Source organism: Pseudomonas sp. SJZ079 (genome assembly GCF_007993865.1).
GTDB lineage: Bacteria > Pseudomonadota > Gammaproteobacteria > Pseudomonadales > Pseudomonadaceae > Aquipseudomonas.
In genome coordinates this window covers 1-57,134 of record NZ_VIUH01000022.1, presented here as the reverse complement: position 1 = coordinate 57,134, position 57,134 = coordinate 1, and the positions used below count along the sequence as shown (strand labels likewise).

Below are 57,134 nucleotides of genomic sequence, written 5' to 3'. Positions count from 1 at the left end.
ATACCCAGTTCGGCGGTGATCAGCGCGGCCATCTCATCGCCGCGAGCTTCGAGCTGCGCGGCCAGGGCCTGGATATAGCCGGCGCGCACGCTGGCCGGAGTCGCGGCCCAGGCCGGAAAGGCCCGGCGCGCGGCCTGTACCGCCCGCTCGACGTCACGCTCGTCGCCCAGGGGCACCTGGCCGATGACCTGTTCGGTCGCCGGATTGAGCACCTCGGCCAGGCCGCTGCCCGCGGGCGCAACCCAGGCGCCATCGATAAACAACTGGGCGTGCTTATGCATGGCAGGGTTCCTCAACCAATTCCTCGATCAGCTCTGCGGCGCAGCGGGCGATGCGCCGGCAGGCGTCCTGCAGCGGAGCACTGCCGAGCACCAGGCCCAGGCGAATATGCCCGGCGGCGCTGGGGCCGAAGGCTTCGCCGGCCAGTACCGAGACGCCATGCCGGTCGAGCAGGCGGTCGGCGAACGCCTGGGCGGACAGCCCGGTGGCGCGGATATCGACCATCACGAACATGCCGCCGTCGGGCTTCAGCGCGCGCAGCCCTGGGCAATCGGCCAGGCAGGCGCAGACCAGGTCGCGACGCTGCCGATAGGCTTCGCGCATCGCCTCCAGCTCCGGCATGTTCGCCTCCAGGGCGACACAGGCTGCATCCTGGATGAAGTCCGGCGAGCCGTACAACATGCACAAGGCCAGGTTGCCGAGGTGTTCGGCCAAGGCCGGCGGCGCCACCACCCAACCGACCCGCCAGCCAGTCATGGCGTGGGACTTGGACAGGCTGTTGAGGGTCGCGGTGCGCTCGGCCATGCCCGGCAGGCTGGCCGGGCTGACGTGCTCGCCCTCGTACAGCAGCTCGCTGTAGACCTCGTCGGAGATCAGCCACAGGTCATGGCCGATGCACAGTTCGGCCAGGGCCTCCCAGGTGCTGCGCGGCAGGCTGGCGCCGGACGGATTGTGCGGGCTGTTCAGCACCAGGGCGCGGGTGCGCGGGGTGATGGCTGCGGCGACATCCTCGGCCTGCACCCGGAAGCCGTGCTCGGGGCGCACCGGCAACGGAACCACCTTGGCCCCGCAAGCGCCGAACACCGCCTCGTAGGTCACGTACATGGGCTCGGCGACTATCACTTCATCGCCGGGTTCGAGCACGCACTGGGCCACGCAGAACAGCGCGCACTGGCCGCCGGCCAACACCACCACCTGATCGGCCGCGACCGCCTGACCGCTGCGCAGACGATGGCGCTTGGCGATGCTCTCGCGCAGCGCACGCTTGCCGGTGACCTCGGTGTAGTGGGTATTACCGGACAGCAGGCTGTCGATGGCGGCCTGTACGATCGGCTGCGGGGTGTCGAAATCCGGGTCGCCGACCGACAGCAGCAGCACGTCCTCGCCGCGCTCCTGGCGGGCCAGGGCACGGTAGTGAATGTCCCAGGCGGCGGCGCCGTCACCGGCGATACGTTGGGTCAGGGTGGAAAAACGCATAGACATCTCCTTGCCCGCCTTATTGGGCGTAGGCGTGCTTGAGTTCGATCAGGGTCACGCCGGGATGGCTGAAGCCCGCTGCCAGCTGCTCTTGCAGCTGATCCAGGCTCTGCGGCTGCTGTACCCGGCAACCGAAGGCACTGGCCAGGGCGGCGAAATCCGGGTTGCGCGGCAGCACGCCAATCGGCTCGATGTCCAGGTCGAGCATGTCGTCGCGGATCTGCCCCAGGGCATCGTTGTTCCACAACAGCACCACCAGCGGGCTGTCCAGCTCTTCCACGGCGGTGGCCAGTTCCTGCACGGTGTAGAGGAAGCCGCCATCGCCGACCAGCACCAGACCGGGCCGTTCGGGCGCGCCCAGCTTGGCGCCGATGCCCGCTGGCAGACCGTAGCCGAGGGTGCCGTAACCGGTGGGGTGCAACCAGCTACGCGGGGCGCGGCTAGGGAACAGGTAGTTACCGCTGTAGGCCAACTGGGTCATGTCGGTGCTGATAAAGGCGTTGTCCGGCAGCACCGCTGCGATGCGCGCCAGGATCGCCTGGTGAATGCGCTGCAACGGCCCCTGCCCGTCCTCGACCGCGGCGCGCAAAGCGGCCACCGCCTGAACGGCAAGCGCCGGATCGCGCACCTGCTGCGGCAAGCGCGCCAGCAGCGCCTCCAGCGTGGCCCGGGCATCGCCCTTGAGCGCCACGGCGCAGGGGTAGAAGTCGTTGAACTTGCGCGGGTCGATATCCACCCGCAGCAGCTCGCCGGTCAGCGGCAGGCGCTCGCGCCAGAAGTCGGTGTCGGCCATTTCGCTGCCGACCGCGAGCACCACGTCGGCCTGCTCGATCAGCTGCCAGCCGGGCTCGACGCACAGGGTGGCGCCGGCATGCAGCGGCGCCTGGGTTGGCAGCAAGCCCTTGCCGGCGACGCTGGTGAACAGCGGCGCGGCCAGCCTCTCGCTGAGTGCCGCCAGTGCCGCGCCGGCTTCCAGGGCGCCGCCACCGGCGATGATCATCGGCCGCTTGGCGCCGGCCAGCTTGTCCGCGGCCTGCTGCAGCGCCTCGGCGCTCGGCAGGCCACGCCCCGGCCGACGCACGACCTCGGCGCTCCAGTCCCGCGCGATGGGCGCGGCCAGCACGTCCAGCGGCACCGAGATATGCACCGGGCGCGGCCGTTCGCTGTCGAACACGGCAAAGGCACGGGCGATCAGCTGCGGCAGGTCCTCGGCTGTGGTGGCCAGCGCCGAGAACGCGGTGATCGGCGCGGTCATCGCGCGCTGGTCCTGGGTTTCGTGCAGGCAACCCCAGCCCTTACCGAGGCTGGCGCTGTGGTTGACGCTGGAGATCACCAGCATGGGGATCGAGTCGGCATGGGCCTGGCCGATCGCCGTCGCGGCATTGGTCACCCCGGGGCCGGTGATGACGAAGCACACGCCCGGCTTGCCGGTCACCCGGGCATAACCGTCGGCCATAAAGCCGGCGCCCTGCTCGTGGCGGGTCAGTACGTGGCGAATGCCACTGCCGGGCAGGCCGCGATAGAGCTCCAGGGTGTGCACCCCGGGAATGCCGAACACGGTGTCGACGCCGTAGTTGGCCAGCAGGCGCACCAAGGCTTGGCCGCCGGTAAGGTTGTGGTTCTCTTGCATAATCATGTCCTCAGTCCTGGGCCAGGCGAATCAGGGCATCCACCGCGACGGCGCCCTGGGCATTGAGCAACAGCGGATTAACGTCCAGCTCCAGCAGCTGCGCGGCGTGCTCGCCGGCGTAGTCGGCCACCGCGCGAATCGCCTGCACCAGGGCGTCCAAATCGACCGCCGGACGGCCACGAAAGCCTTGCAACAGAGGCGCGCTACGCAGGCTCAGCAGCGCCTCGCGGATCGCCGCAGCGTTGGTCGGCAGCAGCAGGCTGCGGCTGTCCTGGAGCAACTCGACGAGAATCCCGCCGGCGCCGAGCACCAAAGCCAGGCCGAAGCCGTTCTCGCGCTTGATGCCGACAATCAGCTCGGCCAGCGGCGGTGGCGCCATACGCTCCAGCAGCACCTGCTCGAAGGGCAACTCGGGGGCATGCCGGGCCAGGCTGGCGCGCATGTCCTCGAGGGCGGCTTGCAGCGCCTGGTCGTCGCCCAGATTGAGCGCCACGCCACCGGCTTCGGTCTTGTGCGGCAGCGCGCTGCTAACCACCTTGAGCACCAGCGGATAACCCAACGCCTGCGCCGCTTGCAGCGCCTGGCCCGGGGTGCTCAACAGGCCCTGCGGCAACGGCAGGCCGAAGGCGCCCAGGGCCTGTTTGGCCTGCCACTCATCGAGCAGCCGGCCTTGGCCCGTCAGGGCTTGCGGGCAGATCGGCAGCAACGCCGATTCGCCGCGCGCCAGCAGTGCCGCGCGCCGCTGCTGGTAGTGGGCGATCCGGCCCCAGGCCGCCAGACCATCTTCCACCCCTTGCAGGGCCGCCACGCCGTGGGCGTGCAGGCGCTCGCGGGCACTGGCCGGGAGCAGTTCGGGGAAGGCCGAGGCGACGAAACCCGGCTTGCCGTGGCGCGCCAGCGCGGCGCAGTACAGCTCCAGCAGCAGGTCGCACTGCGGGCGCTCGCCCGAGGCTGCATCGGGGTAGTCGAGCACCAGCAGGGCGGCATCGGCCGTGCTGCGCAGGACGCTGTCGAGCATGCTGTCGAGGGCGTCGCGATCGCCCCAGATGGCGGTGGTGAAGTCCAGCGGGTTGACGATATTGGCGTAAGCCGGCAGCACCGCGGCCAGCTCGCTGCGCTGGCGGTCATCCAGCGTCGGCAAGCTCAGGCCGTTGCGCTCGGCGTAGTCGGCGATCAGTCCGGCATCGCCGCCGGAACAGGCTAGCGCGGCCAGGCTCGGCCCCGCCGGCAGCTGGCCGCAGGCCGCCGCCTTGAGGGTTTCGACGAAGCTCACCGGGCCGCTGACGCGGATCACGCCGAGGCGCTCGAACAACGCGTCATACAGCGCATCAGAACCGGCCAGGGAACTGGTGTGGCTGAGCGCCAGCTCGGCGCCGATCTGCGAGACGCCGGTCTTCAGGGCGATGATCGGGATGCCCTGCTGCAGCGCCTTGTGCGCAGCGCGGGCGAAACCGGGAACGTTGTTCAGTCCTTCCAAGTGCAGGCCGATGGCGGTGACGCGCGGCTCATCGAGCAATACGTCCATCAATTCGGCGACGCCAATTTGCGCCTGATTACCCACCGAGGCCATATAGGCCACCGGCAGCGAGCGGTCGCTCATCGACAGGTTGTAGGCGAAGTTGCCGCTCTGGGTCAGCACCGCCACACCCTGCTCGACTACCTTGCCGCCATGGGCCACCGGCCACAGCGCGGCGCCGTGCAGGTAGTCGAGCAGGCCGTAACAGTTCGGTCCGAGCAGCGCCATGTCGCCGGCGGCGGCGAGCAAGCGGGTCTGCAGCGCCTGGCCCTCTGCACCAGTTTCGGCGAAGCCGGAGGCGTAGCAGATGACGCCGCCCGCGCCCTTGGCGGCCAGCTCGGCCACCGCCTGCACGGTCAATTCCTTGTTGGTGGCGATGAACACCGCATCCGGCCCGCAAGGCAGCTCGGCGACGCTGGCGACGCAGGGCACGCCTTCCAGCTCGGCGTGCTGCGGATTGACCAGCCACAGCTGGCCTTGGTAACCGCCCTCGACGCAGCGCTTGAGCGCGCGGGCCATAGTGCGGCCACCGATAAAGGCCAGATGACGTGGTGCCAACAGGCGCTTGAGGTTGTCTCTTTGGCTCATGACGGTCCCCTCAGCGCAGCAACGGCCGCAGCAGTTCTCGGGAAATGATGTGACGCTGGATCTCCGAAGTGCCTTCCCAGATCCGCTCGATCCGCGCGTTGCGCCAGATGCGTTCCACCGGGCCTTCGTCCATCAGGCCCATGCCGCCGAAGATCTGCACCGTCTCGTCGGCCACCTTGCCGAGCACTTCGCTGGCCAGCAGCTTGGCCATGCCGGCGTCGCCGTCGGTCATGCTGCCCTGGTCCATCTTCCAGGCGGTGTGCAGGCACAGCAGCTCGGCGGCGCGGATCTGCGTGGCCATGTCGGCGAGCTTGAACGACACCCCTTGGTAGCTACCGATCGGCTGACCGAACTGCTTGCGGTCGGCAGACCATTGCAGGGCCAGATCCAGTGCCCGTTGCGCCTGGCCAACACAGTTGGCGGCGACCATTACGCGGCCGGCGGTGAGCCAGGCATTGGCCACCTCCCAGCCCTTGTCCACCTCGCCGAGCACCTTGCTCGCGGGTACCCGGCAGTCATCGAAAAACAGCTCGTAGGTGTGATAGCCACGGTTGCTCACGCACTTGGGCCCGCGGCGGATGGTCATCCCCGGGGTATCGCGATCGACCAGGAAAGAGGTCACGGCGTTGCGCTTCTTGCCGTTCTTCTCATAGCTGTCGGTGACCGCGAAGACGATGGCGAAATCGGCATGCCCGGCGTGGCTGATGAAGTGCTTGCTGCCATTCAGCAGGAAGTCATCGCCGTCGCGCACCGCACGGGTCTTGATCGAGTTGGCGTCGGAGCCGGCGCCCGGCTCGGTGAGGGCGAAGCAGTCGATCTTCTCGCCCTGGATGCAGGGCAGCAGGTAGTCCTGAATCTGCTCGCCGGTGCAGGCCATGAGGATCTTCGACGGTCGCGCGACGAACACCTGCAAGGCCCAGGAGACCTTGGACAGCTCACGTTCGATCAGCGCCTGGGACAGGTAATCGAGGCCGCCGCCACCCACCTCCTCCGGCATGTTGAAGGCATAGAAGCCGGCGGCGATGGCCTTTCCACGAATCTGCGCGGCCAGCTCCGGGGATACCGCATCGGCGCGGTCGACGGCCTCTTCATGGGGCAGCAGTTCCTTCTCGACGAAGCTGCGTACCGCAGCGACCAGCATTTCTTGTTCTTGGCTCAGTTGAAAATTCATCGCTATGTCCTGTGGCAAGGGGCTGCAGTTCAGCGGCCGATAAAGAGGGGGGCGCGTTTTTCCATGGCGGCGCGCAACGCTTCGCCACCATCTTCGCTGCGACCGCAGAGCAGCCCGGCGCGGCGCTCGGCTTCGAGCTGCTCGGCCAGGCTGCGCCGGGCACCGTCTTCGATCAGGGTCTTGGTCTGGGCGAAGGCGAAGGTCGGGCCGCTGGCCAGTCGCGTAGCCAGTTCGTCGGCGACTGCCAGCAACTGTTCGTCGGCGCAGACTTCACCGACCAGGCCGGCGGCCAGGGCACGCCCGGCGCCCCACAGCTCGTCGAGGAACAACAGACGCTTGGCCTGCTCGCTGCCGATCAAGCGCGGCAGGTGCCAGCTGGCGCCAGCATCCGGTGAGTAGGCCATGCTGGTGTAGCCGGCCTTGAAGCGCGCCGACTGCGCGGCCAGACGAAAATCACAGCACAGCGTCAGGTCCATCCCGGCGCCCACTGCGGTGCCGTTGATGGCGGCGATGGTCGGTTTGCCGAAGCCATGCAGGCGGGTCATCAGGGCATGCGCGGCCTCGGTCCAGCCGTAGCTTTCCAGCGCGCCACGGGCCTCGGCCGCAGCCCACTCGGCAAGGTCGGCGCCGGCGCAGAAGCTCTTGCCGCTGCCGGTCAGTACCAGCACACGCACGGCAGGGTCGGCACTGAGCTCGTCGAGCAGCGCGTGCAGGGCCTTGAGGCTGGGGATGTCCAGCGCGTTACGTTGCTCGGGGCGATTCAGGGTGACCCAGGCGGCGCCGCCGGCAACCCGCGTCAACAGACTCGATGCAGTGTTCATGGCAATCCTCGACTTCTTATTCTGCTAACAAGGACGGCATAGGCGTCCTCTCTGGAAGCAATACTAAACACTTGTTCAGTAGCGTGACAACCCATCAGAACAACCGAATGAAAACTCTATCTATTTGTATTTATTAGATTTTTTATTTATCTATCGATTGGCATTACAACTTCGCACAACTGCTTACAGGGCAAAAACAAAGGCCCGGCCAGTGCCGGCCAGGCCTTTGTTGTGGTGCGCAGGACACTCAGTGTCTAGCTGGCGCTCACCAGCGGCTTAGCCGCCGCGAGTTGCGGCTCAGACTCGGCATCCTGGCTGACCAGCGGCAGGATCTTGATGCAGAAGATGCCGTAGATCAGCGCGATGATTGGATTGATCCAGTTGAAGAAGGCGAAGGGTGCATAGGACAGGGTGGCGACGCCCAGGGTCGCCGCCATGTAGACGCCGCAGGCGTTCCAGGGAATCAGCGACGAGGTCACGGTGCCGCCATCCTCGATGGTGCGCGACAGGTTGACCGCCGCCAGACCGCGCAGGCGGTACTCTTCCTTCCACATTTGCCCCGGCAGCACCAGGGACAGGTACTGGTCACCGGTCAGCACGTTGACGCCGATGCTGGTGGCCAGGGTCGCGCCGATCAGCGCGCCGACCGAGTGCACGCCGCGTACGATCAGGCCGAGCAGGAAGCGGATGAAACCGATGCGTTCGAGCACCGCAGTCATCATCATCGAGCAGAACACCAGGAACGCCATGAACACCATGCCGGCCATGCCGCCACGGCTGAGCAGGCTGTCCACCACCTCGTTACCGCTGTGCGAAACGAAGCCGGTGGCCATCACCGTCCACAGGGCCTTGACCACCATGAGCGCGCCGGTTTGCTCGCTATCGGCCATGAAACGCTCGATCACCGGCGCCTGGAACAACACGGCAAACACACAGGCCAGCGCACTGCACAGCATGATCGCCGGGAACGCCGGCGCCTTGCGTATCGACAGCCCGAGCAGGGCCAGCAGCGGAATCAGGTTGTACCAGGCGATGTTGAACGAACCGGCCAGCTGCGCCTTGAGTTCGCCGACATTGGACACCGCCTCGCCCTGAGCATCGGCATTCAGCGCCAGGATGCTGAACAGCACCAGGGCGATGAGGAAGCTGGGCAGCGACACCCAGGCCATGTGACGGATATGGGCGAACAACTCGGAGCCTGCGACGGCCGGGGCCAGGTTGGTGGTTTCCGACAGCGGCGACATCTTGTCGCCAAAATAGGCGCCAGCCACCACAGCTCCCGCGGTGATTTCCGCCGACAAGCCGAAACCGTGGGCGGTGCCCATCAGGCCCACGCCGATGGTCGCGGCGGTAGTCCAGGACGAGCCGATGCACATCGAGACGATGGCGCAGATCAGACAGGCCAGCGGGTAGAAGAAGGCCGGCGACAGCAGGCTGAGCCCGGCATACAGCAGGGTCGGCACGGTGCCGGCGATGATAAAGGCACCGATCAGCACGCCAATCGACAGAAAGATGAAAATCGGCGCGACCGTCTTGGCGTTGGTGGCGGTGATCTCGGCTTCCAGTTCGGCCCAGCTGACGCCGTTCTTCATGCCGATCAGGGCGGCGAAGCAGCCGACCATGATCAACGCGAGTTGCAGCGGACCGGACATCGGATCGTCGAACAGACTCAGCGAGCCGGCGATCAGCGCCAGCAGGACGGCGCCGACCAGCAGCGCGTCCAGGGCGGACAGTTTGCGGAGCTTCATTGTTGTTATCTCCCAAAGACCAAGGTTTGACCGGGACCAGTGCCCGGTTCCGCCCTGATTATTGGCAAGCGATGTAAGCCCCCGTTGAACACCGGGAAAGAAGATGTAAGAAGTGGTAACGGCGTTGTTACAACTGCGTCAGCGCCTGACTCAACGCCTGCTGAGTGGCGTCGAGCAGCTCGCGCAGCGGCTCGGCCAGTTCCGCACACTGGGCCTCGGCCTGTTCTTCGCCCGCAGTTTCGAGACGCCGCAGCATTGCCGCCAGTGGCCGCCCGCCGAGTGACTCGCTGGCGCTGGCCAGGCGGTGCGCCGCACTGGCGATTTCCGGGTAGTCCCGCGCCTGCAAGGCGGTTAGCAAGAGCTCGCCCTGTTGCTGCAGGCTGTCTTGCAACAGGCGCAACAGCTGGGCGAGCTTGCCGGCCCCCAGCGCCTCGCGATGGGTGTGCAATACGTGCGGATCGAGCAGCGCCTCGCTCGCCACCGGCGCGCCGCGCAGCATGCCTGCCAGGGCCTGACGCAAGGCCGGTAGCTGGATCGGCTTGGCGATCACCCCTTGCATGCCGGCATCCAGGTAGCGCTGGACCATGGCCGGCTGCAGGCTGGCAGTGAAGGCGAAGATCGGCGTCTGCCGATTGACCCCCAACGGGTCCTGACGAATTTGCCGACACAGTTCCACGCCGCTCAAACCGGGCAGCTGCACATCGAGCAGGATCAGGTCGAAACGCCTGGCCTGGCACTGGCGCAGGGCCGGTTCGGCATCCTCGGCCAGGCTCACCCGGTGCCCTTCGCGCTCCAGCAGGCCCTGGGCCACCTCGCGGTTCAGCTCGACGTCTTCCACCACCAGCACATGGCGTGGCTCAGGGGCGGTTTCCGGCGCCGCAGCGGCCGCGAGTTGCAGCGGCGGCTGCGCCTGCTGCAGCCAAATGTCGAACCAGAAGCGGCTGCCCTGGCCTTCGCGGCTGTGCAGGCGGATCTCGCCGCCCATGGCCTGCACCAGGCGCTTGCAGATCGCCAGGCCGAGCCCGGCGCCGCCGTAGCGCCTGGCCACCTGTTCGTCGGCCTGCACGAAGCGCTCGAAGATCCGCGCCTGCACCGCCTCGGGTATGCCGATGCCGTCGTCCTCCACCTGGATGCGCAGGCGCTGGCGCCCCGCATCCTGCTGCAGCAACTCGACGCGCAGCTGGACCCGCCCGTTCTGGGTGAACTTGATGGCATTGGCCAGCAGGTTGGTCAGGACCTGCCGCAGGAATTGCTCGGGACCGCGAAAATAGCCGCCCAGGCCGGGATCGAGATGACTCAGGAGCTGGCTGGCATTGGCCTGCGCCCGGGGCTCGAGCAGGGTGAGCACCTCATCCAGCAACTGTTGCAGGGAAAAGCCCACCGGCTCGATGCGCGCCTCGCCCTCCTCCAGCTTGGCGAAATCCAACAAGTCGTTGAGCAGCGCCAGCAAGCCCTCGCCCGCCTTGTGCAAGGCCTGCAGGCGGCGCCGACCGAGTGCGTCGCGCGGCGCATCGCGCAACAGTTCGGCCATGCCGAGCATGCCATTCAGCGGGGTGCGCAGCTCGTGGCTCATGGTCGCGAGGAAACGTGACTTGGCCAGGTTGGCCGCTTCGGCCTCCTCCTTGGCGCTGTGCAGACTGGCGGTGCGCCGCTCGACCATTTTCTGCAATTCGTCCTTCTTGTCTTGCAGGGCCAGACGATCGACCTCGCGCTGGCGCATATCCTCGACAATGGCCTGGCGCATCTCGTCCAGGGCATGGGCCACCGCATCGATCTCGTCTTCTGCCGCGCCGCGGCCCTTGTCCAGGCGCAAGGGCGCCTGCCACTCACCACCGGCGAGCTGCCTCGAGAAGGCCGCCATGGCCAACAGGTGGCGAGTCACCAGGCGATGGAATAGCCAGGACAGGGTGATCGCCAGGCCGCAGATGAACAGCCCCATCCACAACAGGTTGGTCAAACCGCTGGCATACAAACGGCGGTGCACCGCCTGCAGATCGACGCCTATCTCCAGGGAGCCGAGCGCGCGCAGCTCGCCATCGGCCATGCGATAGCTCAGGTCGAAGCGCTCGGTGCGCGCCGCGTCGGCGGGCAGCCGATGGCCTTGCAACAGGTCGAAATCGGCACTGCGCAGGTGCACCCAGGCGATATCGGGAAAGTCCACCAGGCCGCGCAGTTGTACGTCCAGCTGCGCCTGATTGAGGTCCCACAGGTTGCGCTCGATGCTGGCCAGGTAACCACTGTGGATCAACTCGAGGCGCGAGGCGATGCCCTGCATCTCGCGGCGATACTCGAAGTACAGTTGCAAGGCGCTGGCCAGCAGGGTGAAACACAGGCTGAACAGCAGAATGAAACGCAACAGGCGGCGCGACAACTGGCCGGACGGCGACACTGCCCAGGACTTCACGGTTGCCCATCCGCCTGCGACTGCAGCGCCCGATAAGCCTGCTCGCTTTCCCGCAGCCAGTGCTCGACCCGTTCACCGCTCAGCAGACGCTGCAGTTCCCGGTCGATATCGGTCATCCGCGCCGCCAGCGGCGAGCGTTTCGACACCGCGAAATACAGGTGGTCCACGGCCAGGGTCAGCGGCAGCACCTCGATCTCCTCGGCGCCCGGCAGGTATTCGAGAAACAGCTTGCCGGTGCGTCGCTCATGGGCGATGAAGTCGATCCGTCCGCGGATCAACTTGCCAAAGTTCTGTCGATTGCTGGCCACCCACTCGACATTGCCATGGGTGGCGACGAAGCGGTCGAAGGCCTGGCCATAGCTCTCGCCGAACAGCAGGCCGCCGCGATAGCGCGCCAGGTCCTCGAGCCGGGTCACCGCCAAGGGCTTGCGCCGGTTGTAGAACACCGACACCTCCTCGCGCAGCAGCGGCACCTGGCTGAACAGCAGGCTGTGCTCACGCTCGGCCGAGCGATAGGCGATCACCAGATCGACCCGGCCCTCGGCCGCATCGGTCAGGCAACGCTTCCAGTTGCCCAGTACCACCACCTCCAGCGGCAAGCCGAGTCGGCCGATCACCTCGCGCACCGCGCGTGGCGCCAGGCCCTGCACCTCGCCGTTGGCATCGCTCCAGGAAATCGGCGGATACACCGGGTAATCGCAGTAGCGCACAGGCGCAGGCGCCGCCAAGCTGGCCGCGCTCAGGCACAGTCCAGTCAGCAACAGCGTCAGGCGCAGGGGAACAGTCATTGCCGGCTGCTGACCGCGGCGCTGAACAGGTAACCGGCGCCGTGGATGGTGATGATCAACTGCGGGTCGGCCGGGTCGTCGTTCAACTTGCGCCGCAGACGGCCGACCAGCACGTCGATCGAGCGGTCATTCGGCAGCCATTCGCGGTTGCGGATCTGATCCATCAGTTGGTCGCGGCTCAGGGTATGCCCGGCGTTGCGCAGTAGCACACTGAGCAGCTGGAACTCGCCCTGGGTCAGCAGGCCTTCGCTGCCGTCGGCTGCCACCAGGCGGCGCCGATCGACATCCAGGGTCCAGTCACCGAAACACTTCAGCTGACGCGCCTCCGCCGGCGCCTGCGGTTGCAACGCCCGAGCGTGGCGCACGCGGCGCACCAGGTTCTTCGCCTTCGACACCAGCTCGCGCGGGTTGAACGGCTTGACCACGTAATCGTCGGCGCCGCACTCCAGGCCGACAATTCGATCGATCTCGTCATCCCGGCCGGTGATCAGGATGATCCCCACCTCCGAACGCACGCGCAACTCGCGGGTCAGGGTCAGGCCATCCTTGCCCGGCAGGCGAATGTCCAGCATCACCAGGTCCACCGGATTATCCAGCAGGCAGGCCTCGGCCTGCTCCGCCGTGTCGGCGCAGTGCACCTGATAACCGTCACGCTGCAGATAGGACGCGAGCAGCTCGCGGATCACTGGATCGTCATCAACGATCAGCACACGGGGTGTTACCGTCATCACTGTGCCCCCGCCGCGTCATGGGCGCGGCCAATTCTTGGATTTATTCTGGGTCAAGCAGGCTACTTACTTTCCCGGCCAATGTAGCCAGTACTGAACAGATGATCAACAGCACCAACGACTGGCTACTCGACACGGCGAAAGCCGCTCACCTGCAGGCCATCGACCCAGGCCTCGCATATCTGCACGCCCTGCTCCGGGGTGAAGGTCGTGGGGTTGAGCCCGTACTCCAGCCACAAGCCATCCAGCAGAGCGCTGAGACCGATGGCGGCGAGCGGCGCATCGAAGTCTGCCCAGCCCTCGCCCTCGGCTAGCCAGCTCAAGGCCTGGGCGAGGATGGTCCGGTATTCGCCATAGGACTGATCGTGGGCCAGGTTGATCGCCTCGGCGGTTTTCACCGCGCCCCAGAAGGCCAGCCAGGCGTCCAGCAGTTGCGGGTCGAGCACCTCGGGGGAAAACGACGCCCGAAAAAACGCCGACAGCCGCGCCCTGGGACTCGGCGCCGCGGCGTCGATGGCCTCGCGCAGCAGGCTCATCACCCGCCCGGTGACAGCCAGGTAGGCCTCCGCTACCAGTTCGTCCTTACCCGCATAGTGATGATTGATCAGCCCGACCGACACCCCTGCCTCGGCGCAGATCTTGCGGATCGAGGCGCCCTGAAAACCATGGCGCTTGAGGCATACCAGCGTGGCCTCGATCAGATGCGCCTTGCGCAGCTCCGGTTCCAGGCGGGAAAACCGCGTTTCCTGGTGCATGCCGACAACTCCTGTGATGACCCAGTTTATTTGAACGAATGTACAGCAAGACACCAGCAGCACCTAGCTCCTGCCAAACCGCAGCCTGGTTCCAGCCTTAGCGCCTGGCTGTCTAGTGGTGCAGTTGCCAGGTTCAGCGGTATGACCCACACACATAAAAAAACCCTGCCGGCTGGCAGGGTTTTTTATGTGCGTTTAGTACTCAAGCCTACAGGTAGAAGGCCTTCAGCGGCGGGAAGCCGTTGAACTCCACCGCGCTGTAGCTGGTGGTGTAAGCCCCGGTGGACAGCCAGTAGAGGCGGTCGCCACTCGCCAGGTTGAGCGGCAGGCCGTACTTGTAGTTTTCGTACATGATGTCGGCGCTGTCGCAGGTCGGCCCGGCGATCACCACTTCCTCCATCTCGCCTTTCTTCTCGGTGTAGATGGGGAACTTGATGGCCTCGCCCATGGTTTCAATCAAGCCGCTGAACAAGCCGACGTCGGTATACACCCAGCGCTCGACTGCGGTACGCGACTTGCGCGCGACCAGCACCACTTCGCTGACCAGAATGCCTGAGTTGGCGATCAACGAACGGCCCGGTTCGAGGATGATTTCCGGCAGGTCATCGCCGAAATCGTCCTTGAGGAAGCGGATGATCTCCTCGGCGTAGGTTTCCAGGCTGTTGGTGCGGGTAATGTAGTTGGCCGGGAAGCCGCCCCCCATGTTGATCATCTTCAGCTCGATGCCGTCTTCTTCCTTGAGGCGCTCGAAGATCACCTTGACCTTGGCAATGGCCGCGTCCCATACGGAAATATCGCGCTGCTGCGAGCCGACGTGGAAGGATACGCCGTAGGGCACCAGACCCAGTTGGCGGGCGAGAATCAGCAGGTCCATGGCCATATCGGTCTGGCAGCCGAACTTGCGCGACAGTGGCCAATCAGCCGTGGTGGAACCCTCGGTGAGGATGCGCACGTAGATTTTCGAGCCCGGCGCGGCCTTGGCGATGTTGCGCAGGTCGGCTTCCGAGTCGGTGGCGAACATGCGCACACCCTTCTCGAAGAAGTAGCGGATGTCCTTGGCTTTCTTGATGGTGTTGCCGTAGCTGATGCGCTCCGGGCCGACACCACAGTTCATCACCCGGTCCAGCTCGTAGATCGAGGCGATATCGAAGCTCGAGCCTTTGTCCTTGAGCAGGTTGATGATCTCGACCGCCGGGTTGGCCTTCACCGCGTAGTAGACCTTGGCGAACTCGAAACCGGCGCGCAGGTCATCGTAGGCCTGATCGATGATCTTGGTATCGATCACCACGAACGGGGTTTCGTGTTGGTCGGCGAAGTCCTTCATTTTCTGGAAGGTTTCACGCGGGTAGTAGTCTTCGACCTGAATCGGCATGCGGGAGCTCCAATGGCAAAACACACAAAGGTAGTTAGGGGTGCGTCACTAAGTAATAGCAAAGCGCGAACGCCTGATCAGTTTCCCCACTTTGGTTCGCCTACTTCCCAAGGCATGTCGCCGAGTATCGAATTGATCTCTCGTCGTCAGTACTTGAGCCGAATGGATCGTTGCCAGCATGGACGTTCGGCGCGAACTTTAGGACCATGGGGAGCTTAGATCAATGAAAAATTGCCGCCATTACGACCTCCTTCGTCGCCTTGCCGCCGATTGTTTTAGATTCAAAACAAAGCGTTATGGAATGCTGCACGCAAGGCGAAAAAACATCCGTTGCCCAGATGGACTACAGGTCGCCGCGCGAGGCGGCGTTTACCGTTATAATCGCCGCCTTTTTTGACAGACCGACTACGAGTCGACGGGTTCCCTCTCCATGACCACTCAGGCCGCCGAAGTCGCCAAGCGCCGTACTTTCGCCATCATTTCCCACCCCGATGCGGGTAAAACCACCATCACCGAGAAGCTCCTGCTGATGGGCAAGGCGATCGCCGTCGCCGGTACGGTGAAGTCGCGCAAGTCCGACCGCCATGCCACCAGCGACTGGATGGAGATGGAGAAGCAGCGCGGCATCTCCATCACCACCTCGGTGATGCAATTCCCCTACCGCGAGCACATGATCAACCTGCTCGACACCCCCGGTCACGAAGACTTCTCGGAAGACACCTACCGCACCCTGACCGCGGTGGACAGCGCACTGATGGTGCTCGACGGCGGTAAGGGTGTGGAGCCGCGCACCATCGCCCTGATGGACGTGTGCCGCCTGCGCGATACGCCGATCGTCAGCTTCGTCAACAAACTCGACCGCGACATCCGCGACCCGATCGACCTGCTCGACGAAATCGAGGCGGTGTTGAAGATCAAGGCCGCGCCGATCACCTGGCCGATTGGTTGCTACCGCGACTTCAAGGGCGTGTATCACCTGGCCGACGACTACATCATCGTCTACACCCCGGGCCACGGCCACGAGCGCACCGAAACCAAGATCATCCAGCACCTCGACTCCGACGAGGCCCGCGCCCACCTGGGCGACGAATATGAGCGTTTCCTCGAGCAGCTGGAACTGGTGCAAGGCGCCTGCCATGAGTTCGATCGGCAGGAGTTCCTCGACGGCCAGATGACCCCGGTATTCTTCGGCACCGCGCTGGGCAACTTCGGTGTCGACCATGTGCTCGACGCCGTGGTCGACTGGGCGCCCAAGCCCCTCGAGCGCGCGGCGCATGAACGCGTGGTGGCGCCGGTCGAAGAGACCTTCAGCGGCTTCGTGTTCAAGATCCAGGCGAACATGGACCCCAAGCACCGCGACCGCATCGCCTTTATGCGTATCTGCTCGGGCAAGTACAGCCAAGGCATGAAGATGCGCCATGTGCGCACCGGCAAGGACGTGCGCATCGGCGATGCCCTGACCTTTTTCTCCAGCGAGCGCGAAATGCTCGTAGAGGCCTACGCTGGCGACATCATCGGCCTGCACAACCACGGCACCATCCAGATCGGCGACACCTTCAGCGAAGGCGAAAGCCTGGGTTTCACCGGTATCCCGCACTTCGCCCCGGAACTGTTCCGCCGCGTACGCCTGAAAGACCCGCTGAAATCCAAGCAACTGCGCCAGGGCTTGCAACAGCTGGCCGAGGAAGGCGCCACCCAGGTGTTCTTCCCCGAGCGCAGCAACGACATCATCCTCGGTGCGGTCGGCGTGCTGCAGTTCGACGTGGTTGCCAGCCGCCTGAAGGGCGAATACAAGGTGGAATGCGGCTACGAGCCGATCAACGTCTGGTCGGCGCGCTGGATCGAGTGCGCGGACAAGAAGAAGCTCGAGGAATTCAAGACCAAGGCGGTGGAGAACCTCTCGGTCGACGGCGGCGGTCACCTCACCTACCTGGCCCCGACCCGGGTCAACCTGGCGCTGATGGAAGAGCGCTGGCCAGATGTGAAATTCCGCGCCACCCGCGAGCATCATTGATCGGCTGTGCGGTCATGACCCTCACCCCAGCCCTCTCCCTAAAAAGGAGAGGGGGTTGGTCAGTGGCGGCAGTAGGATCGCGGCAAGCTGGCTCTACGCGGTCGACGCCCTCATCCCTTCGGTGATGGGACCTGGCTAAGAGCCAACAGACAGACTGCAATTATCGGCTTCACCCGGTCGACTCCCTCTACCCTCCGGGGAGAGGGCTGGGGTGAGGGGCAGCGATCTCGGCCTGACGCAGGATCTCCGCCAACACCTCCGCTATCTGCAACAACACCTCCCGATTACTGAAGCGCAGCACCCGCACCCCGTGCCGTTCTAGATAACGGCTGCGTTCGGCGTCCTTGCGCAATGCTTCATCGGCAAAATGCTGCCCACCATCCAACTCGACCGCCAAGCACAGCGCTGCGCAATAGAAATCCAGCACATAGGGTGGTAGCGGATACTGGCGCCTGAATTTCAGGTCGCCGAGTTGACGGTTTCTCAGGCGTTGCCAGAGTAGTCGCTCGCAGTCAGTCGACTCATGACGCAGCTGCCTGGCAAATTCGCGCTGTTCGGCGGTAGGCCGTTGGGTGCTTTTGGGCATGCTTCACCTCCCTGTGAAGTCATGTGCCGATCTCTTCTCCCCCGAGGATAGCGGATGACAGTAACCACGAGCATGGAACCTAGCCGCCAGAACAATGACCCTGCTAGGCCTTAGTCCCTGCCACCACCAGCTCCACCGCCTCGCCGCGCTTGATCAGCGCATAGACCACCCCGGTCAGCAGACTGCCGGCGACGATGGCCAGCAGGTACAGCGCCGCATGGTTGATCGCATTGGGGATCAGCAGCACGAACAGGCCGCCATGCGGCGCCATCAGCTTGCAGCCGAAATACATCGACAGCGCACCGGTCAGGGCGCCGCCGGCGATGCTCGCCGGAATCACCCGGAACGGGTCCTTGGCGGCGAAGGGGATCGCGCCCTCTGAGATGAAACACAGCCCCAGCACCCCGGCCGCTTTACCGGCCTCGCGCTCGCTCTGGGCGAACTTGTGCCGGGCCAGCAGGCTGGCGATGGCCATGCCGAGCGGCGGCACCATGCCGGCGGCCATGGTCGCCGCCATCGGTGCGTAGCTCTGCGACGCCAGCAGGCCGACGGAGAAGGCATAGGCGGCCTTGTTGATCGGCCCGCCGAGGTCGACGCACATCATGCCGCCGAGCAGCAGGCCGAGGAGGATGGCGTTGGTGCTGCCCATGCCGTCGAGGAAAGCGGTCAGCCCTGCGAGCATGCCCGCCACCGGCTTGCCGACCAGGTAGATCATCACCAGGCCGGTAAACAGGCTGGCCAGCAGCGGAATGATCAGGATCGGCTTGAGCGCCTCGACGCTGGCCGGCAATTGCAGCCAGCGATTCAGCCCGCGCGCGGCATAGCCGGCGAGGAACCCGGCGATGATGCCGCCGATAAACCCCGCGCCCAGGGTGCTGGCCAGCAGCCCGCCGATCATCCCCGGCGCCAGGCCGGGGCGGTCGGCAATCGAGTAGGCGATATAACCCGCCAGCACCGGCACCATCAGCTTGAACGCGGCATCGCCGCCGATCTGCATCAGCACCGCGGCCAGGCTGCCCTTCTCCTTGAACGCCTCGATGCCGAAGACGAACGACAGGGCGATCAACAAGCCACCGGCCACCACCATCGGCAGCATGTAAGACACCCCGGTGAGCAAGTGCTTGTAGGGCCCGCCCTGCCCGGCGGGCTTGCTCGCCTGTGACGCCTCGGCCTGAGCATCGGCGGGCAACAGCTGCGCTTCGGCCAAGGCACGCTTGAGGCACTGTTCAGGTTGTTTGAGCGCCACGCCGGTGCCGCAACGCAGCACCTTCTTGCCGGCGAAGCGCGCGGTATCGACCTCGATATCCACGGCCAGCAGCACCGCATCGGCGGCGGCTATCACCGCGTCATCCAGCAGATTGCGTGCGCCCACCGAGCCGCGAGTTTCCACCTGCAGCTCATAGCCGAGCTTTGCCGCGGCCTGCTGCAAGGCCTCGGCGGCCATGAAGGTGTGCGCCACCCCAGTCGGACAAGCGGTCACCGCCACCAGACGCGGCCGAGCAGCGGGTGCAGCGAGCGGTTCGGCCTGCTGCAGCACGGTGGCGTGCTCGTTGGCTTCACGCAGGAAGCGCTGCGGGTCCTGCAACGCCTCGGCGGGGGTCGACTGCAGCAGGCGTTTGCCGACGAAACGTTGCAACGACAGGTCGCCGGTCTTGACCACCACCACCAGCTCGGCGGCGGCGATGTCGGCCTCGCTCAACGGCGAGCCGATGGCCTTGGGATCATGCACCTCGACGCGAGTGGACCAGCCCAGGCGTTGCGCGGCGCCCTCCAGCAGGCGCGAACAGAGCACGCTGGTAACCATGCCATTGGGGCAGGCGGTAACGATCAGCAGATTCATGGGGAACGACCTCTTATTGTTTTAAGCCAGGGATGCGACTGTGACAGCGGCTTGCAGACGCGCCAGTTGCTCCCTGTCATGAATACCAAAACCGAGCTGGGTCACTGCCTGGGCGGCGATCGCGGTGGCCAGGCGCAGGCAGCGCTCGGCCGGCCAACCACTGAGCAGGCCGTGCAGGGTGGCGGCGAGCAGCGAGTCGCCGGCACCCACCGTACTGACCACCGCGACCCGCGGCGGCTGCGCCTGCAGCGCGATATCCGGACCGAACCAGCAGACCCCCGCCGCACCGCGCGACAGCAGGACGTGCTCGACGCCCTCGGCGCGCAGGCGCAACGCGGCCGCTTGCAGCTCATCCTGCGCAGCGGCCGAGACTCCGCAGAGTTCGGCCAGCTCGTCCTCATTCGGCTTGATCAGCCAGGGTTTGACGGCCAGGCCGGCGCGCAACGCGGCGCCGCTGCTGTCGAGCGCCAGCGGCAAGCCGAACGCCTTGAGCCGACGCAGCAACGCGGCGAACCACTCGGGGCTGACGCCCTGCGGCAGGCTACCGGCGACCACCACGGCGTCATGGCCGACGGCGATCTGTTCGAGCCGCTCGAGCAGCTCGGCCTGGTGGCGTGCCTCGACGCGCGGCCCCGGACCGTTGAGGTCGGTGATGCGCCCGTCGTCCTCGGCCAGCTTGATATTGCAGCGGGTCTCTCCCGGCACCCGGACGAAGGCATCGACGAAGCCCCGTCGGTCGAACAGCGCCTCGAACGCCTGCGGGTTGGCCGCGCCGAGAAAGCCGCTGACCGTGACCTTGTGCCCGAGGTCGGCCAGCACCTGGGCCACATTCAGACCCTTGCCGGCGGCGTGACTGCTCAGGCCCTGGCTGCGGTTGACCGCGCCCGGCTGCAAGCGCTCGAGGCGCACGGTCAGGTCCAGCGCCGGATTCAGGGTCAGCGTGAGGATGCGAGCCATCAGCGCGTCTCCTCGACCAGGGCGCGCACCGCCGCGCCGCTTTCCAGGCCCAGGGCCTGCTGCGCCAAGGCCTGACTGTGGCGGAAGTCGAGCTCGCGCACGCGCGCCTTGACCAGAGCAATGGCCCGCGCCGAGACACTCAACTCGTCCACGCCAAGACCGACCAGCAGCGGCACGGCGAGCATGTCGCAGGCCAGTTCGCCGCACACCCCGACCCATTTGCCGTGCGCATGCGCCGCCTCGACGGTCATGCCGATCAGGCGCAGCACCGCCGGGTGCAGACCATCGGCCTGGGCCGACAGGGTCGGGTGCCCGCGGTCGATGGCCAGGGTGTATTGGGTCAGGTCGTTGGTGCCGATACTGAAGAAGTCCACCTCGCGCGCCAGCACCGGCGCCAGCAGGGCCGCCGACGGCACCTCGACCATGATGCCCAGCTGCAGGTCGGCGACCGGGATCTCCTCGCGCAGGCGCAGCGCCATGTCACGCGCCGCCCGCCACTCTTCGACGCCGCCGACCATGGGGAACATGATCCGCAGCGGCCGGCCCTCGGCCGAGGTCAACAAGGCCCGCAGCTGGACCTCGAGCATTTCCGGGCGTTGCAGGCTCAGACGAATGCCGCGCACGCCGAGAAAAGGATTCTCCTCCGCCGGCATCGGCCAGTACGGCAAGGGTTTGTCGCCGCCGACATCCAGGGTGCGCACCACCAGCGGCCGGCCGTCGAGGGCAGCCAGCACACGGCGGTATTCGACTTCCTGGGCCGCCTGGTCCGGCGCCTGCGCGTGCGCCATGAACACCAGCTCGGTACGCAGCAGGCCGATGCCTTCGGCGCCCAACTCGACGGCCTCGGCGGTTTTGTCGCTGGCACCGATATTCGCCGCGATTTCGACCGCGTGGCCGTCGCTGGTGATCGCCGGGCGCAGGCGTTCGGCATGCGCGCGCTGTTGACGCTGTTGCCTGACTTCGCGTTCGCGCTCGGCCTGCTCCAGGGTCTGCCGATCGGGTGCGACGCGCACCAGGCCGTGATCGCCATCGAGCAATAATTCGGTGCGCTGCGCCAGGGCCAGCACCGCCTCACCGGCGCCCACTACCGCCGGAATGCCCAGCGCGCGGGCGATGATTGCGCTGTGTGCGGTGGCCCCGCCGCGCGCGGTGAGAATCCCGGCCACGCGCCGACGGTTGAGGCTGGCGACATCCGAGGGCGCCACCTCGTCCATCACCAGGATGTAGGGCTCATCCGGCTCGCTCAGGCTGTCGACGCCGCAGAGGTGCGCCAGCACGCGGCGGCCGATGTCACGCAAGTCGGCGGCGCGTTCGGCCAGCAGCGCATCATGCAAGGCCTCCTGCTGCTGCGCGGCGGCTTCGGTCTCGGCCAGCCAGGCGGCTTCGGCGCCCAGCCCCTCGGCCAGGTGCGCCTCGACGTCTTCGCGCAAGGCGGGATCGCGCAGCATCGCCTGGTGGGTGATGAAGATATCGCGCACGTTGACGTCGTCGCTCGACTCGACCAGCCGCTGGATATCCGCGTCCACCTGCTCCAGCGCCGTGGCCAGGCGCTGGCGTTCGACGACCAGGCCCTGGCCATGCTGCGCATACTCGAAGGTCTGCGGCACCCGCACTAGGGCCGGACCTATGGCGATACCCGGCGCTGCGGCGACCGCCTGCAGCCTAGCCCCCGCTACCGGCGCTTGCAGCTTGGGTGACGCGCCGGGCTCGGGACGAGGTTCGGCCACGACGCTGAGCGCTGGCGGTTCGGCGGACGCCGGCAAAGGTTCCAGGGTTTCCCCCAGCCCCGACTGCACGGCGGCTTCCAGTGCCGCCAGGGCATCGGCGGCGATGGCCGGCTCGGCGCTGAACTCCAATTCCTGGCCACGCTGGGCGCCCAGGGCGAGCAACTTGCTCAGGCTCTTGACCGACACCCCGCGCCCGGGCTCGCCGGCCAGGCGCACGCGCACCTCGCCGGCGAACGCCTGGGCAATCTCGGTCAGCGCCTTGGCCGGGCGCGCATGCAAACCATGGGTGTTGGCCAAGGTCACCCGCCGCATCGGCCAGTCGGCAGGTACATCGCCGCCCAGCGCCTCGAGCACGGTGCGGCTGCTGGTGGCCTGGCTGAATGCCGCGCCGCGCCCTTCGATGAGCAGGTCGCAGAGACGTTCGAGCAACTGCCGGTGCGCCTCGCCGAGACTGGCCAGGCAGAACAGGCCGTTCACCCTCTGACCATTCAGGCGCAGCGGCTCGGTCGGGGTAACGAAGGCCAGACCGGGCCGCAGCACGGCCTGTTCACTGTGCACCCACCAGAGCCCGTCCCCCAGCGGCAGTGGCTCACCCTGCAGCAGGCCGTTGGCCAAGCCGGCACTGGCACAACCGGCCTTCTTCAACAGACGCGCACCTTGCCAGAGCAACTCGTCGAAATCTTCGGCCGCCACGCCCAGGCCGATCAACTGGCTGTCCAGCGCCAGCTCCTGAGGCGCGCCCTGCAGCAAGGCGACTATCGCCTCGGCATCCTGCGCCTCACGTAGCGCCTGGCTGAGATCGCCCTCGCCCAAGGCCCGGGTCAGCAGTTGCAGCAGGCGCAGGTGTTCGTCGGAGTGCGCGGCAATCGCAATCGCCAGGTACACGCGCTGCCCGTCGCCCCAGTCGACCCCGTCGGGAAACTGCATCAGGCGCACCCCGGTGTGAAACACCTGATCACGGGTTTCCGGCGTGCCGTGGGGAATCGCGATGCCCTGCCCCAGGTAGGTCGAGCCTTGTGCTTCGCGCGTCAGCATGCCGCCCAGGTAGCCGGGCGCCACCAGGCCGTCGCTGACCAGGCCGTCGGCGAGCAGCGCCAGCGCCGCCAGTTTGTCTGTGGCTCTACGGCCCATCTGGATCTGTTCGGCATTCAACTCGAGCATGACGTTCTCCTCTGGCAGGTGAGGCGGGCTAACGCAGGCGGCCCCAGCCACCCACAAGGATAGCTAACAAAGCCGCTTGCTGAATCGTTTCATCAAGAACTGGCACGTTACTCCATAATCGGCGATCCTTGAAGCCCGATCGTCAGCCGCCCCGCTCAGGACCATTACCTTGAAGCTTTCCGATATAGCTCGCCTGGCAGGGGTCTCCGTCACCACCGCGAGTTATGTGATCAACGGCCAGGCCGTGCAACGGCGGATAAGCCCTGCCACCGTGGCACGGGTGCAGGCGGTCGTCGAAGCCCACGGCTATCGCCCCGACCCTCAGGCCGCCGGACTGCGCCGCGGGCAGAGTCGCAGCCTGGGCTTTATCCTGCCCGACCTGGAGAACCCCAGTTATGCACGCCTGGCCAAGTTGCTCGAGCAGCGCGCGCGCGCGGCCGGCTACCAACTGCTGATCGCCAGCTCCGACGATGATCCGGACAGCGAGCGCCAGCTGCTCGAGCTGTTCCGCTCGCGGCGCTGCGATGCCTTGATCGTCGCCAGCTGCCTGCCGCAAAGCGACCCCGCTTACCCGCAGCTGGTCGAGAGCGGCGTGCCGGTGATCGCCGTCGACCGTGCCCTCGACCCCGCACGCATCCGCTCGGTGGTCAGCGACGACCGCCAGGCCGGCGCGCTGCTGACGCGCAGCCTGCTCACGCCCGCGCCACGGCATATCGCGCTGATTGGCGCCCGGGCGGAGCTGCCGATCAGTCAGGCCCGCGAGCAGGGGTTTCGTGAAGCCTTGGTCGGCTATCAGGGCAGCGTCAGCGTCAGCCATGCCGAGCAATTCAGCCGCGAATCCGGCTACCGGCAGATGCACGCCCTGCTGCACCGCGACGCGCCGCTGCCCGACGCCCTGATCACCACGGCCTATGTACTGCTGCAGGGCGTTTTCGATGCCCTGCAGCAACATGCCCCGCAGGGTTTAGCCGAGCTGCGCCTGGCCACGTTCGGCGATACCCAGCTGCTGGATTTCATGCCGCTGCGGGTCAATGCGATCTCCCAACAACATGAGCAGATTGCCGAGCGGGTACTGCAGTGGGTTCTGCGCGCCCTCGAGCAGGACGACTACCAACCCGGCGTGGAAGCCATCCCGCGTATCCTCAAGAATCGCCGCGACGCCCAACCACGGTAAAACTGCGGCCATCGCCGGCCCGCGGTTCCTGCACAACAAGCGGTCGGCGTATCATCCGAGCATGCGCCTGATCGACACCCACACGCACCTCGACTTCCCCGACTTCGACGCCGATCGCGACGAGCTGCTGCAGCGCAGCCGTGGCCTGGGGGTCGAGCGCATGGTGGTGCTCGGCGTCTACCAGGGTAACTGGCAGCGCCTGTGGCGCCTGGTGCAGAGCGAGCCCAGCCTGCATGCCGCCTTCGGCCTGCACCCGGTCTATCTGCAGCAGCATCGACCCGAACACCTGGGCGAGCTGCGCGACTGGCTGCAACGCCTGGCCGGCCACCCTCAGCTGTGCGCGGTGGGCGAATTCGGCCTCGACTATTACCTGGAAAACCTCGATCACCAGCGCCAGCAGGTGCTGTTCGAGGCCCAACTCAAGCTGGCCGCCGAGTTCGAACTGCCCGCCCTGCTGCATGTGCGTCGCGCCCACGCCGCCAGCATTGCCACGCTGAAACGCTACAGGCTCAAGCGCGCAGGCATCATCCACGCCTTCGCCGGCAGCCCCGAGGAAGCGCGCGAGTACCTCAAGCTGGGCTTCAAGCTCGGTCTCGGCGGCGCGCCGACCTGGCCGCAGGCGCTGCGCCTACGCAAGGTGGTGGCGCAACTGCCGCTGGACGCCGTGGTGCTGGAAACCGACGCCCCGGACATGGCCCCGGCCATGCACCCGCAGCAGCGCAACAGCCCGGAACACCTGCCGGACATCTGCAGCGCCCTAGCCCAGTTGATGGGTCTCGAAGCCGATGAGCTGGCCGCGGCCAGCAGCCGTAACGCCGCCGAGCTGTTTGCCTGGCGCCTCGACACACCGCCGTAGCCCGGCGGCAATCCGGAAGCCCTCAGGGTTTGCAGCACAAGCCCCGGATTGCATCCGGGCTACGTGCCGAGGCGGCCACAGCACAGCGTCGCGGCCAAGGCCCCGCCGACAATCGTCGAGCGGCGCCCCCTTAAAATGCATGAGGCCCGCCATATGGCGGGCCTCGTGAGCCTGCACAAGCAACCTCAGACGCGGAACGCGCCAATCAGCTGCTTCAAGCGCGACACCAACTCGGATAGCTCGCGACTGGCCTGTTCGGTTTGGCTGGCACCCTCGGCGGTGCGTTCACCGGCATGGTTGATCTCGACGATATTCTGGTCGATGTCGTGCGCCACCGCCGTTTGCTGCTCGGCGGCCGCGGCGATTTGCTGGCTCTGGTCGACGATCATGCCCACCGCGCCGAGGATATTCTCCAGCGCCTGCTGCACCTTGCCCGACTCGCTAACTGTGCCGTCAGCCATCTGATGACTCACGCTCATGGTCTTCACCGCCGCCCCGACACCCCCTTGCAGCTTGTCGATCATCGCCTCGATCTGCTCGGTGGACTGCTGAGTACGCTTGGCCAGGTTGCGCACCTCGTCGGCCACCACGGCAAAGCCGCGGCCCTGCTCGCCGGCCCGCGCCGCTTCGATGGCGGCATTCAGCGCCAACAAGTTGGTCTGCTCGGCGATGCCCTTGATCACGTCCAGCACCTGACTGATCGAAGCGCTATCACTGGCCAGTTGATTGATCACCTCCACCGACTGGTCGATCTCACCAGCCAGCCGCTGGATGCTGCCGACCTGAGCTTCGACCAGGACACGCCCGTTGACGGTTTCCTGATTGACGCTCTGCGCGCTGTTGACTGCCGCGGCGGCGCTGCGCGCGACCTCCTGGGCGGTGGCAGACATCTGATTCATCGCCGTCGCCACCTGCTCGATCTGGCTGCGCTGACCGGCGACCGCCTGATTGCTCTCACCAGAGACCACTTCCACGCGGTCGGCCTGGCGCTCGACCTCGGTGACGGTCTGACCGACGCGCTCGATCAGGTCGTGAATCTTCACCACGGTTTGATTGAATACCTCGCCCAACTCGCCCAGCTCATCGCGACTCTGCGGCTTGAAGCTCACGGTCATGTCGCCGGCCGCCACTTTATTCATGACCTGGCCCAGGCTCTTCAGGGTGGTGCGGGTCGACACGTAGAAGCCGCTATAGAGGTAGACGATCAGCAGGAACACCACCACCAGCGCGACCACCAGCAGCAGCATCTGCTCGCGGTTTTCCTGCAGACGCGCCTGCAGTTGTTGATCGAGGAACACCAGCACCGCGTCGTTGAACTCGTAGGTCTTGCCCATCACCTCAGTGACTTCGTCGTAGAACTGATTCCACGGCATGTCCAGGGTATCGGCGATCACCACCTTGTCTTCGAACAACGCAGCGCTGTCCTTCAGGGTGGCCTGACTGGCAGTGGCCAGGCGTTCCAAGGCGGCACGAGCCGCCGGGCTGCTGTTCAGGGCTTCTTGCAGGTTCAAGCCGTATTCGGCATGCAGCTTTTCCAGCTCCAGCAGCAGCTCATCGAACTGGGTACTAGCTGCCGAGTTGAGAAAGCCCTGGGCCAGCGAGTAGGCGCCTATTGCCCGCCCTTCACTTAATGGAGCGGTGATAATCGGAGTAACGCTGGTGATCAGTTCGGTCATCTGCCGCACTTCACGCTGGCGATCCTGACTCAAGCCCGCCTGGCTGGCGACCAGTTTGATAAAGACCTGCGAGCTGCCCAACAGCTTTTCGGCTATCGCGGATTTTCCCTGCAAGGATGTTTCGCTCTGCACTGCTTGCAGTTTGCCGATCATTTCGTCGCGCTTGCTGGCGAACTCTTCGACCTGTTCGGCCTCGTGCGCGACCGGCTGTAAGCCTTTTAGGGTCTCACCCAAGGCGCGCTGCAGCTGCTCCAGGCGACTTTCCAGATCGCCCGCATTACCTGACTGACCAATCACCGCATTGATCTGTACCAGGTCGGCGTAGCTTTCCAGGTCGCGGCGCAGGGAGAGCGTCTCACCCAGCAGGTCGAGGCTTTCCAATGCCGCCTGGGTACTGACGAACTGCCGATAGGAGTCGCGCACCAGGTAGAAGTTGGTGACCAGCATCGGCAGAAAAAACAAGACGCTGATCAAGCTGAACTTCATGCCGAAGCTGAGACGGTTCATTAACGCGATAGCCGGATACAACACGCTCTTCACAAGACGTCTCCCGTCCTAATAATTATTGTGGTGTAACGTTTCGAGGTCGGCCGCCGAGCATCTCAGGCTAAGGCCTGGACGTCCCTTGGCGCTTGACCAAAGGCGCTCGAATCAGCATGAGAAATACTGGCAAATCAGCGCAGGCAATACGCACAGAGCATTTGTCGAGCACGGCATGCTTATATACCCGCTATCGGCACCAATCTCTGTAACTAAAGGTTAAGCATGCACGGTTCTTTACGCCTCGGTATCGACCTCGGCGGCAGCAAAATAGAGCTGATCGCCCTGGACAACGGCGAGCAACGCTGGCGCCAGCGCGTCGCCACGCCGCAGGGCGATTACCGGCAAACCCTGGCGAGTATTGCCGGCCTGGTTGAGCACGCCGAACGCGAACTCGGCATGCGCGGTAGCGTCGGCATTGGCATCCCCGGCAACCGCTCACCGGATCACGGAAGGATCAAGAACGCCAACTCCACCTGCCTGATCGGCCATGACCTGCAAGGCGACTTGGAACAGCTGCTGCAACGTCCGCTGCGGCTGGCCAACGACGCCGACTGCCTCGCCCTGTCCGAGGCCAGTGATGGCGCCGGGGCTGGGGCAAATAGTGTATTCGGCGTCATTCTCGGCACCGGCGTCGGTGGTGGCCTGGTCATCCACGGCCGACTGCTCGCTGGGCCCAATGCAATTGCCGGTGAATGGGGGCACAACCCGCTGCCCTGGCGAAGCCATGCCGATGGACCGAGCCGGCGCTGCTACTGCGGGCAAGACGACTGCATAGAGACCTTTCTGTCGGGCCCTGGCTGGGCCGCACGCAGAGGTTTGCAGCTGGACGCCAGCGGCATAGTCGCCGCTGCCAACACCGGCGACCCGGCTGCCCTGCAGGCCGTGGCGCTGTATTGCGATCAGCTGGCCCGCGGTCTGGCATCGGTGATCAACCTGCTCGATCCGCACGTCATAGTGCTCGGCGGCGGCCTGTCGAATATTGCCGCGCTGTATGCCCAAGTACCGCCGCTGCTACAACGCTATGTGTTTTCCGACCAGGTCAACACCCGCCTGCTGCCGGCCAAGCACGGCGACTCCAGCGGCGTGCGCGGCGCCGCCTGGCTATGGGACTGAGTGGCGCAGCCGGTAAGCCGCACTCGTCGCCCTACTTACGGGCTGCGGTCATGGGCTGAGCGGACCACCCAACACTAGGTCTGACAGGCTGCTTTAAACGCCGTATCGGCAACCTAGGTAGTTTTTCAACGGCCTGCTAAAAGAACAGCGCCCACAGAGCAAATACCGTGTACCAGAGCACCGCGGCGCGCACCAGCAACTGCCATAGGCCATCCAGGCTGCTGACGCCCGCCTCGCCGATCACCGGCTCGGGTGTATCGTTGGCCGCACGGCCGACATTGATCACCAACTGCGCCGCAGAAATATCCCAGCTCAACAACTCATGCAGCAAGGCACGGCTGACCGCGACGAAGTTGCCGACCAAAGCAAAACTCGCCGCCAGCATGCGCACCGGCAACCAGTCGAAGGCATGCCGCAGTTGCACCGCGCGCTCGCGGATGACCTCCTGCTCGGCATGTTCGGCCATCAGGGCCAGCAGCCGGTAAGCCAAGGCAGCCAGAGGCCCCAGCAGCGCATACCAGAAAATAACGGCAAACAAACCCTGGTAGGCCTGCCACAGCAAATAGCCCTGCACACTCTTCAGCAGCGCGCCTTCTTCCTCGGCCTCGACGGCCAGGTCGCGACGCGCCACGATGTACGCCGCCTCGCCATCGCCACGGCGCCAGCTGTCGCGAAACGGCCCGAGCGACGCCAGCAGGTCACCGCGCCCCAGGCTGTAAATCAGCACCAGCAAATGCACCGGCAATGCCAGCCAGCCGTAGGCCACAGGTTCCAGCAGAGTCAACACCAACGCCAACGCCAGCAGCGGCAACCCCACCATCAACACCATCACCAGCCACGGACTCTCGATAAAGTCCGCTTGCCGTTCGGCTTTGGCCAGCAGTCGCAGCCAGGGGCCGTCCTGCTGGATTGCGCTGCGCCATGCGGAAAACTTCTCGACCCAGAGCACCAGCAGTAACACCAGAAAGCTCATAAACCCTCCTTTGTATTGATCAACGCGGTGCGCAAGCGCTGCCAATCGAACGCCGGACCGGGGTCCGTCTTGCGCGCCGGGGCGATGTCACTGTGCCCGCAGATACGCTCTTGGGTCAGTGCCGGATACGCGCCCTGCAACTCGCCGACCAGTTCCGCCAGGGCGGTGTATTGCGCGTCGCTGAACGGCAGCTCATCGGTGCCTTCCAGCTCGATGCCAAGGGAGAAGTCGTTGCAGTTCTCTCGCCCGGCGAAGCAGGATTGCCCAGCATGCCAGGCGCGCTCGCTGCAGGAGACGAACTGGGTAACGGCGCCATCTCGCTCGATCAGAAAATGCGCCGACACCTGCAGGGTCGCGATCTCGGCAAAATAAGGGTGTTCGTCGGCAGCCAGGCGATTCAGGAAGAACTCTTGAACCTTGCCAGTGCCGAACTGCCCCGGCGGCAGACTGATGTTATGGATCACCAGCAGAGAGACCTCCCCCTGCGGGCGTGCATTGAAGTTAGGTGAAGGGCAATGGCGAACGCCTTGACACCAACCACTGGTGACATCCAGTTGCATAGCGGCTCCTTGAATGAGCCTCCACTCTAGAGTAGCCGAGCAACTGGGCCAAGGGTTGCTTGCCAGCCCCTGCCAGCGAGCCCAGCCTTACCCACCCGTAAGCCTCGTGGAAGGCTCTTGGTCAGGCCGGTGGCAGCCGTTGCAGGAAACACCTGGGCAAAAACCTGCAGCCGCGGGCTTGCTCCTGTGCCCTATCAGAAATATCCATCGGAGTCGCAAGCTGGGTGAGACGCCTGCGCGGTGATCCGGTCAAGCAGCCGAATCCGAAGCGACGTAACCCAGCATTGGCCGGTGAAAGCGATGATGCCTTGCTGGGTTACGCGGCGCTCGAAGCATTCTGTCGCTGACACGCCGCTAACATGCGCCGCTAACCCAGCCTACATGGCTGCTGCGCTTGCCTGCCAACCGCGGTTCTGCCTCGAAGAGACTTTATTTTGGAACCGCTCCTTCGCGAGCTTTTGTCTGTAGCCGAAATTTGCGCAGCTGCAACCGAGTCAGACGCCCTTGAGTCGGCGCAGGTTGCCAATCACCGACTCCAGGGCGCGGTCGAACAGCAGTGCATCGTCGAGCAAGCGGATGGCATTGCGGCGAAACTCCACAGCCAGGCCCATCCGGGTCTTCTCCAGCACCTTCATGCCGGTCCGGTTGACGAAAATAAACTTGCCGGTCGGCTTGATCACCGCGGCCAGTTTGCAGCGCAGCTTGTGCTCTTCGTCTTCCTGAAACTCGACCCAACTGCCGACCCGCAGGTTGTCCACCCGCAGCAGGGCTTCGTCGTCATCCGCCAGACAGACTTCAGCCTCGCGGCTTTCACCCGGCACCAAGAGGACGATTTCTTCGACCACCTCGACCATGGCGGGCGCTTCCGACTCGTCGGCCGGAGGTAGCTCGAGTAGCGGCAAGTCGATCCCAGCCTCAGCCAGGCTGGCAGGCTGTTGAGCCTCAATCTCACTCGCAGCCGGCTTTTCAGCTTCGACCAGATCTCGCTTGAAGCGCTGGAAAGCTTGCACATGCAAGGCCTCCAGCTGATTGAAGAAACTACTGCTGACGAACGGATCGAACGCCGCGCCGGCCATGCCTTCGCGCAGCGCCTTGAGCATTCCAGGTACCAGTTCAAGCAAACGCACGCGCGCTTGCGGGTCATCGTGCGGCGCCACGCTCCAGATCAAGTCATCCATGGTGGCCAACGCCGCCTGCCACTGCGCCGACTCCGCGCCGTGCTTCAAACAGCTGAGCATCAGCACCTTGCTCCAGCCTTCTTGCAGCAGGCGCACCACCACCTCCGGCAACTTCTTGCCCAGCAGACGCTCATTCAGTGCCTGCTCGACCTGGCGCCGGGCCAATTCGGCTTTGGCGCTGCCCTCCTCGGCATCGCGCGTGCGCTGCTCGAGCAACTCGCTACGGCGCCGCTCGTCCCCGCTAAAGGCGAGAAACTCGGCCAGTAACTCGGAGAAAATCAGCGGATCATCGACAAAGTCGTTGAGCAAACGCTGCACCACGCTGTCGATCTTCTGATACAGGCTGTCGCGCTGGGTATCGTCCTGCTCACCCCAGCCGAGAGCGGCCGAGGCAATTTCATTGAGCAAACGACGCGCGGGGTGGCTGCCGCGACTGAAGAAGGTCTTGTCGAGCACGGCCACCTTGAGCATCGGAATCTGCAAGCGCCCGATCAAGGCTTTCAGCGAATCCGGCAGGGTGCGGTCGTCGAGGATGAACTCGAACAGCATCGACACCAGGTTGATGACGTCCTCATCCACCTCGCCAACCACCCGCGCCTTGCCGCTCTTGGCGCTGGCGCGACTGAGCAGCTGTTCAAGCTGTTCGCGCAGGTCGAACTCATCGCTCAGCTGGGCAGGTGCACGCTGCTGCATATGCGAGAGCAGGCGCATCAGATCGCCACTGGAGATCGGCCGCGCATCGGCCGACGGCGCACTACGTCGCGGCGCAACGCTGCCGCGCGCCTGCGAGAGCAATTCCTGCAGGGCGCCGAAGACTTCCTGCACACCCTCGTCCATGTACTCGCCGCCATCCAGCTGCGGCGGAGACTCCGCGCCAGCAGCTCGCGCTGGGCTAACCGCACGTCCAGGGTTACGCGGCAGCGGCGTCGACTTCAACTCCGGCAGCACGCCGGCGACGGTCAGGGCTTGATTGGCCTCGGCGTAAAGCTGATCGAGGTCGGCCAATACATATTTTTCAAACAGCTTGAGGATGATCAGCTTGACCCTGATTTCCACACCCAGACTGCTGCACGCCTCCAGGAACTGTTCACAGAGCACGGCCGGCCCCAGGGGGTTGGACTTGTCATCGAGTTTCTTGCTGACCATGGCATTCAGTCGTGTGGTCAGATGCCCCAAGGCCATGCTGGCACGGTTCATCACCTTGGCGACCATGACCTCAATCGCCACGGACTCTTCCAGCTCATCGTTCTGTACCAGCGACAAGCTGTCGAACGACAGTGCATCCAGAGGCCGCGCCTTGCCGATCTCATATTGATTAAGGGTGGCGAAGGACGCCAAGACGTTACGCAGGAAGCCCTGTTCGATATTTTTACGCTTCAAGCGCAAATCACGCATGGCCTCGAAGAAGGCATTCTGCTCGGCATTGCTGGTCGCCCGATCCGCCATGTCGAACAGCGTGTCGTCGGCATTATCGAACAGCGCCTGCAGCGTCAGCTTGAGCCGCTGCGCAGCGTTATCACGCACCTGAATGAGCGCCACGGGCAGTCTTCCTACCGGCGAAGTGGGCGAGAGCTCAGCGGTCACCTTGTTCAGGTGCACCACGTTCGCATCAGTCTTCATTGCGAGTCTCCTGCAGGTAGCCCCTCCTGGGCGAACCGAGCTGCATAGCGGCCAATGAGCGTCATCCGTAACGTCAAAGTCATGGCGTCAACTTTATAAAAAAGCATTATAGAGAGACGCAGCTCCACACCCAGCCGAGATCTTCTCGATACATGACTCAGGTCACAGATGCAGCACAGCGGCCTGCTCAACGGTCGATGGCATAGCACGAATGCACGGAAGGCGGCCTCCTGAGACAGACGCCAACCAGAGCGGCCGCCCAACCACCCATGCCACCGGTAAAGCCGCAGTTCCGTTCGCACCTCAAGTACTGTTGTCGATCTCGCTGCATCGGTCGTCGGCAATCCCTATAATCGCCCGACTCAGACAGTGGAGCCCGTCATGCCCAACCTCATCCTCGCCAACCTGACCGCCGAAATCGAAGCCAACGTGCGTCGCGCCCTGGCCGAGGACATGGGCAGCGGCGACATCACCGCCCAGCTGATCCCTGCCGAGCGGCTGGCCCAAGCCAGCGTGATTACCCGCGAAGCCGCGGTGATCTGCGGCACGGCTTGGGTCGATGCGGTGTTTCGCCAGCTCGACTCGCGCGTGACTGTGCACTGGCAAGTCCGCGATGGCGAACGCGTGACGCCCAACCAGCCCCTGTTTCACCTCGAAGGCCCGGCCCGCGCCCTGCTCAGCGGCGAGCGCAGCGCACTGAACTTCCTGCAGACACTGTCTGCCGTCGCTACCCGCTGCCAGCATTACGCCGACCTGGTGCACGACACCGCGGTCAAACTGCTCGACACCCGCAAGACCCTGCCCGGCCTGCGTCTGGCGCAGAAATATGCGGTCACCTGCGGCGGCTGCCACAACCACCGAATCGGCCTGTATGACGCCTTCCTGATCAAGGAAAACCATATCGCCGCCTGCGGCGGCATCGCCCAAGCGGTAAAAGCCGCCCACCACATCGCCCCCGGCAAACCGGTGGAAGTCGAAGTGGAAAGCCTGGAAGAACTGCAACAAGCCCTGGCGGCCGGCGCCGACATCGTCATGCTCGACGAATTGTCACTCGACGACATGCGCCGCGCCGTCGCCCTGACCCAGGGCCGCGCCAAGCTGGAAGCCTCGGGCGGAGTCAACGAGAGCACATTGCGGGCGATTGCCGAGACCGGCGTGGATTACATCTCGATCGGTACGTTGACTAAAGACGTCAAGGCGGTGGATTTGTCGATGCGTTTGAGTCTGTAAGTGAGTTGATGCTTCGTGATAACCGCCGCCTACGCGAAGCCACCCCGCACACGCCACACCGCAGTCACCCGTAGGATGGATTAGCCGCGCAGCAGCGTAATCCGTCGAACCACGCGATGACAGTTCGCCAGACCATGGCTCATATGCAAGATCGCTTGTGTGCTAGCCTGTACACATGCAAGCACAAGCTGGAGCCAACATGTCCACCACGATGACCATCCGCCTGGAAGAAGACACCAAGGCCCGCCTGGATGCTCTGGCCGGCTCGACCAACAGAAGCAGGTCTTTTCTGGCCGCCGAAGCTATTCGCGAGTACATCGAGCTGAACGAATGGCAGATCGGGGAAATAAAAACCGCACTAGATGAAGCTGATAAAGGCGACTTCGCAAGCCCCGGCGAAGTCGAAGCCCTGCGCAACAAGTGGGGCGTGAGTGCAGATTAAGTGGCTACGGACAGCCTTGCGTAACCTGGACGAAGAAATCGATTTCATTGCAGTTGAAGACCCACACGCAGCACAGCGAACCGCGTCACGAATCCTTGCCGCCGTCGCCCTGCTTAAGCTGCAACCTGGTCTTGGACGCCCCGGCCGAGTTCCCGGCACCCGCGAGTTGGTGGTGCTCGACTCTCGTTACCTGATCCCCTATCGCGTCAACCACCAGGCGGTAGAAATCCTTCGGGTATTTCATACATCAAGAAGCCTCCCGCAACGCTGGTAAGCACCAGAACTTGGAGCCCCCCCATAGGTTTGTCGAGGCGGCTAAGTTGGCGAGCCGAACCGTAGGATGGATTAGCCGCACAACGGCGTAATCCGTCGCCCGCCGCACAATAACAAACGCCCCGCACCAGGCGAGGCGTTTGTTTATAACCGCAGCAGGACCATTGCACGGCTCGCGGCAAGCGGCGGAAGCCCCTTCGGGGATTCCACCCTACGGTCCTACGCAGGCACGCCGGGGCGCGACACAAGCGCAGAATGCTCTGGGGAATTGACCTTGTGCGCCGCCTCTTCGAGAATCTTGAAGAACACGGATTCCAGCGATACCGAGGGCTTCACTGTCAGCAGATGCCCGCCCAGTTGATTCAACTGCGCAATAAAGGCGGGCAGGTCAGCCTGCGTCACCTCGCACTCGTATTCACCCTCACGTAACTGAACAGCACCCGCAGCGATGGGTTGCTCGGCGTTATAACGCACGATCATATGATCGGCCCGCTCGGCCGCCAGCTCGCGAGGCGAGCGCACGGTCAGCAACTCGCCTTTATTGATAAAACCGAAGCGGTCGGCAATACGCTCGACATCGTGCAGCACATGGGAGGTGAAGAAGATCGCCCCGCCCTGGTGTTTGTACTCGGTGAGGATATCCACCACATCCTTGCGCCCGACGGGATCGAGCCCGGACAACGGCTCATCGAGGATCAAAAGCTTGGGCTGCACCACCATAGCATGGGCCAAGGCCACACGCTGCGCAGTGCCCTTGGACAGCTCACGGATGCGTCGCTTGGCTACAGCAGCAATGGAGAAGCGCTCCAGCCAGTGCAGGCACCAGGCGTCGGCATCCTTGCGCTTGATGCCGTACATGGACAGACCCATGCGCAGGATTTCCAACGGGGTGAACTGCTCGTAAAGTGCGGGAGACTCAGGCACGTACGCGATACCTGCACGCGCTTTAGGATTACGCGACGACATGCCGTAGAGCGTCACCTCGCCCGAATAGTCGTTGATCAGGTCGAGCATGATCTTGATGGTAGTGGACTTGCCAGCACCGTTGGGCCCGACGAAGCCAAATACCTCGCCCTCGGCCAAGTCGAAGCTGACCTCGCGCAGTGCCTGCACCGACTTGCCCTTGACCCTAAAGGTCTGACTGACGCCATGAAACTCCAGTGCCGCACTCACGACTGATCCTCCATGCCGGCGATCTTCATTTTTTTCAAGATGATGCGCCCCTCGCGCAACTCGTAGCCGAGCCTGAGCGGGTCATCCGGTAAGGCCGGCAATAAACCGGAATCGATCAATTGTTCCAGACTAGTCAGCGCACCGTTTTTCGCCTCGAAGCGACGCTGCGCCTCGCGCAGGGCGAGCAGACCTTGCAAGCGCACGACGCGTTTGTCGAGCATGCCGCGCAGCTTGGGGTCGCTAGCGGCGTCGCGCTGCTGGGTCAGGTAATCCAGGGCCAGCTGCTCATCGGCGAAGGTTTCCGCCCGCAGCATCACCGCCAACTTACGCAAGCCTGCGGCATTTGCCGACGAGCGCTGCGCACCCAGTTCAAGTACCCGCTGCGCCTCGGCGATGTCGTGTTGGAAGAACGCCTGGTTGACGCCATAGAAGAAAGCTGGAATGAAATCCCAAGTACGACACTGCACCGCCGCACGCAGCACCTGATTACCCTCGTCGACCGCACCACCCCAGGTGAGCAAGCCGTTGGCCAGGTAATAGTTGTCTTCATGGCAGGCATTCAGTTGCGCGACGACCTGCTGAGCGCGGATCAGGTAGTTGGCATCAGTCTGGCCATCCTGCATGCCTGTAGCGGCTAGGCGCATCGTTTCCAGGTCGGCGGCAAGGAAGCGATCGCCGCCGTAGAGCGCCAACAGGATTGGAGCGGCAATCACCACGCGACCCTGCACTTGTGGCTGTTCGACCAACAACGGTTGCTGGGCGCGCCAGAAGGCGATGCCGGCAAACGCGGCAAACCCCAGCAGGGCCAGCGACAGGGGAACATAGCTGGTGCGCATATCAGGCAAACCGTTTGCGTTGCAGCGCCCAAACGGCCAGAGCCAGCAAGGCGACTATATAAGCCAGACTGGAGAGCAACAGCCAGGGCCAGTCGGTGGGTAGGAAGTCCATAGTGCCGTAGAGCGTGACCATGCGCACATCCAGCGCACCGAGATCCGGCAGCAGATAGCCGAGCACACCGAGGCTGACGCGGTAGCTCTCGGCATAACCAACCACTGAGGCATCACGACTGAGCAATTCGATAATGGCGGCGAAGGAACGCGCCACCAGCATAAAACCGAAAGTACCGATCAAGACGAAACTGGGGGTCGAAGCGACCACGGCGAGCAGGCAGGCCAGCGCGGTAAGGAGCAGCAGGTCCACCCCGATAAAAGCAATGGTCACCAGATAGTGCAGACCCAGCGCCACCGGCGTGCCCTGCTCGTAGCCCTGGCCCACCAGTCCGACCACAACCCCCAATAAAAGCGCCATCACCAGCAGCAACCCTAAGGTCAAGGCGCTAACAGCAAGAAAACGCCCCAGCAGCAAGCTATGCCGTGGACGCGGATAGGTCAGGGAATTGAGAAAATAGCGCCGATCGAACTCGCGAGAGAGCAGCTCCTGGGACATCAGCACTAGCACCAACGGCAACAGCAAACGCATGACCGACAGGCCAACATCCAGCGCCACGGTAGCCGACTGGCGACCACTGAACTGGGCCGCCAGCAGTGCGGCCGACGCCAGAACCAACAACGAACAGCCGGCCAGCCATAAATAGCGGGCGCGCAAGGCCAAGCGAATACTGGTTATAAAATCAGAGAAATACAACATTAGCGCCCGCAGAAACTTATTGAAAGGTAAAGTAAAATCGCAACCCGAGATTAGCTGCGACCTTCTTAAAACCAGTAAAATTGAGCTTTACTCAAGAAGGTCTATAAATAATACTAATTCCACGCCAATTTTTCCACATCAAGTAAAAAAGGGGAGATCCCCTCCCCTCCCCTTCCCCACACTCAAAATACCAACTACAGAAGACCGGCTGCAGTCTCAGCGGTTACAGCGGTACAGAGACCTGCTGGATAAGCAGATGTAACCGTACCGCGCGCAGTGCTAGCGCCTGCCATTGCAGGGCCAGTTACTGTAACGTTAGCAGTTGTACACGTTGTGTTATCCAGCGGATCGGTGCAGGTTGTCACCGGCGCAGTGCGGCTCGCGGTACGGCCTGCAGTATGACATGTTGAAATAGCGATCCGGGTGGCACTACAAGCAACACCAGCTACAACGTTACTAGTCAGATTGATCGCAACATCCTCATTCAACAAGGTTGCGCAAGCACCTGTTGTAGTAACTAAACCACTGGGCGCAGTCAGCTGCACAGCAGAAGCCGCGCCAGAAACCATCAAACCCGCAAGCAACAGAGTAATCTTTTTCATTTTACGCCTCCTAGGCTCTAACTTACTTCAGCGACGAAATAATAGCGGTAATACCGTTCTTGGCATCAGCCACTGCGGAAGTATCGTTCGCCTTGGCGCGATACTCGTTGAACTGCGGAATAGCGATGGCGGCGAGAATGCCGATGATCGCGATCACGATCATCAACTCGATCAGGGTAAAACCTTTTTGCTTCTTGAGAGACTTCATGGACAAGCTCCTGTTGTAGTTAAGGTCAGCGACCTGACACCAAACAAAGCAGATGCCGTGCCAACTCTACAAAGCTTGCAATCCTAGTGTTTTGCCAGCACCAATCGCAGCTTCCAGAACCCCATCACGGCAACAACTGACATTTTTTGTCAGGCACAGATGCCGTACTTGGGCTTAGCGAGTTATTAGGCTATAAATCTGCAGCATCCGCCTCCATTTAATTAGAAGAGCGTAATGAACGAAGCCCCCAACCTGACCGGCCTAGCTCGACAATTAGTCAACGCCGAGTTGCTGGATGAACGCGCCGCTGCTCAGGCCCAGGCCCAGGCGTTGCGCAACAAGATCCCGCTGGTGTCCTATCTGGTGCAGAACAAACTGGCCAGTAGCCGGGCCGTGGCGGAAATCGCCTCCGAGCAGTTCGGCGTGCCGCTGTGCGACCTCAAGGCCATCGACAAAGACAGCCAGCCACACGACCTGGTCAGCGAAAAACTCTGTCGCCAGCATCGCGTATTGCCACTGTATCGGCGCGGCAACAAACTGTTCGTTGCGCTGTCCGACCCGACCAACCACCAGGCGGTCACCGACATCCAGTTCAGCACCGGCATCAGCACCGAAGCGCTGCTGGTCGAGGACGACAAACTGGGCGAGGCCCTCGACAAATTCTTCGATGCCGGCACCAGCGGCATGGAAGATTTGGCCGATGTCGACCTCGACGGACTGGATGTCGAGGCAGTGGATGACAACCAAAAGGAAGACGCCACGCAGGACTCCGACGATGCGCCGGTGGTGCGCTTCGTCAACAAGATGCTGCTCGATGCCATCAAGGGTGGCTCATCGGACCTGCACTTCGAGCCTTACGAGGCAACCTACCGGGTGCGCTTTCGCACCGACGGTATTCTGCATGAAATCGCGCGGCCTCCAATCCAGTTAGCACCGCGCATCTCCGCGCGCCTCAAGGTGATGGCGGCGCTGGATATTTCCGAGCGACGCAAGCCGCAGGATGGCCGGATCAAGATGCGCATCTCGAAAAGCAAATCCATCGACTTCCGCGTCAGCAGCTGCCCGACCTTGTGGGGCGAAAAGATCGTGATGCGGATTCTCGACCCTTCCAGCGCACAAATGGGCATCGATGCGCTGGGCTATGAGCCGAACCAGAAAGACCTGTACATGGCGGCGCTCAAGCAACCGCAAGGGATGATCCTGGTGACCGGGCCGACCGGCTCGGGCAAGACGGTGTCGCTGTACACCGGCCTGAACATTCTCAATACCGTGGATGTGAATATCTCGACCGCCGAGGACCCGGTGGAAATCAACCTGGAAGGTATCAATCAGGTCAACGTCAACCCCAAGCACGGGATGGACTTCACCGCAGCCTTGAAATCCTTCCTGCGCCAGGACCCGGACATCATCATGGTCGGCGAGATTCGCGACCTGGATACCGCCTCCATCGCGATCAAGGCGGCCCAGACCGGGCATATGGTGATGTCCACCCTGCACACCAATAGCGCCGCGGAGACTCTGACGCGCCTGCGCAACATGGGCGTGCCCTCGTTCAACATCGCCACCTCGGTCAACCTGATCATCGCCCAGCGCTTGGCACGCAAATTGTGTAGCCACTGCAAGAAGGAAGTGCAGATCCCGCGCGAAGCACTGCTTGAAGAAGGGTTCCCGGAAGACAAGATCGGTACTTTCAAGATTTATGGGCATACCCCGGCCGGCTGCGAAAACTGCAACGGCGGCTACAAAGGCCGTGTCGGGATTTATGAAGTGGTTAAAAACACGCCTGCCCTGCAGCGGATTATCATGGAAGAAGGCAACTCCATTGATATCTCCGCGCAAATGCGCAAAGACGGCTTTAATGACCTGCGCACCTCAGCATTGCTGAAGGCCATGCAAGGCATCACCAGCCTCGAAGAAGTGAACCGCGTGACAAAGGACTAACCGATGGCGGCCAAAGCTCTAAAAACCAGTGTGTTTACCTGGGAAGGCAAAGACAAGAAAGGCGGCACAATCAAGGGCGAGCTATCGGGGCAATCCCCCGCCTTGATCAAGGCCCAGCTGCGCAAACAGGGCATCAACCCGACCAAGGTGCGCAAAAAGCCTGTATCGCTATTTAGCGCAGGGAAGAAGATCAAGCCCCTCGACATCGCCCTGTTTACCCGGCAGATGGCGACCATGATGAAAGCCGGGGTGCCGCTGCTGCAGTCCTTCGACATCATCGGCGAAGGCTTCGAAAACCCCAACATGCGCAAGCTGGTCGACGAGGTTAAGCAGGAGGTTGCGGCAGGCAATAGCTTCGCCGCCTCGCTACGCAAGAAGCCGCAGTACTTCGACGACCTGTATTGCAACCTGGTCGACTCGGGCGAGCAATCCGGCGCACTGGAAACCTTGCTGGATCGAATAGCCACCTACAAAGAAAAAACCGAAGCTCTCAAGGCCAAAATCAAAAAAGCCATGACCTACCCCATATCGGTCATCGTGGTGGCGGTGATCGTTACGGCGATTTTGCTGATCAAGGTCGTTCCGCAGTTTGAAAGTGTGTTTGCAGGCTTCGGCGCCGAACTACCGGCCTTCACTCAGGTGGTAGTGAATATGTCCCGCGGCCTGCAGGAGTGGTGGTTCCTGTTTGTCATTGGCATCTTTGCCATCGCCTTCACCTTTAAAGAGGCCCACAAACGCTCGGAGAAATTCCGCGATTTCCTCGACCGCACCCTGCTCAAGGCGCCTATTGTGGGCGACATTTTGTACAAGGCAGTTGTCGCGCGTTATGCGCGGACTCTTGCCACTACCTTCGCCGCAGGTGTGCCACTGGTCGATGCCCTCGAGTCGGTGGCCGGGGCTACCGGCAACGTGGTGTTCAGAAATGCCGTGCATAAAATCCGCAACGATGTTTCTTCCGGTACCCAGTTGAACTTCTCGATGCGCACCACCGGTATCTTTCCGAGCATGGCCGTGCAAATGACGGCCATTGGTGAAGAGTCTGGCTCACTGGATGAGATGCTGGACAAGGTTGCGGGTTTTTACGAAGACGAAGTGGACAACGCGGTAGACAACCTGACCACGCTTATGGAACCAATGATCATGTCGGTGCTCGGGGTATTGGTTGGCGGCCTGATCGTGGCTATGTACCTGCCGATCTTCCAACTGGGCGCGGTGGTCGGCTAACTCATGACCCTAGAAATTCTGGCCGGCAGCTTGCCGGCCTTCGTTTTTTGCTGCCTGATTCTTGGGCTGTTGATTGGCAGTTTTCTCAACGTAGTGGTTTATCGCCTGCCACTGATGTTGGAGCGTGACTGGAAGACTCAGGCGCGTGAAATTCTTGCGCTCCCCAGCGAACCCCAGCAGGCCACCTTCAACCTGATTTTGCCCAATTCGCAATGCCCGCAGTGCGGCCACGAGATTCGCCCCTGGGAAAATATCCCGCTGCTGAGTTTTCTGGCGCTGCGCGGCAGATGCTCCAGTTGCAAGACTCCCATCAGCAAACGCTACCCCTTGGTGGAACTGGCCTGTGGCCTGCTGTCGGCTTATGTCGCCTGGCACTTCGGCTTCAGCTGGCAAACCGCTGGCATGCTGCTGCTGACCTGGGGCTTGCTGGCGATGAGCCTGATCGACGCCGATCACCAGTTGCTGCCGGATGCGCTGGTACTGCCGCTGCTGTGGCTCGGGCTGATCGCCAATTACTTCGGGCTGTACGCCAGCCTGGGGGATGCTGTCTGGGGCGCAGTGGCTGGTTATTTGAGCTTGTGGTCGGTGTACTGGCTGTTCAAACTGGTAACCGGCAAGGAAGGTATGGGCTACGGCGATTTCAAGCTTTTGGCCATGCTCGGCGCCTGGGGCGGCTGGCAGGTGTTGCCGCTGACCATTCTCTTGTCGTCGTTGGTTGGCGCCATTCTTGGATTGATCATGCTGCGTCTGCGCAACGCAGAAAGCAGCACACCGATCCCCTTTGGTCCCTATCTGGCGATAGCCGGCTGGATTGCTCTGCTCTGGGGTGATCAAATAACCGGGACCTACCTGCAGATTGCAGGCTTTAGATAAGCCCGGACCGGCAACCACTCACAGAGTACGGCGTTCCGGGCTTTAGAATGCCCGAGGAAACCCATCGCTGTGACTAAACCCTGGATTCTTGGCCTGACGGGCGGCATTGGCAGCGGCAAGAGCGCCGTCGCCCAGTACTTCGTCGAACAGGGCGTGCACTTGGTGGACGCCGATCATGCCGCCCGCTGGGTGGTCGAGCCCGGGCGACCAGCGCTGGCGAAAATCGCCGAGCACTTTGGCAGCGAGGTACTGCAAGCCGATGGCCAACTGGACCGTGCGGCGCTGCGGGCGCGGGTGTTTACCGATGCCGACGAGCGCCGCTGGCTGGAAGCCCTGCTGCACCCCCTGATCGGCCAGGAAATCATGCAGTACCTGGCGCGTGCCGAGTCGCCCTACGCCATTCTGGTGTCGCCACTGCTGATCGAGTCCGGTCAGTACAGACTGACCCAGCGCGTGCTGGTGGTCGACGCCCCCGAACAGCTGCAAGTACAACGCACCATGCAGCGCGACCACACCTCGGCCGAACAAGTGCAGGCGATCCTCAAGGTGCAAGCCAGCCGCGAGGAGCGCTTGCGCCATGCCGACGATGTGCTGGTGAATGATCGCGACCTGCCCTGGCTGCAGGCCGAGGTCAAGCGCCTGCACCACTTCTACCTGACCCTACGTGGAGGCCAACCATGAGCACCCCGACTACCGTAGCCTGCCCAACGTGCGGCGCACCTGTTGAATGGGGCCCACAAAGCCCAAACCGGCCCTTCTGTTCGGAGCGCTGCAAGTTGATCGACCTGGGCGCCTGGGCGTCTGAAGAGCACGCCATCCCCGGCGACAACCTGGAAGACGACCTGTTCTCCGGGGAGCTGCCGCCCCGCGAGCACTAGTGTCACGACAACGCTTAAATATTGGTGAATCGCGCGATCCCTGTAGGGTGGGTTAGACGCATGCTACCGATAGCGATGAGCCCGCAAGATCCGTTGCGCCGTAACCCACCATCGGCGCGACGCAGGCCTATCGCCTGGTGGGTTACGCGGCGCGCCACGATAGCGCGACCTGAACGCTCGGAGGTTGGCGCCGCTAACCCACCCTACAATGCTCCGACATTTCATGATTGACACGGCACTAACCTTCGCTCGCTACATTTTTCAACGGCCTGCTAACCGCGCAGCAAAGGCGCATCCCGCTGTCATCGCGCGGATCATCCAGATTGTCGGCGAGAAACTGCAGCTGCGCGGCCAAGTCTTCGGCCTCACGCTCAAGCTGGCTGCGCTGCACGCGCGCGCCGAGCGACCTGCTGAAGCCGGCCCAATCAGCGTGGTGGGCTGTCATCCTTCCAAGGGGCCGACAGGTAGCGCGAGCGATTGAAGGTTTCCAACCAATCCGGGCAGAACACCACCAACGCGGCGATCACTACACCGTTGATAAACGCCTCGGGAAAGATCACCAGCCAGAGGTAGCCGACAAAATCCCCAAGCCAGGGCGGCATCGGGAACAGTCCATCGAGCCACAGCACGCCCAGCCCCACGAGAATGCACAGCAAGGCGGCCAATGCCGCCGGGAAAAAACCGCTGAAGAAGATGTACACAAACAGGTTGCGCGGCTGCGTGCGCTCGACTCGCAGGGCGCAAACCTCGGTGACGGTGACCGGGATTAGCACCAGCAACAGCCCGTTCACCCCCAGCGCAGCCAGGTCTTGCAGCCCCAAGACCAACATCCCCAACTGCGCAATAAAACCGACCAGGACGGCCAACGGCCAATCGAGCAGCAAGGTCACCGTCGTCATGCCCAGCAGGTGGTAAGACAACCCGGAGTCGAAATCGCGACGCACCAGCCACAGCAGCGCCAGCGCAAATGCCGCGCCGAACAGCAGATGCTGACGGCGCTGATCGCTGAGCAATTCCAACCACGGCGCCCGCCCCAGAGCCCAGAGCAGCGCAGGCATATACAGCAGCCAACCGGCAATCTGAGTGGAGGGTGAAAGCAGTTCGGCGGCGATCATAGAACAAGGTCCGGCAACGCAAAGATGACCCGGCCAGTCTACACCGGCCCCGCGCAAGAACACGCGCCACCGCTGGACGCCGCGCGATCAGCCAAAAGCGTGCGGACCAGCTCCTTGTTGAACTAGGCGGCAGCCCCATCCGTGCACAAGACGGCAATCCCGCAGCCCGGATGAAATCCGGGAATCCGGCGTTGATCGTAAAGCGGCTCCCGGATTGCATCCGGGCTACGCCGACTAGCCAGTCCACCCGAAGAGCCCCAGGGACTACCAAGCCCCTGCGCCTGCGAGCTAAGCTGATGCTATGGATGACTCCGACTATCTGCGCCTGCTCACGCACCAGGCCGAACAAGCCAATGCCTTTCTCTCCAACGCGCGCAAGTGGGAGCGCGAGCGTTGGGTATGCCAACGCCTGCTGCAAGCCCTGAACATCGAGCACCGGCTCGATGAGTTCAGCGCCGCCGAACAAGAGCCACCGGATGTGCTGTTTCGCGAGGCCAGCTTCGAAGTATTTTTCGTGTTGGATCAAGGACGCCGCCTGAACGATGAATGGCGCGCCGAGCTGGAGCGTCGGCGCAGTGCCTTTTCACTCAGCCAACTGGTGCGCCGCGAAGCCAAGCCTCGGCGTATCCCCGCCGCCGAACTGCAAGCACGCCTGGCGCCGACCCTGCGCAAGAAGGCCCACAACTACAGCGAGCGCGGTCTCGATCTCGGCGAGCTGGACCTGCTCGCCTACGTCAACCTGAAACGCTTCGTGCCTGACTTCAACAGCCACTTCCCTCCGCCCACCGAATACCTGCGCCAGGGTTGGCGCTCGCTGTCGCTGGTCGGGCCGACCTTCGCCCGCGTGCTGTTCGCCCATCCGGACGCCCCGAGTTTTCTGCGCAGCAACCTCGGGCGCAGCGTGCTGTTCGATGTTGGCATCAGCCTATGAGCCCTCTGCAGGCGTTGCTGGCTGCCGTGCCGCAGCAAGGCCAGGTACGCTGGATCGGCGTACGCCCGACCTCGCGTGGCGCCATGCTGGTACTGGACGCCGTGGAAGCACGGCGTGACGCCGGTCTGACCGGCGACCATAGTCGCCCTGGACCGCGCAATGCGCGTCAGGTCACGCTAATCCAGTGGGAACACCTGGCGGTGATCAGTGCCCTGCTCGGCCGCCCACCCGAGCTAGCTATTCAGCCTGAAGATCTGCGCCGCAATCTGGCCATCAGCGGCATCAACCTGTTCAGCCTCAAGGGTCGGCGCTTTCGCATTGGCCAGGCCATATTGGAAACCACCGGCTGGTGCCAACCCTGCGCGCGCCTGGAAGAACGCCTGGGGTTAGGCTCTGTTGGCGCAAGGTTGTCGACCGCGACGGGTGCCCGCTTGGCGCAGGGCAAGGCGCGAGGAGAGAAGTTTGGTTGTTCCAAATGAACAACGAGTAACGCAGCCCTGCGTCAAGCGGGCCCCGTCCCTTCGGGTTGCGCGGCAAACCCCGCCATGCGGTGTTACGGGACTTGCCAAGGGAACAACCATTGTCTGCGTCCCGCGCCTAGCCTGGCGGGGTTTGACGCGGCAACGCGGCTCACAACCTTGCGTCAACAGAGCCTCAGTACTTTTCAAGCCATGCGCGGCCACGGTGGAATTACCGCGCGTGTACTGCATGGCGGCATTATTCGTCTGTATGACGACGTACGCGTTGAGCCCCTGTTCAACCCACGGCTAGAATAGCCACCATCTGCAGGCCGCATGAAGCTGCCGCGTTTGGCTATACGACGTTAATACAGGCTCAAAATGCTTTCCCGCCTGTATTTCCTGACCCCACCTTCGCGCGCTACCTGTTCACTTGGCCTGATCTATCGAGGTTCCCATGTCCAGCCAGCTGAGTCCCGACGATCAAAAACGCGTCGACCAGTACCTGAGTGCGCCCCAGCATCAAGTCGCACGCCAGCCGTTCAAGGTGTGGCGTTTGCTGCTGATCGTGCTGGTTTCGGTGATTGGACTGGGCATCCTCAGCCGCCTTTTGAGTCGACTGGTGCTATGAGCTGCTTAGCGCTCGCCCTGGCGAACTCCCCACGCTTTTTTCAAAGCCTTGTGAGAGTGTCCCATGTCCCATCAAATAGTCATCGTCGGCGGCGGCGCCGGCGGCCTGGAGCTTGCCACCCGCCTGGGTAGAACCCTGGGTAAACGCGGCAAAGCCAAAATCACCCTGGTCGACGCCAACCTGACGCACATCTGGAAGCCGCTGCTGCATGAGGTCGCCGCCGGCTCGCTCAACTCTTCCGAGGACGAGCTGAACTACGTGGCCCAGGCCAAGTGGAACCACTTCCAATTCCAGCTTGGACGCATGTCCGGGCTTAACCGCGCCGAGCGCCGCATCACACTGAGCGCCACCCTCGATGAGCAGGGTGAAGTCCTGGTGCCGCAGCGCGAGCTCGGCTACGACAGCCTGGTCATCGCCGTTGGCAGCACCACCAACGACTTCGGCACGCCGGGCGCCGCCGAACATTGCCTGTTTCTCGATACCCGCGAGCAGGCCGAGCGCTTCCACCGGCAACTGCTCAGCCACTATCTGCGCGCCCATGCCAGCCAGAGCGAGTCCACCGAACACATCAGCGTGGCCATCGTCGGTGCCGGCGCAACCGGCGTGGAACTGGCCGCCGAGTTGCATCACGCCGCTCACGAACTGGCCGCCTACGGCCTGGATCGCATCCGCCCGGAAAACATGCGCATCACCCTGATCGAGGCGGGCCCACGGGTGCTGCCGGCGCTACCTGAACGTATCGGCCAACCGGTGCATAAAACCCTGGAAAAGCTTGGCGTAACCGTGATGACCAATGGCGCGGTGAGCGAAGTGACCCGCGAGGGTTTGCACACCGCCCAGGGCGACACCATTACCGCCAGCCTCAAGGTCTGGGCCGCCGGGATTCGCGCCCCGGCCTTCCTCAAGGACCTGGATGGCCTGGAAAGCACCCGCATCAATCAGCTGCAGGTGCGGCCCACCCTGCAAACCACCCGCGACGACAATATCTTCGCCTTCGGCGATTGCGCCGCCTGCCCCCAGCCTGGCAGCGACGGGCGCAATGTGCCGCCGCGCGCCCAGGCCGCCCACCAGCAAGCCTCGCTGCTGGCCAAGTCGCTTAAATTGCGCATCGAGGGTCAAGCCCTGCCGGAATATCGCTACCGTGATTACGGCTCGCTGATCTCGCTGGCGAGCTTCTCGGCGGTCGGCAATCTAATGGGCAACCTGACCGGCAGCGTGATGCTCGAGGGCTGGCTGGCGCGGATGTTTTATCTATCGCTCTACCGCATGCATCAGATGGCGCTGTACGGCCCCTTCCGCACCCTGACCCTGATGCTCAGCGACCGCATTGGCCGCAGCACCGAACCGCGCCTGAAGCTGCACTGACGACAGCCTCCAGACTGCGCATGGACCCCTCGACCGGGCCTCCATGCGCAGCTGCCTGACCCCACCCCTCCCTGACCACATCCGCAGCGATTGCAGCAGCACCTCAGGGCTGGCTGGCGCGCCGAGCCAGCACCTGCGTCGCGCCCCGGGTTTTCTGGGTAAACCACAGTACCCGGCTGACCCCACGGGTGATGGCCACGTAAGCCAGGCGCAGGCTTTCATCCTGCATCGCCTGGTCATAGCTATTACGGAAGAACCCCGAATGGGCATACAGCGCATTGCGTAGCGGGTGTTTTTCCGGCGACGAGCAATCATCGACGATGATCGCCACTTCGGCTTGCAGCCCCTTGGCCCGATGGATGGTGTAGGCCTTGACCGGCAGTTTCTTGTCCAGCTGGGCCTGAATGCTCTGCAAAGGTTGGTTGCGCCGGCTCAAGACCAACACCGCCGTACGCTCGGCGCTGGGACGGCTGGCGACATGCGCGCATTGCGCTTTGATTTCCTTGAGCAGCTCCGGCAACCGACTGTTCAGGTCAAAGCCCGACACCAGCCTGACCCCGTGGTCGCCCGGCTGCATGGCCTTGAAGGCTTTGCTGGTTTTGCCTTGTTTGAACTCGACGCCCGCGAGCACCGCCTCGCCATCGCGAATCACCGGTTCGATGGAGCGGTAGTTGGTTTCCAGCATCAGTACGGCGCTGTGCTTCGCCTTTCCTTTGCCGGGAAAGTGCGTGTCGAAGTCCATGAACAGTTCGGGAGAACTGCCACGCCAGCCATAGATCGACTGCCAGTCGTCGCCGATCGCCATCAGGCTGACCGCCGCTTTGTCGCGCGCCAGGCAACGGTGCATGGCCTGCAGCCACTGGACGATCTGCGGGGAGATGTCCTGGAATTCGTCGATCAACAGGTGCGTAAATGGTGCCAGGGCCTGGGCCGAGATCCCCGCTCCGCCGGCTGCCAAGCGATGCGTGAGTGCCTGGAAGGCGCCGTCGAAGGTCATCAGCCCCTGCTCGCGCAGACGCGCCTGAAAATATGCCCAGAACACCACCAGGGCTTCGATGAACAGCCGTTCCCGGGCAGCGCACACCAGCGTTTGCGTGGTTAGCTGGTCGAGGCGGATGCCGATGCTTTGCATGAAGCCCGCCTGAACATAGAAGGCCTCGAACAGCGGCAGCGGAGTGAACTCCCCCACCAGCTTGAAGCCATCCAGCGGCGCCTTGGGCACCGCCGTGCGCTGGCTTTCGGCGCCGCTGACCGGCGGCTCTGGCAAACCCAGCAGGCTATGCACCTGCCGACGAAAGTCCGGCTCCTCGGCGTAGCACGCTTGGTAAGCCTGTTGCAGCAGGCGCTGCTGGGCGGGACGCAGGCGTGCGGAGGTCAGCGGATTATCCAGTTCGCTGGCCGAGGTGGTCTTGTCGCCCAGCTGCTCGAACCACTGCGGATTGTTCAGCACCTCCTTGGCCAACACTGCCATGGCCGAGTGGAAGGTGCGCACGACTTGCCGGGCCTTGCCGGCGTCGAAGGGATACTGCCAATAATCCAGCACCTTGAGCAGTTGCTCACGCAGTTGCGCGCAGGAGGCATTGGTGAAGGAAATCACCGTCAGACGTTCGGCCTCGATGCCCATGTGACAGAGCATGAACACCACGCGCAGCACCAGGGTGGTGGATTTACCCGAGCCCGCCCCGGCAAAGATCCGCGTGGCCGGATTGCGGCTGAGGATCATCGCCCACTGCTCGTCGGAAGGACAGCCGATCGCCCCCGCACTCACGGCCTGGGCAACACGCTCGCGCATGGCCTGGATCTGCGCATCGCCAACCGCCATTGGTGCCGGCCCGTAGATGCCTGTACTGGCTGGCTTGCTCGGCCTGGCTCGAGGCCTGGCCCGCTTCTTCGCGCTAGCCGTTTTGGTCTTGCTGGCGGAAGCACTGACTTTCTTCGCCCGGCGCGTGGGCATCGGGTGGAACAAAGCCGTTTCGCGTTCGGCTCGCAGGTATGCCGTGGTTCGCGGAAAGTAACGCAGCAGCGCTCCAGAGAGGAGCGACTTGTAGCGTTTGACGGCAGACAGCATTCGACGATTCCCACCCAGGCAATGAGGTATACCGTTGAATGATAAGTGCTTTTGGCCAAGGTAGGGCAACCACTAACGCACGGCGCGCTGTCGTGACTAAGCGTTGGCGCAACGCCGATGGTCCTGCTCGGTGAACGGCGGGCAGGACGACTTACCGATAACAACTCGGGGCGCTCCAACTGCCAGCCCTAACAACATCGCCGCAAGAGCGCCCTCGCGGATAAACATGCCGGCTCGATCACTCCAGAACACACCGACAAGCAACCAACCGACAAGACCCGCGCACAGCCGGTAGACGCTCGGCGGCCCCAACCGAAAGCCATCGCCAAATGACTCAGTATTCGGATAACCGAGGCCAACTACTTTTCGCAGGGCGACGTGCACGGGCTTCAGACGGCCCGGGTTAACCCTCCATCTAGCCGGATGTTTTGCCCGGTCATGTAGGCCGCCTCGTCCGAGGCGAGAAATGCGATCAGCGCAGACACATCGCTCGATTTGCCGTAGTGCCCCATGGGAATCCGGGCGCGGCGGTCCTCGGTTTCAGGCAGGCTGTCGATGAAGCCCGGCAGCACGTTGTTCATCCGAATGTGCTCGGCTGCATATTTGTCCGCAAACAACTTGGTGAAGCTGGCCAGCGCCGCACGGAACACGCCTGAGGTGGGAAACAACGGGTCGGGTTCGAAGGCGGCGAAGGTCGAGATATTCACAATGGCGCCTCCGCCCTGCGCGACCATGAGCGGGGTAACGATCCGAGCTGCCCGCACCACGTTCAGCAGGTAGACCTCCATACCTTCGTGCCACTCGTCGTCGCTGATCTCCAACACCGGCCCCTTCGGCCCGTGCCCCGCCGAATTGACCAACACATCCACCCGCCCCCAGCGCTCCATCGCCCGGTCCACCAGGCTCTGAATATCGGCAACCGAACGGTTTGAACCGGTCACGCCAAGGCCACCCAGTTCGTTGGCAAGCGCTTCGCCTTTACCCGATGACGACAGGATCGCAACCTTATAGCCATCTGCCGCCAAACGCCGTGCTGCGTCTGCGCCCATGCCGCTGCCGCCGGCTGTGATCAGTGCCACTTTCTTGGAAACCATGAGCGTTGCTCCGTTACTGATAACTATGTGGGTGGGAGGATAGTTATGAGCTTAGTGCGCGCTCTTGACCAATCATCTCTCATCGCCCAAGACTGTAGAAAAACTACTGCCTGCGGAGGCCATGCTTGCGCCAACCCAACTTGAATTCGCTAAGGATGTTCGATGCCGCGGCGCGGCAGCTGAATTTCCGCCTGGCCGCGGAGGAACTGAACCTGACACAGGGGGCCGTTGCCCAGCAGGTGCGGCGGCTTGAGGCTGATTTGGGCGTGCAGCTGTTTTACCGCAACGCCCGCGGTCTCGCCCTCACCGAGACAGGGCGAAGCTATCACGCCCCCGTTCGCCGCGCGCTGGCACTCATCGATGAGGCAACGCAAAAACTGCGCCCCGAGAACACACGGGTAACGCTCAGCGTTACGCCGTCATTCGCCTCGAAATGGCTGGTGCCACGCTTAGCCGCCTTCGCCCGTGCGCATCCTGATATCGAGGTGCAGGTTATGGCCAATGAAGGACTGGCGAATTTTCAGTCCGACGGAGTCGATCTCGCCATCCGCCAGGGCCGCGCGCCCTTTGCCGAAAGTCTCCACGTCGAGCTACTTGCCCCTCTCGAACTCCACGCGGTCTGCAGCCCCGGCTTTGCCGCTGAGCTCGGGCCAATCGAACGGCTTGAAGACTGCATTGCGCAGCCGCTTATTCAGGACGGCCACAACCTCTGGGCCAGCTTGTTCGAGGACGCCGGCCTGACCGCCCGACGGCGCTTCATACAGTTCAATCAGACCGCACTGGCCATGGATGCGGCGGCGCATGGACAAGGCATCGCTCTGGCGCCACGCCTGCTGTTAAACGTCGAGTTCGAGCACGCCAGGCTGGTCGAACTGTGGCGGGATACACGAGCCAATCAGGGCGGTTATTACGTCCTGTATCCCCGCGAGCGAGAACTCGATCCCGCGAGAGATGCCCTGATAAATTGGCTTTTAGCTGAGGCCAGAGCGACCCAAGCGGAACCTTGAAACGTTAGCGGCGCGGGCAATGACCGCACTGGTCGTGCTCGCAGCAACCGAGCCTCGGGTTTGGTTGAGCGAAACACTGCGCGTAAGATGAGGGGCATGACTAAACACAGCCCAGCGTTTTCCCTCGATCATTCCCACCTGCTCGACTCCCTCATCGCCACCGACAAGCTGCTGATCATTCAGGATCTGGATGGCGTGTGCATGGGCCTGGTGCGTGATCCGCTAACCCGTAGCATCGACCGCTGCTATGTGCAGGCGGCCCGCCAGCTGGCGGGGCACTTCTACGTGCTGACCAATGGCGAACACATCGGCAGTCGCGGGGTGAACGGCATCGTCGACAAGGCTTTCAATACGCCCACCCAGGCCCGCGAACACGGCCTGTATCTACCCGGGCTGGCCGCCGGCGGGGTGCAGCAGCAGGACCGCTACGCCAATGTGTCTCACCCAGGCGTGAGCGAGGCGGAACTGACCTTCCTGCAAGCGGTACCGGGCAAGGCCGAGAGCTTTCTAAGTGCACTGCTGGCCGCACCACCCTATACGCTCGGCGCCCCCGAGATCGCCGCCCTGGTTGGCTTGAGCGTACTGGACAACCTCGCCTCACCGACCCTCAACATCAACAGCCTGTATCAGCGCTTCAGTGCGCAACCGGCGCACTACCAACTGCTGCAGAAACAGGTCGCAGGATTCATGGAGCAGCTGCAGCAGGAAGCCACCTCGGCCCGGCTGGAAGACTCCTTCTTCGTACACTACGCACCGAATCTCGGGCAAGACGTGCACGGCCGGGAAAGGCTCAAGTACAGCACTGGCGAGAATGCCGGCACCACCGACTTTCAGTTCATGCTTAAGGGCGCCATCAAGGAAGTCGGGGTACTGGTGATCCTCAATCACTACTATCACCAGCACACCGGGCAGTACCCGCTGGGCGCAGACTTCAATGCCCGCCAGGCGCCGCGCGATCACGGCGCACTGCTGCAGCTGGCTCGCGAGCACTTCGATCCGGCACTGATGCCGCGCATCGTCGGCGTGGGCGACACGGTCACCTCTTCTATGCACATACACGATGGTCAGCCCCAGCAACTGCGTGGCGGCAGCGACCGCGGCTTCCTCACCCTGGTGCAGCAGCTGGGCGCAGCGTTCGGCAGCGACAACAAGGTGCTCTACATCGACAGCAGCGGCGGCGAAGTTGATCGCCCAGGCCTCAATGAGGCGCACCTACGGCGCCGGGCAGGCGATCCGAACCTGCCGCCCTGGCCTGCCGTCGAGGGCATCAGCGACGCCGAAGACCCTCTCAGCCTGGATGTCGTCTTTTGTGGAGGCCCCGCGCAATACGTGAAATTTTTCTGTGCACTGGCCGAGCGCTACGCATCGAAATAGCACCTGGAACGAGGGCTCACCAGTTCCCGGCACCTGCCAGAAGCATGCGCGGGCACCTTCGAGCGCAATAGACCAAGCGCGACCCGAGCCCCCTGGCTCAACCTGGTATCAATGAGTCAGGGCAAAAAGCAATGGGCACAAAAAAACCCGAGAGTCCTTTGAATCGGACTTTCAGGTTTTTTGTAACCTTCTGGGGAAGGTTGTTTGGTGGGTCGTGTAGGATTCGAACCTACGACCAATTGGTTAAAAGCCAACTGCTCTACCAACTGAGCTAACGACCCAAAAATGGTCGGGGTAAGGGGATTCGAACTCCTGACATCCTGCTCCCAAAGCAGGCGCGCTACCGGACTGCGCTATACCCCGATAGAAAGATTGGCTCCGCGACCAGGACTCGAACCTGGGACCCAATGATTAACAGTCATTTGCTCTACCGACTGAGCTATCGCGGAACTACTTGCTTTCTAATCTCTTCAACTAGGCTTTGGCGTGAACCGTTTCCCGTATCAGAGGCGCGCCATTTTACGGTTTCAGAACGCCCTGTCAACCCCTTAAATTGCTTTAGTGACAATGCTTTGCAGACGCGCGATGGGCTGCTATATCTTTCATGACTGCGGTCATAACAAGACGCATCAGTCGCCAGGACTCAACTAGGAAGGTCCATGAGCTCTCAGGACACACCACCGCACGCTCCAAGCACCACGCCGACCCTGGCAAGCCGAGGCATTCAGCCACGCTTTGGTGAGCTGGTACAAAGCTGTCGCAAGCTGGTGATGAACCGCCTGGCCGAGCACTTGGCCGGGGTGTTTGGCCAGGTCGACGACACCCTGTTCGAATGCGCGGAAAAGGCCGAGAACAATCAGGTGCAAACCTTGTTCTTCGACAGCATGCGCGAGATACGCAAGCAACGTCCGCAGGCCGAGCGCACCTATCATCAGAAAATCGCCCAGGGCTTCTCCGACTTTCTCGATGGCAAACTCAAGCCGCAACAGGGCGCCGCGGAGCTGGATGCCGAACAACTGACCCTGATCCAGAATGAGGAGTACGAAGAAAGCCTGCTGGTCACCAATATGGTTAACCGAATCAAGGCTCGCTGCGCACAACCGCTATTCGCCCTGGAGCAACGCCTGGCCCTGCTCAATAACGGCAAAAAAATAAGCGAAGACAATAACCCGTTCGGTCCACAGATAATCGCCCAGGCATTCCGCGAAGCCTTGGCGCCCTGCCCGCTGCAGCTACGGGTCAAGACCGTTCTCTATGCCTTGTTCGACCAGCACGTCATGCACAACCTGGACAGCCTGTATGCGGCGCTCAATCAACGGCTGATCGAGGCCGGCGTACTGCCCAATCTCAAATACAGTGCACCGCGCAACGCCAACCCGGCTCGCCCAACCATGTCCTCGAGCGAGTCGGCTGCGGCAGAAAGCCCGACTGTCGATGCCAATGCCAATGCCAATGCCACCTCAGCCACTCCAAGTAGTTCCGGCAATCCGAGCAGCCCTTCAGCGGCCTCTGCGCCGCTCGACCTGAACGGCCCGCCGCCAAGCGATCCAGCTATGCTGTTGAGCGGCCTGAGCAACCTGCTCGGCGAACACCGCCAACGCGACCTTGACGCCCCACTCGGTAACACCCGCAGCATCGCCAGTTTCTCGCCACGCAACGCCAGCAGCACATACAGCGCCACGGAATTGCTCGACGCACTGAACCGCATGCAGCGTCAATCGGCCGGCGACCTGGCGCAGCGCCTGCAGCGCCCGCAACAGGTCGAAAGCCTGAAAGCCGATTTACAGCAGCAACTGGAAACCCATAGCCAGCAACCCGAGCAACATAAACTCTCGGATCAGGAAGCCGACGTGGTTGATCTGGTCGGCATGCTGTTCGACTTTATTCTGGACGACGACAATCTACCGGATACCTGCAAGACCGCGCTTTCCCATCTGCATACGCCCTATCTAAAAGTCGCCCTGCAGGATAAGGCACTGTTCACGCAACATCACCATCCGGCGCGCCGACTACTCAACGCTATGGCTCAGGCCGGCGTACTGTACGGCGGCGAAGGCGATGAGCGCGGCGTGCTGGCAAAGATGCAATGGGTCGTCGAGCGTGTCATCCATGACTTCAACGGTGACCTGCACCTGTTTACAACCTTGCTGGACGAGTTCAACGAATTCGCCACCCCCCTGAAGCACAAGGTCGATCTGCGTGAACGCCGCGCAGTGGAAGCCGCCAAAGGGCGTGACAAACTGCTTGGTGCACGCCAGCAGGCCGTCGAAGTCATCGCTCACTGCCTGAACAACCGCGAACCTCCGCGCATCATTCGTGACTTTCTGCAGCTCACCTGGACCGATGTACTGGTCTTCGTGCTGTTGCGCCACGGCGATCACAGCAGCGAATGGCAACGCTCCCGCGAGGTGGCCGAACAAATGGCCTGGAGTGGCACACCGCTGGACGATGCCGGCCGGGAGCGCCTGCAGGCGCTGCGTGCACCATTACTGGAGGACCTGCGTAAAGGCCTGACGCTGCTGGGTGGCTACCATGAGGACGGCATCCGGCGCCTGCTGCAAGACTTGGTCGCCTGCCAATACGCCGTGCAGGCCAAGCAACCCCAGGTCGCGGCCAAACTCAAGGCCAACCTGCCGCAGAGCCAGCTCGGCGCCATGCTCGGCGAAGATGCCGAGCTCGCCAGTCTCGCGCCGCGCGAGTCGGGTCTATCCCCCCGCGCTCAGGTGCTCGCCAAACAGCTCGGACAGATCGGCTTCGGCACCTGGTTCGAGTTCGTCACGGGCGAGCAAACCCGTACGCTGAAACTCTCCTGGTTCAGTCCAACCACGCACAACTACATGTTTGTCGACCACAGTGGACAGCGCGCGGCAATCAAGCCGCTCGCCCAGCTGGCCAGCGAAATGGAACAGGGCCTCGCGCGGATCGTCACCGCCGAACACGACGCCCCCTTGGTAGATCGCGCGCTCACCGCCATTTACCGCGTCCTGCAGCGCTTTACTGGGCGCACAGCCGATACCAACTAAGGAGCCCCAATGGAAGAGCGTCGTCAACACGACCGTCATAGCACCGAGCTGCAGCTGGAAGTCTTCGACCTGCACACCGGACGACGCCTTGGCCGGGTGGTGGACCTCTCCGCCGAAGGCTTCATGTTGTTCAGCGACACGCCGCAGACTGCCGACACCCTGGTCGAGTGCCGCCTGGTCAGCGAACAGGTGATCGACGGCGTGTGCGAGATAACGCTCGGCGCCGACTGCCTCTGGAGCCGCCCAGGTGCCGACGACAAACATTGCTGGGCGGGTTTTCACATCATTGACCTCGCCGAGGATCAGGCTGCAGCATTAGAGGTGCTGCTCAAACACCTGTGAACGGCCTGCCACGCCCAGAGTGCCGGTTGTCGCTCCGCACGTATGCAGCCAGGCAGCCAGGCAGCCAGGCAGCCAGGCAGCCAGGCAGCCGCCAATCCAACCAGACAAAACCCCATAAAACACCCCGGACGATCCAAGCCGTACCGGGGTGTTTTCATTGCTCAGGCCTAGGGTCTGTTGCCGTTTCATTCGCGGCCGCGCCGTAGCCTGTTTTTGCGCGAGGCAAGGCACGAGGAGCGCGGTTTGGTTGTTCCAAATGA

The 57,134-nt window shown here is 63.2% G+C and carries 48 protein-coding genes, 3 tRNA genes and 3 pseudogenes (1 of these 54 running past the window's edge); 20 read left to right on the top strand and 34 right to left on the bottom strand.

Annotated elements, in window-relative coordinates; translation table 11 throughout:
- The 12 genes from FBY03_RS17940 to FBY03_RS17885 form a co-directional block, all read right to left on the bottom strand.
- A protein-coding gene (locus FBY03_RS17940; RefSeq protein WP_147173720.1) for an aldehyde dehydrogenase family protein crosses the window boundary here: on the bottom strand, positions 1-281 show its 5' end (the start). The gene continues 1,138 nt to the left of window position 1, outside the view; 281 of the gene's 1,419 nt are visible here — the first part of the coding sequence; its start codon is at positions 279-281; the stop codon falls past the left edge of the window.
- Positions 274-1,476, bottom strand: a complete 1,203-nt coding sequence (locus FBY03_RS17935) for a pyridoxal phosphate-dependent aminotransferase (protein ID WP_147173719.1) — start codon at positions 1,474-1,476, stop codon at positions 274-276. Before FBY03_RS17935 ends, FBY03_RS17940 begins: the two co-directional genes overlap by 8 nt.
- Before the next feature lie 19 nt (positions 1,477-1,495).
- Positions 1,496-3,112 carry a 5-guanidino-2-oxopentanoate decarboxylase gene (locus tag FBY03_RS17930; protein WP_256677977.1) on the bottom strand — a complete coding sequence of 539 codons (1,617 nt, stop codon included), beginning with the start codon at positions 3,110-3,112 and terminating at the stop codon, positions 1,496-1,498.
- A gap of 4 nt (positions 3,113-3,116) precedes the next feature.
- Positions 3,117-5,210: an acetate--CoA ligase family protein gene (locus FBY03_RS17925; protein ID WP_147173718.1), complete on the bottom strand. Its 2,094-nt coding sequence runs from the start codon at positions 5,208-5,210 to the stop codon at positions 3,117-3,119.
- Between the two features lie 10 nt (positions 5,211-5,220).
- On the bottom strand, positions 5,221-6,381 hold the full coding sequence (locus FBY03_RS17920; protein WP_147173717.1) for an acyl-CoA dehydrogenase family protein: 1,161 nt from the start codon (positions 6,379-6,381) through the stop codon (positions 5,221-5,223).
- 29 nt (positions 6,382-6,410) lie between these two features.
- Positions 6,411-7,202, bottom strand: a complete 792-nt coding sequence (locus FBY03_RS17915) for an enoyl-CoA hydratase/isomerase family protein (protein ID WP_147173716.1) — start codon at positions 7,200-7,202, stop codon at positions 6,411-6,413.
- A 254-nt stretch (positions 7,203-7,456) separates the two neighbouring features.
- Positions 7,457-8,950: a Na+/H+ antiporter NhaC gene (gene nhaC, locus FBY03_RS17910; RefSeq protein ID WP_147173715.1), complete on the bottom strand. Its 1,494-nt coding sequence runs from the start codon at positions 8,948-8,950 to the stop codon at positions 7,457-7,459.
- 127 nt (positions 8,951-9,077) lie between these two features.
- A complete protein-coding gene (locus FBY03_RS17905) occupies positions 9,078-11,354 on the bottom strand; it encodes an ATP-binding protein (RefSeq protein ID WP_256677976.1) in 2,277 nt (758 codons plus the stop codon).
- Positions 11,351-12,142, bottom strand: coding sequence for an ABC transporter substrate-binding protein (locus FBY03_RS17900; protein ID WP_147173714.1), 792 nt, complete (start codon positions 12,140-12,142; stop codon positions 11,351-11,353). Before FBY03_RS17900 ends, FBY03_RS17905 begins: the two co-directional genes overlap by 4 nt.
- Positions 12,139-12,870, bottom strand: coding sequence for a response regulator (locus FBY03_RS17895; RefSeq protein WP_147173713.1), 732 nt, complete (start codon positions 12,868-12,870; stop codon positions 12,139-12,141). Before FBY03_RS17895 ends, FBY03_RS17900 begins: the two co-directional genes overlap by 4 nt.
- 125 nt (positions 12,871-12,995) lie before the next feature.
- Entirely contained in the window at positions 12,996-13,625 is a 630-nt protein-coding gene (locus FBY03_RS17890) for a TetR family transcriptional regulator C-terminal domain-containing protein (RefSeq protein WP_147173712.1), read from the bottom strand.
- A 208-nt stretch (positions 13,626-13,833) separates the two neighbouring features.
- A complete protein-coding gene (locus FBY03_RS17885) occupies positions 13,834-14,997 on the bottom strand; it encodes a type III PLP-dependent enzyme (RefSeq protein ID WP_147173711.1) in 1,164 nt (387 codons plus the stop codon).
- A gap of 430 nt (positions 14,998-15,427) precedes the next feature.
- Between FBY03_RS17885 and FBY03_RS17880 the strand changes: the two genes are divergently transcribed.
- Positions 15,428-17,011 carry a peptide chain release factor 3 gene (locus FBY03_RS17880; RefSeq protein WP_147173710.1) on the top strand — a complete coding sequence of 528 codons (1,584 nt, stop codon included), beginning with the start codon at positions 15,428-15,430 and terminating at the stop codon, positions 17,009-17,011.
- 187 nt (positions 17,012-17,198) lie between these two features.
- On the opposite strand, the gene FBY03_RS17875 is transcribed toward FBY03_RS17880, so the two are convergent.
- From FBY03_RS17875 to ptsP, 4 genes are all read right to left on the bottom strand, one after another.
- Complete coding sequence (locus tag FBY03_RS17875) at positions 17,199-17,597, bottom strand: endonuclease domain-containing protein (protein ID WP_147173709.1); 399 nt, start codon at positions 17,595-17,597, stop codon at positions 17,199-17,201.
- Between the two features lie 103 nt (positions 17,598-17,700).
- Positions 17,701-19,437 (bottom strand): fructose-specific PTS transporter subunit EIIC, encoded by a 1,737-nt coding sequence (locus FBY03_RS17870; RefSeq protein WP_147173708.1) that lies wholly within the window; start codon positions 19,435-19,437, stop codon positions 17,701-17,703.
- Between the two features lie 21 nt (positions 19,438-19,458).
- The gene (gene pfkB, locus FBY03_RS17865) at positions 19,459-20,394 is read right to left on the bottom strand and encodes a 1-phosphofructokinase (protein ID WP_147173707.1); all 936 of its coding nucleotides are present in this window, start codon (positions 20,392-20,394) and stop codon (positions 19,459-19,461) included.
- Complete coding sequence (gene ptsP, locus FBY03_RS17860; protein ID WP_147173706.1) at positions 20,394-23,282, bottom strand: phosphoenolpyruvate--protein phosphotransferase; 2,889 nt, start codon at positions 23,280-23,282, stop codon at positions 20,394-20,396. Before ptsP ends, pfkB begins: the two co-directional genes overlap by 1 nt.
- 169 nt (positions 23,283-23,451) lie before the next feature.
- Between ptsP and cra the strand changes: the two genes are divergently transcribed.
- Together cra and FBY03_RS17850 are read left to right on the top strand one after the other, a co-directional pair.
- Positions 23,452-24,456, top strand: coding sequence for a catabolite repressor/activator (cra, locus tag FBY03_RS17855; protein WP_147173705.1), 1,005 nt, complete (start codon positions 23,452-23,454; stop codon positions 24,454-24,456).
- Positions 24,457-24,517: 61 nt separating this feature from the next.
- A complete protein-coding gene (locus FBY03_RS17850; RefSeq protein WP_147173704.1) occupies positions 24,518-25,312 on the top strand; it encodes a TatD family hydrolase in 795 nt (264 codons plus the stop codon).
- A gap of 185 nt (positions 25,313-25,497) precedes the next feature.
- Here FBY03_RS17850 and FBY03_RS23565 read toward each other — a convergent pair whose 3' ends face one another.
- Both FBY03_RS23565 and FBY03_RS23560 read right to left on the bottom strand, forming a co-directional pair.
- Positions 25,498-26,202 (bottom strand): methyl-accepting chemotaxis protein, encoded by a 705-nt coding sequence (locus FBY03_RS23565; protein ID WP_371920791.1) that lies wholly within the window; start codon positions 26,200-26,202, stop codon positions 25,498-25,500.
- A 153-nt stretch (positions 26,203-26,355) separates the two neighbouring features.
- Positions 26,356-26,559: pseudogene (locus tag FBY03_RS23560) on the bottom strand (HAMP domain-containing protein); the annotation flags it as partial.
- A 1,194-nt stretch (positions 26,560-27,753) separates the two neighbouring features.
- On the opposite strand from FBY03_RS23560, the gene FBY03_RS17840 reads away from it, so the two are divergent.
- On the top strand, positions 27,754-28,644 hold the full coding sequence (locus FBY03_RS17840; protein ID WP_147173702.1) for an ROK family protein: 891 nt from the start codon (positions 27,754-27,756) through the stop codon (positions 28,642-28,644).
- Between the two features lie 136 nt (positions 28,645-28,780).
- Here the strand turns inward: FBY03_RS17840 and ampE are convergent, their stop codons facing one another.
- From ampE to FBY03_RS17825, 3 genes are all read right to left on the bottom strand, one after another.
- The gene (ampE, locus tag FBY03_RS17835) at positions 28,781-29,617 is read right to left on the bottom strand and encodes a regulatory signaling modulator protein AmpE (RefSeq protein WP_147173701.1); all 837 of its coding nucleotides are present in this window, start codon (positions 29,615-29,617) and stop codon (positions 28,781-28,783) included.
- Positions 29,614-30,177: a 1,6-anhydro-N-acetylmuramyl-L-alanine amidase AmpD gene (gene ampD / locus FBY03_RS17830; RefSeq protein WP_147173700.1), complete on the bottom strand. Its 564-nt coding sequence runs from the start codon at positions 30,175-30,177 to the stop codon at positions 29,614-29,616. Before ampD ends, ampE begins: the two co-directional genes overlap by 4 nt.
- A gap of 494 nt (positions 30,178-30,671) precedes the next feature.
- Positions 30,672-32,975, bottom strand: a complete 2,304-nt coding sequence (locus FBY03_RS17825; protein ID WP_147173699.1) for a DUF1631 domain-containing protein — start codon at positions 32,973-32,975, stop codon at positions 30,672-30,674.
- A gap of 381 nt (positions 32,976-33,356) precedes the next feature.
- On the opposite strand from FBY03_RS17825, the gene nadC reads away from it, so the two are divergent.
- The 3 genes from nadC to FBY03_RS17810 all read left to right on the top strand — a co-directional run bounded on the left by nadC (position 33,357) and on the right by FBY03_RS17810 (position 34,921).
- The gene (gene nadC / locus FBY03_RS17820; RefSeq protein ID WP_147173698.1) at positions 33,357-34,205 is read left to right on the top strand and encodes a carboxylating nicotinate-nucleotide diphosphorylase; all 849 of its coding nucleotides are present in this window, start codon (positions 33,357-33,359) and stop codon (positions 34,203-34,205) included.
- A 199-nt stretch (positions 34,206-34,404) separates the two neighbouring features.
- Positions 34,405-34,647 carry a CopG family ribbon-helix-helix protein gene (locus tag FBY03_RS17815; protein WP_147173697.1) on the top strand — a complete coding sequence of 81 codons (243 nt, stop codon included), beginning with the start codon at positions 34,405-34,407 and terminating at the stop codon, positions 34,645-34,647.
- A gap of 16 nt (positions 34,648-34,663) precedes the next feature.
- On the top strand, positions 34,664-34,921 hold the full coding sequence (locus tag FBY03_RS17810) for a type II toxin-antitoxin system RelE/ParE family toxin (RefSeq protein ID WP_256677974.1): 258 nt from the start codon (positions 34,664-34,666) through the stop codon (positions 34,919-34,921).
- A 218-nt stretch (positions 34,922-35,139) separates the two neighbouring features.
- Here the strand turns inward: FBY03_RS17810 and FBY03_RS17805 are convergent, their stop codons facing one another.
- The 5 genes from FBY03_RS17805 to FBY03_RS23430 all read right to left on the bottom strand — a co-directional run bounded on the left by FBY03_RS17805 (position 35,140) and on the right by FBY03_RS23430 (position 38,550).
- The gene (locus tag FBY03_RS17805; protein ID WP_147173695.1) at positions 35,140-36,093 is read right to left on the bottom strand and encodes an ABC transporter ATP-binding protein; all 954 of its coding nucleotides are present in this window, start codon (positions 36,091-36,093) and stop codon (positions 35,140-35,142) included.
- Entirely contained in the window at positions 36,090-36,929 is an 840-nt protein-coding gene (locus FBY03_RS17800; RefSeq protein ID WP_147173694.1) for a hypothetical protein, read from the bottom strand. The genes FBY03_RS17805 and FBY03_RS17800 overlap by 4 nt, the downstream gene beginning before the upstream one ends.
- 1 nt (position 36,930) lies before the next feature.
- Positions 36,931-37,704 (bottom strand): ABC transporter permease subunit, encoded by a 774-nt coding sequence (locus tag FBY03_RS17795; protein WP_256677973.1) that lies wholly within the window; start codon positions 37,702-37,704, stop codon positions 36,931-36,933.
- 230 nt (positions 37,705-37,934) lie between these two features.
- The gene (locus FBY03_RS17790; protein ID WP_147173692.1) at positions 37,935-38,342 is read right to left on the bottom strand and encodes a hypothetical protein; all 408 of its coding nucleotides are present in this window, start codon (positions 38,340-38,342) and stop codon (positions 37,935-37,937) included.
- A gap of 22 nt (positions 38,343-38,364) precedes the next feature.
- Positions 38,365-38,550, bottom strand: a complete 186-nt coding sequence (locus tag FBY03_RS23430; RefSeq protein WP_090448064.1) for a prepilin-type N-terminal cleavage/methylation domain-containing protein — start codon at positions 38,548-38,550, stop codon at positions 38,365-38,367.
- Positions 38,551-38,784: 234 nt separating this feature from the next.
- On the opposite strand from FBY03_RS23430, the gene pilB reads away from it, so the two are divergent.
- The 5 genes from pilB (at position 38,785) to yacG (ending at position 43,466) form a co-directional block, all read left to right on the top strand.
- Positions 38,785-40,491, top strand: a complete 1,707-nt coding sequence (gene pilB / locus FBY03_RS17780) for a type IV-A pilus assembly ATPase PilB (RefSeq protein ID WP_147173691.1) — start codon at positions 38,785-38,787, stop codon at positions 40,489-40,491.
- Positions 40,492-40,494: 3 nt separating this feature from the next.
- Positions 40,495-41,715: a type II secretion system F family protein gene (locus tag FBY03_RS17775; protein WP_147173690.1), complete on the top strand. Its 1,221-nt coding sequence runs from the start codon at positions 40,495-40,497 to the stop codon at positions 41,713-41,715.
- A 3-nt stretch (positions 41,716-41,718) separates the two neighbouring features.
- Positions 41,719-42,588 carry an A24 family peptidase gene (locus FBY03_RS17770; RefSeq protein ID WP_147173689.1) on the top strand — a complete coding sequence of 290 codons (870 nt, stop codon included), beginning with the start codon at positions 41,719-41,721 and terminating at the stop codon, positions 42,586-42,588.
- A gap of 69 nt (positions 42,589-42,657) precedes the next feature.
- Positions 42,658-43,269, top strand: coding sequence for a dephospho-CoA kinase (gene coaE, locus FBY03_RS17765; protein WP_147173688.1), 612 nt, complete (start codon positions 42,658-42,660; stop codon positions 43,267-43,269).
- Positions 43,266-43,466, top strand: coding sequence for a DNA gyrase inhibitor YacG (gene yacG / locus FBY03_RS17760; protein ID WP_147173687.1), 201 nt, complete (start codon positions 43,266-43,268; stop codon positions 43,464-43,466). The genes coaE and yacG overlap by 4 nt, the downstream gene beginning before the upstream one ends.
- Before the next feature lie 425 nt (positions 43,467-43,891).
- Here yacG and FBY03_RS17755 read toward each other — a convergent pair whose 3' ends face one another.
- The gene (locus tag FBY03_RS17755; RefSeq protein WP_147173686.1) at positions 43,892-44,581 is read right to left on the bottom strand and encodes an energy-coupling factor ABC transporter permease; all 690 of its coding nucleotides are present in this window, start codon (positions 44,579-44,581) and stop codon (positions 43,892-43,894) included.
- A gap of 301 nt (positions 44,582-44,882) precedes the next feature.
- Between FBY03_RS17755 and FBY03_RS17750 the strand changes: the two genes are divergently transcribed.
- From FBY03_RS17750 to FBY03_RS17725, 4 genes and pseudogenes are all read left to right on the top strand, one after another.
- Positions 44,883-45,512 (top strand): DUF1780 domain-containing protein, encoded by a 630-nt coding sequence (locus FBY03_RS17750; RefSeq protein WP_147173685.1) that lies wholly within the window; start codon positions 44,883-44,885, stop codon positions 45,510-45,512.
- Positions 45,509-45,916, top strand: a pseudogene (locus FBY03_RS17745) (MOSC domain-containing protein); the annotation flags it as partial. The gene FBY03_RS17750 and the pseudogene FBY03_RS17745, both read left to right, overlap by 4 nt.
- Positions 45,917-46,427: 511 nt before the next feature.
- The gene (locus FBY03_RS17730; protein ID WP_147173684.1) at positions 46,428-46,601 is read left to right on the top strand and encodes a DUF3094 family protein; all 174 of its coding nucleotides are present in this window, start codon (positions 46,428-46,430) and stop codon (positions 46,599-46,601) included.
- A gap of 63 nt (positions 46,602-46,664) precedes the next feature.
- On the top strand, positions 46,665-47,966 hold the full coding sequence (locus tag FBY03_RS17725) for an NAD(P)/FAD-dependent oxidoreductase (protein ID WP_147173683.1): 1,302 nt from the start codon (positions 46,665-46,667) through the stop codon (positions 47,964-47,966).
- 103 nt (positions 47,967-48,069) lie between these two features.
- Here FBY03_RS17725 and FBY03_RS17720 read toward each other — a convergent pair whose 3' ends face one another.
- The 3 genes from FBY03_RS17720 to FBY03_RS17715 all read right to left on the bottom strand — a co-directional run bounded on the left by FBY03_RS17720 (position 48,070) and on the right by FBY03_RS17715 (position 51,128).
- A complete protein-coding gene (locus tag FBY03_RS17720; protein ID WP_147173682.1) occupies positions 48,070-50,034 on the bottom strand; it encodes a DEAD/DEAH box helicase in 1,965 nt (654 codons plus the stop codon).
- Between the two features lie 96 nt (positions 50,035-50,130).
- Positions 50,131-50,418 carry a DUF6552 family protein gene (locus tag FBY03_RS23555; protein ID WP_371920790.1) on the bottom strand — a complete coding sequence of 96 codons (288 nt, stop codon included), beginning with the start codon at positions 50,416-50,418 and terminating at the stop codon, positions 50,131-50,133.
- 5 nt (positions 50,419-50,423) lie between these two features.
- Positions 50,424-51,128 (bottom strand): SDR family oxidoreductase, encoded by a 705-nt coding sequence (locus FBY03_RS17715; RefSeq protein ID WP_147173681.1) that lies wholly within the window; start codon positions 51,126-51,128, stop codon positions 50,424-50,426.
- Between the two features lie 125 nt (positions 51,129-51,253).
- Here FBY03_RS17715 and FBY03_RS17710 point away from each other — a divergent pair, with 125 nt between their 5' ends.
- Positions 51,254-52,135, top strand: a complete 882-nt coding sequence (locus tag FBY03_RS17710) for a LysR substrate-binding domain-containing protein (protein ID WP_218570799.1) — start codon at positions 51,254-51,256, stop codon at positions 52,133-52,135.
- A gap of 96 nt (positions 52,136-52,231) precedes the next feature.
- Positions 52,232-53,509 (top strand): glucosylglycerol 3-phosphatase, encoded by a 1,278-nt coding sequence (gene stpA / locus FBY03_RS17705; RefSeq protein WP_218570798.1) that lies wholly within the window; start codon positions 52,232-52,234, stop codon positions 53,507-53,509.
- Between the two features lie 205 nt (positions 53,510-53,714).
- Here the strand turns inward: stpA and FBY03_RS17700 are convergent.
- The 3 genes from FBY03_RS17700 to FBY03_RS17690 all read right to left on the bottom strand — a co-directional run bounded on the left by FBY03_RS17700 (position 53,715) and on the right by FBY03_RS17690 (position 53,958).
- Positions 53,715-53,790 (bottom strand) — tRNA-Lys (locus FBY03_RS17700).
- A 5-nt stretch (positions 53,791-53,795) separates the two neighbouring features.
- A tRNA-Pro gene (locus tag FBY03_RS17695) sits at positions 53,796-53,872 on the bottom strand.
- Between the two features lie 10 nt (positions 53,873-53,882).
- A tRNA-Asn gene (locus tag FBY03_RS17690) sits at positions 53,883-53,958 on the bottom strand.
- 210 nt (positions 53,959-54,168) lie between these two features.
- Between FBY03_RS17690 and FBY03_RS17685 the strand changes: the two genes are divergently transcribed.
- Both FBY03_RS17685 and FBY03_RS17680 read left to right on the top strand, forming a co-directional pair.
- A complete protein-coding gene (locus FBY03_RS17685) occupies positions 54,169-56,532 on the top strand; it encodes a DUF1631 domain-containing protein (RefSeq protein ID WP_147173679.1) in 2,364 nt (787 codons plus the stop codon).
- A gap of 9 nt (positions 56,533-56,541) precedes the next feature.
- The gene (locus tag FBY03_RS17680) at positions 56,542-56,874 is read left to right on the top strand and encodes a PilZ domain-containing protein (protein ID WP_147173678.1); all 333 of its coding nucleotides are present in this window, start codon (positions 56,542-56,544) and stop codon (positions 56,872-56,874) included.
- Here FBY03_RS17680 and FBY03_RS23130 read toward each other — a convergent pair.
- Positions 56,848-57,134: pseudogene (locus FBY03_RS23130) on the bottom strand (hypothetical protein); the annotation flags it as partial. The gene FBY03_RS17680 and the pseudogene FBY03_RS23130 sit on opposite strands and share 27 nt — an antisense overlap.

Excerpts from the sequence above, each read along its gene's own strand:
- FBY03_RS17935 (WP_147173719.1), bottom strand. The coding sequence starts at position 1,476 with ATGCGTTTTTCCACCCTGACCCAACGTATCGCCGGTGACGGCGCCGCC.
- FBY03_RS17930 (WP_256677977.1), bottom strand. The coding sequence starts at position 3,112 with ATGATTATGCAAGAGAACCACAACCTTACCGGCGGCCAAGCCTTGGTG.
- FBY03_RS17925 (WP_147173718.1), bottom strand. The coding sequence starts at position 5,210 with ATGAGCCAAAGAGACAACCTCAAGCGCCTGTTGGCACCACGTCATCTG.
- FBY03_RS17920 (WP_147173717.1), bottom strand. The coding sequence starts at position 6,381 with ATGAATTTTCAACTGAGCCAAGAACAAGAAATGCTGGTCGCTGCGGTA.
- FBY03_RS17915 (WP_147173716.1), bottom strand. The coding sequence starts at position 7,202 with ATGAACACTGCATCGAGTCTGTTGACGCGGGTTGCCGGCGGCGCCGCC.
- nhaC (WP_147173715.1), bottom strand. The coding sequence starts at position 8,950 with ATGAAGCTCCGCAAACTGTCCGCCCTGGACGCGCTGCTGGTCGGCGCC.
- FBY03_RS17900 (WP_147173714.1), bottom strand. The coding sequence starts at position 12,142 with ATGACTGTTCCCCTGCGCCTGACGCTGTTGCTGACTGGACTGTGCCTG.
- FBY03_RS17895 (WP_147173713.1), bottom strand. The coding sequence starts at position 12,870 with ATGACGGTAACACCCCGTGTGCTGATCGTTGATGACGATCCAGTGATC.
- FBY03_RS17890 (WP_147173712.1), bottom strand. The coding sequence starts at position 13,625 with ATGCACCAGGAAACGCGGTTTTCCCGCCTGGAACCGGAGCTGCGCAAG.
- FBY03_RS17885 (WP_147173711.1), bottom strand. The coding sequence starts at position 14,997 with ATGCCGATTCAGGTCGAAGACTACTACCCGCGTGAAACCTTCCAGAAA.
- FBY03_RS17880 (WP_147173710.1), top strand. The coding sequence starts at position 15,428 with ATGACCACTCAGGCCGCCGAAGTCGCCAAGCGCCGTACTTTCGCCATC.
- FBY03_RS17875 (WP_147173709.1), bottom strand. The coding sequence starts at position 17,597 with ATGCCCAAAAGCACCCAACGGCCTACCGCCGAACAGCGCGAATTTGCC.
- FBY03_RS17870 (WP_147173708.1), bottom strand. The coding sequence starts at position 19,437 with ATGAATCTGCTGATCGTTACCGCCTGCCCCAATGGCATGGTTACCAGC.
- pfkB (WP_147173707.1), bottom strand. The coding sequence starts at position 20,394 with ATGGCTCGCATCCTCACGCTGACCCTGAATCCGGCGCTGGACCTGACC.
- ptsP (WP_147173706.1), bottom strand. The coding sequence starts at position 23,282 with ATGCTCGAGTTGAATGCCGAACAGATCCAGATGGGCCGTAGAGCCACA.
- FBY03_RS17850 (WP_147173704.1), top strand. The coding sequence starts at position 24,518 with ATGCGCCTGATCGACACCCACACGCACCTCGACTTCCCCGACTTCGAC.
- FBY03_RS23565 (WP_371920791.1), bottom strand. The coding sequence starts at position 26,202 with ATGTCTGCCACCGCCCAGGAGGTCGCGCGCAGCGCCGCCGCGGCAGTC.
- FBY03_RS17840 (WP_147173702.1), top strand. The coding sequence starts at position 27,754 with ATGCACGGTTCTTTACGCCTCGGTATCGACCTCGGCGGCAGCAAAATA.
- ampE (WP_147173701.1), bottom strand. The coding sequence starts at position 29,617 with ATGAGCTTTCTGGTGTTACTGCTGGTGCTCTGGGTCGAGAAGTTTTCC.
- ampD (WP_147173700.1), bottom strand. The coding sequence starts at position 30,177 with ATGCAACTGGATGTCACCAGTGGTTGGTGTCAAGGCGTTCGCCATTGC.
- FBY03_RS17825 (WP_147173699.1), bottom strand. The coding sequence starts at position 32,975 with ATGAAGACTGATGCGAACGTGGTGCACCTGAACAAGGTGACCGCTGAG.
- nadC (WP_147173698.1), top strand. The coding sequence starts at position 33,357 with ATGCCCAACCTCATCCTCGCCAACCTGACCGCCGAAATCGAAGCCAAC.
- FBY03_RS17815 (WP_147173697.1), top strand. The coding sequence starts at position 34,405 with ATGTCCACCACGATGACCATCCGCCTGGAAGAAGACACCAAGGCCCGC.
- FBY03_RS17800 (WP_147173694.1), bottom strand. The coding sequence starts at position 36,929 with ATGCGCACCAGCTATGTTCCCCTGTCGCTGGCCCTGCTGGGGTTTGCC.
- FBY03_RS17790 (WP_147173692.1), bottom strand. The coding sequence starts at position 38,342 with ATGAAAAAGATTACTCTGTTGCTTGCGGGTTTGATGGTTTCTGGCGCG.
- FBY03_RS23430 (WP_090448064.1), bottom strand. The coding sequence starts at position 38,550 with ATGAAGTCTCTCAAGAAGCAAAAAGGTTTTACCCTGATCGAGTTGATG.
- pilB (WP_147173691.1), top strand. The coding sequence starts at position 38,785 with ATGAACGAAGCCCCCAACCTGACCGGCCTAGCTCGACAATTAGTCAAC.
- FBY03_RS17775 (WP_147173690.1), top strand. The coding sequence starts at position 40,495 with ATGGCGGCCAAAGCTCTAAAAACCAGTGTGTTTACCTGGGAAGGCAAA.
- FBY03_RS17770 (WP_147173689.1), top strand. The coding sequence starts at position 41,719 with ATGACCCTAGAAATTCTGGCCGGCAGCTTGCCGGCCTTCGTTTTTTGC.
- yacG (WP_147173687.1), top strand. The coding sequence starts at position 43,266 with ATGAGCACCCCGACTACCGTAGCCTGCCCAACGTGCGGCGCACCTGTT.
- FBY03_RS17755 (WP_147173686.1), bottom strand. The coding sequence starts at position 44,581 with ATGATCGCCGCCGAACTGCTTTCACCCTCCACTCAGATTGCCGGTTGG.
- FBY03_RS17750 (WP_147173685.1), top strand. The coding sequence starts at position 44,883 with ATGGATGACTCCGACTATCTGCGCCTGCTCACGCACCAGGCCGAACAA.
- FBY03_RS17730 (WP_147173684.1), top strand. The coding sequence starts at position 46,428 with ATGTCCAGCCAGCTGAGTCCCGACGATCAAAAACGCGTCGACCAGTAC.
- FBY03_RS17725 (WP_147173683.1), top strand. The coding sequence starts at position 46,665 with ATGTCCCATCAAATAGTCATCGTCGGCGGCGGCGCCGGCGGCCTGGAG.
- FBY03_RS17720 (WP_147173682.1), bottom strand. The coding sequence starts at position 50,034 with ATGCTGTCTGCCGTCAAACGCTACAAGTCGCTCCTCTCTGGAGCGCTG.
- FBY03_RS17715 (WP_147173681.1), bottom strand. The coding sequence starts at position 51,128 with ATGGTTTCCAAGAAAGTGGCACTGATCACAGCCGGCGGCAGCGGCATG.
- stpA (WP_218570798.1), top strand. The coding sequence starts at position 52,232 with ATGACTAAACACAGCCCAGCGTTTTCCCTCGATCATTCCCACCTGCTC.
- FBY03_RS17685 (WP_147173679.1), top strand. The coding sequence starts at position 54,169 with ATGAGCTCTCAGGACACACCACCGCACGCTCCAAGCACCACGCCGACC.
- FBY03_RS17680 (WP_147173678.1), top strand. The coding sequence starts at position 56,542 with ATGGAAGAGCGTCGTCAACACGACCGTCATAGCACCGAGCTGCAGCTG.